Origin of the sequence: Ferrovum sp. PN-J185 (assembly GCF_001581925.1) — a bacterium.
Classification (GTDB): domain Bacteria; phylum Pseudomonadota; class Gammaproteobacteria; order Burkholderiales; family Ferrovaceae; genus PN-J185.
This window is the reverse complement of the sequence record NZ_LQZA01000001.1, coordinates 1-57671: the sequence shown is the minus strand read 5'-3', so window position 1 is coordinate 57671 and position 57671 is coordinate 1. Positions and strand designations below refer to the sequence as shown.

The 57671-nt window shown below is 43.1% G+C and carries 66 protein-coding genes, 4 tRNA genes and 1 pseudogene (1 of these 71 running past the window's edge); 15 read left to right on the top strand and 56 right to left on the bottom strand.

Annotated features, from left to right (window positions below; all coding sequences use genetic code 11):
* Both trpD and FV185_RS00350 read right to left on the bottom strand, forming a co-directional pair.
* Window positions 1-39: the start of an anthranilate phosphoribosyltransferase gene (gene trpD, locus FV185_RS00355; protein ID WP_067492491.1), read on the bottom strand. The gene continues 981 nt to the left of window position 1, outside the view; only the first 39 of its 1020 coding nucleotides appear in the window; the start codon lies at window positions 37-39; its stop codon lies beyond the left edge, outside the window.
* Window positions 39-458, bottom strand: coding sequence for an OsmC family protein (locus tag FV185_RS00350; RefSeq protein WP_067492489.1), 420 nt, complete (start codon window positions 456-458; stop codon window positions 39-41). The genes trpD and FV185_RS00350 overlap by 1 nt, the downstream gene beginning before the upstream one ends.
* A 113-nt stretch (window positions 459-571) precedes the next feature.
* Here FV185_RS00350 and rplM point away from each other — a divergent pair, with 113 nt between their 5' ends.
* The 5 genes from rplM (at window position 572) to erpA (ending at window position 6330) form a co-directional block, all read left to right on the top strand.
* Window positions 572-1000, top strand: coding sequence for a 50S ribosomal protein L13 (gene rplM / locus FV185_RS00345; RefSeq protein WP_067492487.1), 429 nt, complete (start codon window positions 572-574; stop codon window positions 998-1000).
* An 11-nt stretch (window positions 1001-1011) separates the two neighbouring features.
* The gene (rpsI, locus tag FV185_RS00340; protein ID WP_067492485.1) at window positions 1012-1404 is read left to right on the top strand and encodes a 30S ribosomal protein S9; all 393 of its coding nucleotides are present in this window, start codon (window positions 1012-1014) and stop codon (window positions 1402-1404) included.
* A gap of 105 nt (window positions 1405-1509) precedes the next feature.
* Window positions 1510-2541, top strand: coding sequence for an N-acetyl-gamma-glutamyl-phosphate reductase (argC, locus tag FV185_RS00335; RefSeq protein ID WP_067492483.1), 1032 nt, complete (start codon window positions 1510-1512; stop codon window positions 2539-2541).
* Between the two features lie 110 nt (window positions 2542-2651).
* A complete protein-coding gene (locus tag FV185_RS00330; protein ID WP_067492481.1) occupies window positions 2652-5891 on the top strand; it encodes an efflux RND transporter permease subunit in 3240 nt (1079 codons plus the stop codon).
* An 85-nt stretch (window positions 5892-5976) separates the two neighbouring features.
* On the top strand, window positions 5977-6330 hold the full coding sequence (gene erpA / locus FV185_RS00325; RefSeq protein WP_067492479.1) for an iron-sulfur cluster insertion protein ErpA: 354 nt from the start codon (window positions 5977-5979) through the stop codon (window positions 6328-6330).
* Between the two features lie 3 nt (window positions 6331-6333).
* Here the strand turns inward: erpA and nudB are convergent, their stop codons facing one another.
* Together nudB and FV185_RS00315 are read right to left on the bottom strand one after the other, a co-directional pair.
* Window positions 6334-6774: a dihydroneopterin triphosphate diphosphatase gene (gene nudB, locus FV185_RS00320; RefSeq protein ID WP_067492477.1), complete on the bottom strand. Its 441-nt coding sequence runs from the start codon at window positions 6772-6774 to the stop codon at window positions 6334-6336.
* Between the two features lie 10 nt (window positions 6775-6784).
* Window positions 6785-9523, bottom strand: a complete 2739-nt coding sequence (locus FV185_RS00315) for a M16 family metallopeptidase (RefSeq protein WP_156474136.1) — start codon at window positions 9521-9523, stop codon at window positions 6785-6787.
* Window positions 9524-9674: 151 nt separating this feature from the next.
* Here FV185_RS00315 and FV185_RS00310 point away from each other — a divergent pair, with 151 nt between their 5' ends.
* Genes FV185_RS00310 through aspS form a run of 3 tightly spaced genes read left to right on the top strand, consistent with a single transcriptional unit; the run spans window position 9675 to window position 12377 of the window.
* On the top strand, window positions 9675-9962 hold the full coding sequence (locus FV185_RS00310) for an FmdB family zinc ribbon protein (protein WP_067492475.1): 288 nt from the start codon (window positions 9675-9677) through the stop codon (window positions 9960-9962).
* On the top strand, window positions 9962-10591 hold the full coding sequence (locus FV185_RS00305; RefSeq protein WP_067492473.1) for a DUF502 domain-containing protein: 630 nt from the start codon (window positions 9962-9964) through the stop codon (window positions 10589-10591). Before FV185_RS00310 ends, FV185_RS00305 begins: the two co-directional genes overlap by 1 nt.
* A gap of 22 nt (window positions 10592-10613) precedes the next feature.
* The gene (gene aspS, locus FV185_RS00300) at window positions 10614-12377 is read left to right on the top strand and encodes an aspartate--tRNA ligase (RefSeq protein WP_067492471.1); all 1764 of its coding nucleotides are present in this window, start codon (window positions 10614-10616) and stop codon (window positions 12375-12377) included.
* A 26-nt stretch (window positions 12378-12403) separates the two neighbouring features.
* On the opposite strand, the gene pgi is transcribed toward aspS, so the two are convergent.
* Window positions 12404-13981: a glucose-6-phosphate isomerase gene (gene pgi, locus FV185_RS00295; RefSeq protein ID WP_067492469.1), complete on the bottom strand. Its 1578-nt coding sequence runs from the start codon at window positions 13979-13981 to the stop codon at window positions 12404-12406.
* Between the two features lie 132 nt (window positions 13982-14113).
* On the opposite strand from pgi, the gene FV185_RS00290 reads away from it, so the two are divergent.
* Genes FV185_RS00290 through FV185_RS00275 form a run of 4 tightly spaced genes read left to right on the top strand, consistent with a single transcriptional unit; the run spans window position 14114 to window position 16395 of the window.
* Window positions 14114-14761 carry an energy transducer TonB gene (locus tag FV185_RS00290; protein ID WP_067492467.1) on the top strand — a complete coding sequence of 216 codons (648 nt, stop codon included), beginning with the start codon at window positions 14114-14116 and terminating at the stop codon, window positions 14759-14761.
* A gap of 23 nt (window positions 14762-14784) precedes the next feature.
* Complete coding sequence (locus tag FV185_RS09775) at window positions 14785-15564, top strand: MotA/TolQ/ExbB proton channel family protein (protein ID WP_082787024.1); 780 nt, start codon at window positions 14785-14787, stop codon at window positions 15562-15564.
* Window positions 15542-15985, top strand: coding sequence for an ExbD/TolR family protein (locus FV185_RS00280; RefSeq protein WP_197457691.1), 444 nt, complete (start codon window positions 15542-15544; stop codon window positions 15983-15985). The genes FV185_RS09775 and FV185_RS00280 overlap by 23 nt, the downstream gene beginning before the upstream one ends.
* Before the next feature lie 2 nt (window positions 15986-15987).
* Entirely contained in the window at window positions 15988-16395 is a 408-nt protein-coding gene (locus FV185_RS00275; protein ID WP_067492463.1) for an ExbD/TolR family protein, read from the top strand.
* 398 nt (window positions 16396-16793) lie between these two features.
* Here FV185_RS00275 and ssb read toward each other — a convergent pair whose 3' ends face one another.
* Together ssb and FV185_RS00265 are read right to left on the bottom strand one after the other, a co-directional pair.
* Window positions 16794-17252, bottom strand: coding sequence for a single-stranded DNA-binding protein (ssb, locus tag FV185_RS00270; RefSeq protein ID WP_067492461.1), 459 nt, complete (start codon window positions 17250-17252; stop codon window positions 16794-16796).
* Between the two features lie 11 nt (window positions 17253-17263).
* Window positions 17264-18445: an MFS transporter gene (locus FV185_RS00265; protein ID WP_067492459.1), complete on the bottom strand. Its 1182-nt coding sequence runs from the start codon at window positions 18443-18445 to the stop codon at window positions 17264-17266.
* 68 nt (window positions 18446-18513) lie between these two features.
* On the opposite strand from FV185_RS00265, the gene uvrA reads away from it, so the two are divergent.
* Together uvrA and FV185_RS00255 are read left to right on the top strand one after the other, a co-directional pair.
* Entirely contained in the window at window positions 18514-21354 is a 2841-nt protein-coding gene (uvrA, locus tag FV185_RS00260; RefSeq protein WP_067492457.1) for an excinuclease ABC subunit UvrA, read from the top strand.
* A gap of 9 nt (window positions 21355-21363) precedes the next feature.
* Window positions 21364-22722 carry a chloride channel protein gene (locus tag FV185_RS00255; RefSeq protein WP_067492455.1) on the top strand — a complete coding sequence of 453 codons (1359 nt, stop codon included), beginning with the start codon at window positions 21364-21366 and terminating at the stop codon, window positions 22720-22722.
* A 19-nt stretch (window positions 22723-22741) separates the two neighbouring features.
* On the opposite strand, the gene FV185_RS00250 is transcribed toward FV185_RS00255, so the two are convergent.
* The 48 genes and pseudogenes from FV185_RS00250 to FV185_RS00015 all read right to left on the bottom strand — a co-directional run bounded on the left by FV185_RS00250 (window position 22742) and on the right by FV185_RS00015 (window position 55879).
* Complete coding sequence (locus FV185_RS00250) at window positions 22742-23341, bottom strand: SRPBCC family protein (RefSeq protein ID WP_067492454.1); 600 nt, start codon at window positions 23339-23341, stop codon at window positions 22742-22744.
* Between the two features lie 235 nt (window positions 23342-23576).
* Complete coding sequence (gene rplQ / locus FV185_RS00245; protein ID WP_067492450.1) at window positions 23577-23969, bottom strand: 50S ribosomal protein L17; 393 nt, start codon at window positions 23967-23969, stop codon at window positions 23577-23579.
* Window positions 23970-23996: 27 nt separating this feature from the next.
* Window positions 23997-24983, bottom strand: coding sequence for a DNA-directed RNA polymerase subunit alpha (locus tag FV185_RS00240; RefSeq protein WP_067492448.1), 987 nt, complete (start codon window positions 24981-24983; stop codon window positions 23997-23999).
* A 39-nt stretch (window positions 24984-25022) separates the two neighbouring features.
* Window positions 25023-25649 carry a 30S ribosomal protein S4 gene (rpsD, locus tag FV185_RS00235; RefSeq protein ID WP_067492446.1) on the bottom strand — a complete coding sequence of 209 codons (627 nt, stop codon included), beginning with the start codon at window positions 25647-25649 and terminating at the stop codon, window positions 25023-25025.
* A gap of 21 nt (window positions 25650-25670) precedes the next feature.
* A complete protein-coding gene (gene rpsK / locus FV185_RS00230) occupies window positions 25671-26066 on the bottom strand; it encodes a 30S ribosomal protein S11 (RefSeq protein ID WP_067492444.1) in 396 nt (131 codons plus the stop codon).
* Window positions 26067-26082: 16 nt separating this feature from the next.
* On the bottom strand, window positions 26083-26445 hold the full coding sequence (gene rpsM, locus FV185_RS00225; protein ID WP_067492442.1) for a 30S ribosomal protein S13: 363 nt from the start codon (window positions 26443-26445) through the stop codon (window positions 26083-26085).
* A 36-nt stretch (window positions 26446-26481) separates the two neighbouring features.
* Complete coding sequence (gene rpmJ / locus FV185_RS00220) at window positions 26482-26595, bottom strand: 50S ribosomal protein L36 (protein ID WP_067492440.1); 114 nt, start codon at window positions 26593-26595, stop codon at window positions 26482-26484.
* Between the two features lie 21 nt (window positions 26596-26616).
* A complete protein-coding gene (gene infA, locus FV185_RS00215) occupies window positions 26617-26835 on the bottom strand; it encodes a translation initiation factor IF-1 (protein WP_056929430.1) in 219 nt (72 codons plus the stop codon).
* A gap of 11 nt (window positions 26836-26846) precedes the next feature.
* Window positions 26847-28148 carry a preprotein translocase subunit SecY gene (secY, locus tag FV185_RS00210; RefSeq protein WP_197457689.1) on the bottom strand — a complete coding sequence of 434 codons (1302 nt, stop codon included), beginning with the start codon at window positions 28146-28148 and terminating at the stop codon, window positions 26847-26849.
* Window positions 28148-28597 carry a 50S ribosomal protein L15 gene (gene rplO / locus FV185_RS00205; RefSeq protein ID WP_067492439.1) on the bottom strand — a complete coding sequence of 150 codons (450 nt, stop codon included), beginning with the start codon at window positions 28595-28597 and terminating at the stop codon, window positions 28148-28150. The genes secY and rplO overlap by 1 nt, the downstream gene beginning before the upstream one ends.
* 17 nt (window positions 28598-28614) lie before the next feature.
* A complete protein-coding gene (gene rpmD / locus FV185_RS00200) occupies window positions 28615-28803 on the bottom strand; it encodes a 50S ribosomal protein L30 (RefSeq protein ID WP_067492437.1) in 189 nt (62 codons plus the stop codon).
* 4 nt (window positions 28804-28807) lie between these two features.
* Window positions 28808-29317, bottom strand: coding sequence for a 30S ribosomal protein S5 (rpsE, locus tag FV185_RS00195; protein WP_067492435.1), 510 nt, complete (start codon window positions 29315-29317; stop codon window positions 28808-28810).
* 24 nt (window positions 29318-29341) lie between these two features.
* Window positions 29342-29695, bottom strand: coding sequence for a 50S ribosomal protein L18 (gene rplR / locus FV185_RS00190; RefSeq protein WP_067492433.1), 354 nt, complete (start codon window positions 29693-29695; stop codon window positions 29342-29344).
* 12 nt (window positions 29696-29707) lie between these two features.
* Window positions 29708-30241 (bottom strand): 50S ribosomal protein L6, encoded by a 534-nt coding sequence (gene rplF / locus FV185_RS00185; protein ID WP_067492431.1) that lies wholly within the window; start codon window positions 30239-30241, stop codon window positions 29708-29710.
* Between the two features lie 10 nt (window positions 30242-30251).
* Entirely contained in the window at window positions 30252-30647 is a 396-nt protein-coding gene (gene rpsH, locus FV185_RS00180; RefSeq protein ID WP_067492429.1) for a 30S ribosomal protein S8, read from the bottom strand.
* A gap of 17 nt (window positions 30648-30664) precedes the next feature.
* Window positions 30665-30970, bottom strand: coding sequence for a 30S ribosomal protein S14 (rpsN, locus tag FV185_RS00175; RefSeq protein ID WP_067492427.1), 306 nt, complete (start codon window positions 30968-30970; stop codon window positions 30665-30667).
* Between the two features lie 8 nt (window positions 30971-30978).
* Window positions 30979-31518 (bottom strand): 50S ribosomal protein L5, encoded by a 540-nt coding sequence (rplE, locus tag FV185_RS00170; RefSeq protein WP_067492425.1) that lies wholly within the window; start codon window positions 31516-31518, stop codon window positions 30979-30981.
* Between the two features lie 9 nt (window positions 31519-31527).
* Entirely contained in the window at window positions 31528-31842 is a 315-nt protein-coding gene (gene rplX, locus FV185_RS00165) for a 50S ribosomal protein L24 (RefSeq protein WP_067492423.1), read from the bottom strand.
* Window positions 31843-31851: 9 nt separating this feature from the next.
* Window positions 31852-32220: a 50S ribosomal protein L14 gene (gene rplN, locus FV185_RS00160; RefSeq protein ID WP_067492421.1), complete on the bottom strand. Its 369-nt coding sequence runs from the start codon at window positions 32218-32220 to the stop codon at window positions 31852-31854.
* A gap of 173 nt (window positions 32221-32393) precedes the next feature.
* On the bottom strand, window positions 32394-32672 hold the full coding sequence (gene rpsQ / locus FV185_RS00155; RefSeq protein WP_067492419.1) for a 30S ribosomal protein S17: 279 nt from the start codon (window positions 32670-32672) through the stop codon (window positions 32394-32396).
* The gene (rpmC, locus tag FV185_RS00150) at window positions 32669-32863 is read right to left on the bottom strand and encodes a 50S ribosomal protein L29 (RefSeq protein WP_067492417.1); all 195 of its coding nucleotides are present in this window, start codon (window positions 32861-32863) and stop codon (window positions 32669-32671) included. The genes rpsQ and rpmC overlap by 4 nt, the downstream gene beginning before the upstream one ends.
* Before the next feature lie 5 nt (window positions 32864-32868).
* Window positions 32869-33282: a 50S ribosomal protein L16 gene (rplP, locus tag FV185_RS00145; RefSeq protein ID WP_056929416.1), complete on the bottom strand. Its 414-nt coding sequence runs from the start codon at window positions 33280-33282 to the stop codon at window positions 32869-32871.
* Window positions 33266-33991, bottom strand: a complete 726-nt coding sequence (rpsC, locus tag FV185_RS00140; protein ID WP_067492415.1) for a 30S ribosomal protein S3 — start codon at window positions 33989-33991, stop codon at window positions 33266-33268. Before rpsC ends, rplP begins: the two co-directional genes overlap by 17 nt.
* Before the next feature lie 2 nt (window positions 33992-33993).
* A complete protein-coding gene (rplV, locus tag FV185_RS00135; protein WP_067492413.1) occupies window positions 33994-34329 on the bottom strand; it encodes a 50S ribosomal protein L22 in 336 nt (111 codons plus the stop codon).
* A 13-nt stretch (window positions 34330-34342) separates the two neighbouring features.
* Window positions 34343-34627 (bottom strand): 30S ribosomal protein S19, encoded by a 285-nt coding sequence (gene rpsS, locus FV185_RS00130; protein ID WP_067492411.1) that lies wholly within the window; start codon window positions 34625-34627, stop codon window positions 34343-34345.
* An 11-nt stretch (window positions 34628-34638) separates the two neighbouring features.
* Window positions 34639-35466: a 50S ribosomal protein L2 gene (gene rplB / locus FV185_RS00125; protein WP_067492409.1), complete on the bottom strand. Its 828-nt coding sequence runs from the start codon at window positions 35464-35466 to the stop codon at window positions 34639-34641.
* Window positions 35467-35469: 3 nt separating this feature from the next.
* Complete coding sequence (gene rplW / locus FV185_RS00120; RefSeq protein WP_067492407.1) at window positions 35470-35778, bottom strand: 50S ribosomal protein L23; 309 nt, start codon at window positions 35776-35778, stop codon at window positions 35470-35472.
* A complete protein-coding gene (rplD, locus tag FV185_RS00115; RefSeq protein ID WP_067492405.1) occupies window positions 35775-36395 on the bottom strand; it encodes a 50S ribosomal protein L4 in 621 nt (206 codons plus the stop codon). Before rplD ends, rplW begins: the two co-directional genes overlap by 4 nt.
* A 2-nt stretch (window positions 36396-36397) precedes the next feature.
* On the bottom strand, window positions 36398-37042 hold the full coding sequence (gene rplC, locus FV185_RS00110) for a 50S ribosomal protein L3 (RefSeq protein WP_067492402.1): 645 nt from the start codon (window positions 37040-37042) through the stop codon (window positions 36398-36400).
* A 105-nt stretch (window positions 37043-37147) separates the two neighbouring features.
* Window positions 37148-37468, bottom strand: coding sequence for a 30S ribosomal protein S10 (rpsJ, locus tag FV185_RS00105; protein ID WP_067492400.1), 321 nt, complete (start codon window positions 37466-37468; stop codon window positions 37148-37150).
* 9 nt (window positions 37469-37477) lie between these two features.
* Window positions 37478-38670 (bottom strand): annotated as a pseudogene (gene tuf, locus FV185_RS00100) (elongation factor Tu).
* 24 nt (window positions 38671-38694) lie between these two features.
* On the bottom strand, window positions 38695-40788 hold the full coding sequence (gene fusA, locus FV185_RS00095) for an elongation factor G (RefSeq protein ID WP_067492398.1): 2094 nt from the start codon (window positions 40786-40788) through the stop codon (window positions 38695-38697).
* Window positions 40789-40939: 151 nt separating this feature from the next.
* Entirely contained in the window at window positions 40940-41410 is a 471-nt protein-coding gene (gene rpsG / locus FV185_RS00090) for a 30S ribosomal protein S7 (RefSeq protein ID WP_067492393.1), read from the bottom strand.
* A gap of 19 nt (window positions 41411-41429) precedes the next feature.
* Window positions 41430-41807, bottom strand: coding sequence for a 30S ribosomal protein S12 (rpsL, locus tag FV185_RS00085; RefSeq protein ID WP_067492390.1), 378 nt, complete (start codon window positions 41805-41807; stop codon window positions 41430-41432).
* 93 nt (window positions 41808-41900) lie between these two features.
* On the bottom strand, window positions 41901-46106 hold the full coding sequence (gene rpoC / locus FV185_RS00080) for a DNA-directed RNA polymerase subunit beta' (protein WP_067492388.1): 4206 nt from the start codon (window positions 46104-46106) through the stop codon (window positions 41901-41903).
* Between the two features lie 65 nt (window positions 46107-46171).
* On the bottom strand, window positions 46172-50242 hold the full coding sequence (gene rpoB, locus FV185_RS00075; protein WP_067492387.1) for a DNA-directed RNA polymerase subunit beta: 4071 nt from the start codon (window positions 50240-50242) through the stop codon (window positions 46172-46174).
* 126 nt (window positions 50243-50368) lie between these two features.
* Window positions 50369-50752, bottom strand: a complete 384-nt coding sequence (rplL, locus tag FV185_RS00070; RefSeq protein WP_067492385.1) for a 50S ribosomal protein L7/L12 — start codon at window positions 50750-50752, stop codon at window positions 50369-50371.
* A gap of 15 nt (window positions 50753-50767) precedes the next feature.
* Window positions 50768-51295, bottom strand: a complete 528-nt coding sequence (gene rplJ / locus FV185_RS00065) for a 50S ribosomal protein L10 (protein ID WP_067492383.1) — start codon at window positions 51293-51295, stop codon at window positions 50768-50770.
* A gap of 234 nt (window positions 51296-51529) precedes the next feature.
* Window positions 51530-52228 (bottom strand): 50S ribosomal protein L1, encoded by a 699-nt coding sequence (gene rplA, locus FV185_RS00060; protein WP_067492381.1) that lies wholly within the window; start codon window positions 52226-52228, stop codon window positions 51530-51532.
* Window positions 52228-52662 (bottom strand): 50S ribosomal protein L11, encoded by a 435-nt coding sequence (gene rplK / locus FV185_RS00055; RefSeq protein ID WP_067492378.1) that lies wholly within the window; start codon window positions 52660-52662, stop codon window positions 52228-52230. Before rplK ends, rplA begins: the two co-directional genes overlap by 1 nt.
* Before the next feature lie 68 nt (window positions 52663-52730).
* Window positions 52731-53264: a transcription termination/antitermination protein NusG gene (gene nusG, locus FV185_RS00050; RefSeq protein WP_067492376.1), complete on the bottom strand. Its 534-nt coding sequence runs from the start codon at window positions 53262-53264 to the stop codon at window positions 52731-52733.
* Complete coding sequence (secE, locus tag FV185_RS00045) at window positions 53264-53629, bottom strand: preprotein translocase subunit SecE (protein ID WP_420710395.1); 366 nt, start codon at window positions 53627-53629, stop codon at window positions 53264-53266. Before secE ends, nusG begins: the two co-directional genes overlap by 1 nt.
* An 18-nt stretch (window positions 53630-53647) precedes the next feature.
* A tRNA-Trp gene (locus tag FV185_RS00040) sits at window positions 53648-53723 on the bottom strand.
* A 68-nt stretch (window positions 53724-53791) separates the two neighbouring features.
* On the bottom strand, window positions 53792-54982 hold the full coding sequence (gene tuf, locus FV185_RS00035; RefSeq protein WP_067492371.1) for an elongation factor Tu: 1191 nt from the start codon (window positions 54980-54982) through the stop codon (window positions 53792-53794).
* Between the two features lie 69 nt (window positions 54983-55051).
* A tRNA-Thr gene (locus FV185_RS00030) sits at window positions 55052-55126 on the bottom strand.
* Window positions 55127-55148: 22 nt separating this feature from the next.
* Window positions 55149-55222: transfer RNA gene (locus tag FV185_RS00025), tRNA-Gly, on the bottom strand.
* Window positions 55223-55264: 42 nt separating this feature from the next.
* Window positions 55265-55349, bottom strand: a tRNA-Tyr gene (locus tag FV185_RS00020).
* 107 nt (window positions 55350-55456) lie between these two features.
* Window positions 55457-55879: a GtrA family protein gene (locus FV185_RS00015; protein WP_067492369.1), complete on the bottom strand. Its 423-nt coding sequence runs from the start codon at window positions 55877-55879 to the stop codon at window positions 55457-55459.
* A gap of 59 nt (window positions 55880-55938) precedes the next feature.
* Here FV185_RS00015 and FV185_RS00010 point away from each other — a divergent pair, with 59 nt between their 5' ends.
* A complete protein-coding gene (locus FV185_RS00010) occupies window positions 55939-56904 on the top strand; it encodes a glycosyltransferase family 2 protein (protein ID WP_082786960.1) in 966 nt (321 codons plus the stop codon).
* 91 nt (window positions 56905-56995) lie between these two features.
* Here FV185_RS00010 and FV185_RS09615 read toward each other — a convergent pair.
* Window positions 56996-57671: hypothetical protein (locus FV185_RS09615; protein ID WP_197457688.1), on the bottom strand; the 676-nt coding region annotated here is incomplete at its 5' end.

The window sequence follows — 57671 nt, the reverse complement described above, 5'->3', positions numbered from 1 at the left end:
CCCCGACATAAGATGTTGAAGCAACTGTTTAACTACCATTAAATTGCCTCACGAATTTCAAAATCATGGGTCACTTCAGCGGTTTTCCCCAACATAAAGGTTGCTGAGCAATACTTTTCTGCAGACAATTTAATCGCCCTCTCCACAAGCTCTGGTTTTAGTGATTTACCCGTGACAATAAAATGAAAGTGAATTTTGGTGAATACTTTAGGGTCAGTTTCAGCCCTCTCACTATCTATTTCAACTACACAATCAGTCACTTCAGCGCGCGAGCGTTTTAGAATTAACACCACATCAAAAGATGTGCAGCCTCCTGCACCCATTAACATGGCCTCCATTGGCCGTACCCCGAGGTTACGTCCGCCCGCTTCGGGCGCCCCATCCATTAAAAATGTATGGCCGCTGCCACTTTCACCCAGAAAACTCATACCCTCAACCCATTTCACTCTTGCTTTCATAATACTTTCCCGTAGATTAAGTGATTAGTCTCTCATTATAACAACGCATTGACATTAGAAAAGACTCAAGTTTATAATGGCAGGCTATCAAATTATTTAGTTGGTAAAGTGTCATGAAAACCTTTTCAGCCAAAAACCATGAAGTACAACGTGACTGGTTTATAGTAGATGCCCAAGATTTAGTTTTGGGGCGTCTCGCAAGCCAAATCGCCTTAAGACTTCGCGGCAAACATAAAGCTATTTATACACCACACGTAGATACGGGTGATTTTATTGTTGTAGTTAATGCTGACAAAATCCGCGTTACCGGTAACAAGGGCGAGGACAAGAAATACTATCGTCACTCTGGTTACCCCGGTGGTATCTATGAAACAAATTTCAACAAAATGCGCGCCCGTCATCCTGCACGCGTTTTAGAAAAAGCAGTAAAAGGCATGTTACCTAAGGGTCCTCTTGGTTATGCCATGATTAAAAAAATGAAAGTGTATGCAGGTAGTGAGCATCCACATGCAGCACAACAACCTAAACCTTTAGCTATCTAGGTATTATTATTATGATTGGACAATATTATTATGGAACCGGCAGACGCAAAAGTGCTGTTGCCCGTGTTTTTATTAAATCAGGTTCAGGTAAATTCATTGTTAACGGTAAACCCTTAGACGTTTACTTTTCTCGTGAAACAGGCCGTATGGTCGTACGCCAACCTCTTGAATTAACAAACCACTTAAACGGTTTTGATATTCGTGTAAATGTTGCTGGTGGTGGTGAATCAGGTCAAGCTGGTGCCGTTCGTCACGGTATCACACGCGCCTTAATTGATTACAATCCTGAACTCAAAACTGCTCTTAAACAAGCAGGGCTTGTTACTCGTGATGCACGCGAAGTTGAACGTAAAAAAGTGGGTTTACACAAAGCACGTCGCCGCAAACAGTTCAGCAAACGCTAATTGTTTTATTAGGTACTACAAAAAAGCCGGTTTATCCGGCTTTTTTTATTACTTTCACCACCTTTTTTTAAGCGATAATAAGAGTGGTTATTTAGGAGAACTGGCATGATTAAAGTTGGGATTGTTGGTGGTACAGGTTATACCGGAGTAGAGTTACTGCGTTTATTGTCGCAACACCCTGAAGTGAGTTTATCTGCTATTACCTCAAGACAAGATGCCGGTAAAGCGGTGTCTCAGGTATTCCCTAATTTAAGAGGACGTGTTGATATCGCGTTCTCAGACCCTAATACTGCTAATTTAAAACAGTGTGACGTAGTTTTTTTTGCCACACCAAATGGGATTGCTATGAAGGATGCGCCAGCCTTGTTAGAGTCAGGAGTTAAAGTAATCGATCTTGCTGCAGACTTCAGGATTAAAGATATTGGTTTGTGGGAACAATGGTATGCCATGACACACACAAGTCCCCAATGGGTTGAAAAGGCGGTTTATGGCCTACCTGAAGTGAACCGTGAAACTATAAAAAAAGCTCAATTAGTGGCTAATCCAGGTTGCTATCCAACCGCCGTACAGTTAGCTTTTATTCCCTTAATTAAAGCTGGCGTGGTAAATCCTGCAACGTTGATAGCTGACGCCAAATCAGGGGTGTCTGGTGCAGGTAGAAAAAGTGAAGTCCATACTTTATTTTCAGAAGCATCAGATAACTTTAAAGCCTATGGAGTAAATGGGCACCGTCACTTACCTGAAATTACTGAGCAACTTAACAACATACACAATAAACCTGTTAATTTAATTTTTACTCCTCACCTTACACCGTTAATAAGGGGGATACATGCTACCTGCTACGCAACGTTAACTGATCTTGATGTTGACTTGCAAGCCTTGTTTGAACAGCACTATCACAAGGAACCCTTTGTTGATGTGATGCCCTTTGGTAGCCATCCAGAAACACGATCAGTAAGAGCATCTAACTATTGCCGTATCGCTTTGCATCGTCCACAAAACGGTCATACAGTGGTTGTATTATCTATCATTGATAACCTGGTGAAAGGGGCCGCAGGCCAAGCGGTACAAAACATGAATCTGATGTGTGAGTTTGCAGAAACCTTGGGACTCACACAAGTACCTGTTCTGCCTTAAGGCTAAACCTTACAATCAGTTACAAGTAAATACGCTAACTTATGCCACACTAAGGCCACCTAAAATTCAAGATAAGCGTTTGATCTAAATGGGTTTGGAATTATCTAAAGATGCTTGAAATAGTTAAGTTAGCGCTACGACGCCCCAATACATTTATTGTAATGGCCTTGGTGATTTTTCTGTTTGGAATTATTTCCATCATTAAAACACCCAAAGATATTTTCCCGGAAATTAATCTACCGGTGATCAGTGCCGTCTGGACATACAGTGGTATGCCCCCTGAGGACATGGCAGGGCGTATTGTTTACTACTATGAACGCTCTTTAAGTTCGACGGTTAATGACATCGAACACATTGAATCCCAATCACTGTTTGGTTATGGGATTGTTAAGATCTTCTTTCAACCTGATGTGGATATTCGTACTGCTAACGCACAGGTTACCGCTATTTCACAAACCGTATTAAAGATGATGCCGCCAGGCATTACACCACCTTTAATCCTGAACTATAACGCTGCCACTGTTCCTATTTTGCAGTTAGCCTTATCGAGCAAAGTACTCTCAGAAGATAGAATCTTTGACTTAGGACAAAACTTTATTCGTCCGCAGTTGGCTACCGTTCGCGGTAGTGCAGTGCCTTCCCCCTATGGCGGCAAAGTGCGTCAGATACAAATTGACCTTGATCCACAGGCCATGCAATCAAAACATATTTCCCCGCAAGATGTGGCGAAAGCGTTGAGTAAACAAAATTTAGTATTGTCCCCTGGTACAGAAAAAATTGGTTCGTTTGAGTACAACGTCAAAATTAATGATAGTCCTGATGAGTTTGAATTACTTAATGAGCTACCCATTAAAAATGTGGATGGCGTCACTATTTTTATTCATGATGTGGCTCATGTGAGAGATGGTTATCCACCGCAGATTAACGTGGTTAGAGATGATGGCAGACGGTCAGTATTGATGACCATTTTAAAAAATGGGGCCACATCAACCTTGGATATTATTCAAGGAACCAAAGAGCTGATACCTAAATTACAAGAGACACTACCTAGTAGCCTGGTATTAAAAGTAGTGGGAGACCAGTCAGTCTTTGTAAAGTCGGCTATCAGCGGCGTAGTACGCGAAGGCACCATTGCCGGTATTTTAACCAGCGTGATGATCTTATTGTTTTTAGGTAGTTGGCGCTCTACTATTATCATTTCCATGTCCATTCCCTTGGCTATTTTATCTGCCATTATCTTTTTATCACTCACCGGTAACACGCTAAATGTGATGACCTTAGGGGGGCTGGCACTCGCTGTAGGAATGCTTGTGGATGATGCCACGGTGGTGATTGAAAACATTAACCATCATCTTGAAATGGGCAAACCCACGACCAAAGCGATTATTGATGCAGCGGCACAAATTATTCAGCCGGCATTGGTCTCTACTCTGTCTATTTGTATTGTATTCGTACCCATGTTTTCCTTAACTGGGGTACCAAAATATCTCTTTATCCCCATGGCTGAAGCGGTTATTTTTGGCATGCTCTCGTCTTTTGTTTTATCACAAACCTTTGTTCCAACCATTGCCAACAAATTACTCAAACACCAAGGGCAACATTTTCAGCACAAACATCATACTGATGAACACCGTGCCGAACATGATCCTAATTTTCATCCACAACATAGTGTTAAAAAGTCCATCATCCAGTTTTTTGTTAACATTCAACAAGGCTTTGAAACCCGATTTACTAAAGTACGTTTAGGGTATCGCTCTATTCTTAACTTGGCATTGATCCACCGTAAAGTTTTTGTGCCAAGCTTTTTAGGTTTTGTCGTTGTATCCTGCGTGGTGTTATTCCCCATGTTAGGTAGAAACTTCTTCCCTGAAGTAGACTCAGGTGATATGAAAATCCATGTACGTGCTCAGGTGGGTACGCGAATTGAAGAAACAGCTAAACAGTTTGACTTAATCGAAGATAAAATCAGGGCATTAATCCCTGATTCAGAATTAGATACCATTGTGGACAATATTGGTTTATCAGTTAGTGGAATTAATACCGCATACAGCAGTACCGGTACAATTGGTCCACAAGATGGTGACATTTTAATTCACCTTACTGAAAAACATCGTCCAACAAAACAGTATATTAAACAATTACGAGAAGAATTACCGCGCGCCTTTCCAGGGGTAAGCTTCGCCTTTTTACCAGCAGATATTACTAGCCAAATCCTAAATTTTGGGGTGCCTGCTCCCATTGATATTCGCGTTGATGGCCCCAATCACGATAACAACTTACGCTTTGTAAGAGCCATCTACAAAGATATCAGTAATGTTCCCGGTATCGCTGATATGCGTGTCCAACAGGCCACTAACTATCCGCAATTTAACGTCAATATCGATCGGGCACAGGCAAAGAATTACGGCTTAACTGAAGGAGATATTACTAATAGTTTAGTAGCCACCCTGGCCGGAACAAGTCAAGTTGCCCCCACTTTTTGGTTAAACAATAAAAACGGCGTGTCCTATCCTATAGTGATTCAGATGCCACAATACAAAATTGACTCCTTAGCTGATTTAGCCAACATCCCGATCACCACAAAGAAATCAGACTCGATGCAGGTGTTAGGTGGCCTTGGTACGATTGAACGCGATCAGTCAGACTCAGTAATTTCTCACTACAATATTAAACCGTCATTTGATATTTTTGCATCCCTTCAAGGAAGAGATTTAGGCAGCGTTTCAAAAGATATTGAACAAATTATTGCTAAACATCATCATGAAATACCGAGCGGCGTAAGTGTCAAACTTCAGGGACAGGTACCCATTATGCAAGACTCTTACCAAGGGTTAAGCTTGGGGCTAATTGCCTCTATTGTATTAATTTACTTCTTAGTAGTAGTGAACTTTGAATCTTGGCTTGATCCGTTTGTGATTATCACCGCTCTTCCATCGGCTTTGGCTGGTATTGTATGGATGCTCTATATCACCGGCACCACTTTATCTGTCCCTGCGCTCACCGGTGCGATTATGTGTATGGGGGTGGCCACGGCCAATAGTATTCTAGTAATTAGTTTTGCACGTGAGCGTTTGGCTATTGTAAAAGACTCCACTCAAGCCGCTCTTGAAGCGGGTTACACTCGTTTTCGTCCTGTACTCATGACAGCTTCAGCAATGTTAATTGGGATGATTCCCATGTCTTTAGGGTTAGGTGATGGTGGCGAGCAAAATGCCCCATTAGGTCGTGCGGTTATCGGTGGTTTATTATTCGCCACAATTTCAACACTCATATTTGTTCCAGTTATCTTTAGTATTGTCCATGCTAAAGATAAATTTGATGACGAACCAGTTACTGACAACACGATCTAATAGTTATTCTTCTCACAATTGGTATATCCAAGACTTGGGAGTATAATGTAGTACTAATTAAGTGCTATTTAGATGAGGATTAATTATGAATGCACCAGCAGATGAAATACTGGCTCCGGTTTTACTAACAGATAGCGCCACGGATAAAATTCGTTCTATTCTTGAAGAAGAAAACAATCTTGATTTAAAACTACGCGTGTTTGTATCAGGCGGGGGATGTTCTGGTTTTCAGTATGGTTTCACCTTCGAAGAAACAGCTGCCGCCGATGACACTATTGTAGAAAAAAATGGTGTTGAATTAGTGATTGATCCAATGAGTTTTCAGTATCTCGTGGGTGCTGAGATTGATTATAAAGAAGATTTAGAAGGGGCTCAGTTTGTTATCCGTAACCCCAATGCCACCACCACCTGCGGTTGTGGTTCATCATTCTCTCTATAAAAGTTATAAGTTCTCTTTAACCTTCAGTACAGCAGCTCGATTGGTGTCAGAAAAACATTGTCGAGCTGCCTCATCAATACCTAACCAGACATAATCAATATGTTCTCGAGGAGCCAAGACAATAGGCATACGAGTGGGCAGACATAAACCAAACACATGTTCCGTGTTATGAATGACGCCATCAGGATAACGATGACGCCAATGCGGGTAAATTTCGTACACCTGTTGCCAATGCCAGTTTTGTAACTCAAACTCTTGGCAATTAAGTCCCGTCTCTTCTCTCACCTCACGGCAAGCAGCCTCTGCCAGTGGTTCATCTAAGCGATCACAGCTTCCTGTAACCGACTGCCAGTAGCCTGGGTGATCAGCACGATTTAACAGCAACACTTCACCCTCTTTCGTGTAGATCACCACTAGCACAGAAACAGGGATTTTATTACCCATTACCTTGCCTTTATTTTGCTGGATGCTTATTAAAATCGCCAGCCATCACTTCAGCAAAACTCGCTGGGGTGACCCATTTTTTGAAAGCTTGGTTAGCCTCAGCAACACTGACCTGTTGTAAGTCATTATCCATTTTCTCAACATAGGTCATATCATGATTATCAAATAACAACTTAGTTAATAATCCAGCTAACGCATCATCCTGAGCACGACCTAGTGCCGCTGATTGCCGTAAGGATTGTTTGGCTTCTTTCACTTCCGTTTCACTAAAGCCGTCTTTTAACGCTTTATCCGTTTCTTCTTTAAAAGCTTGCTCGAGACGACTTAAGTTTTGTGGTGCGTAAATCGCATAGGCACCCAAGGTACTATTTTTGGTTTTATCGTTCAGTCTCAGGAAAGACCCTACGCCATAGCTAATGCCCTCTTTTTGACGAATACGGGTCGCTAAGCGTGAGCTCAAGAACCCGCCACCAAAAATGGTATTGGCAACCTTTAGAGCTGGGGCTGAAGGATCATCTTCCATGATGGGTAAGGAGAGCTTCATAATAAATACCGCATTGGCTTTATCAGGCGTATTGATAACCTCATGTAAAGCAGTTGGAGTTTGATACTCATTTAATACCAGTTCATAGTGTGCGGCACTACTCCACTGATCTAATCCTTTATTCAATACAGACTTAATCTGTTGAGGATCAAAATCTCCCACCACAGCGAATTCACCACGATTAGCGCCATAAAAGTCATGATAGAACTGCTTGATTTGCTCAAGAGTAATAGCCTTAACGTCAGTTTCAACCTCATCAAAAGTGGATACGTAGCGCACATCACCCTTCGGATAATGATTAAAATGGCGGGATAGGGCATTACCAGCAATAGCTTGCGGGTCGGTTCTTTCCTGCTCAATGGTAGCAATAGCAGCACGTTGTAATTGCTTAAACTCACTCTCAGGAAAACTTGAATGACGTAAGAGATCAGTAACTAAGGATAGTGTATCTGCCAAATGCTGACGATCAGTTAATACACTCACTGATACCCCAGTTGGGCCACCTGTAATACTCACCTGCGCTTTTAACTCAGTAAATCGATCAGAGATTTGTTGGCGTGTTAGTTTATCAGTTCCACGATCTAGTAACCCTGCTACCATTTTAGCGACTTCACTCTTATCTTTTAAGTTATTCGCATCACCAAAATGGAGATTCAATTGAGCGAATACCGTCGATCCACGGGTTTTTTTAGGGAGCAGCGCATAACGAACACCGGATGCCAAGGTTCCCCATTCAGTGCGTTTTTGAATATTAAGAGGAGAGACATCGAAGGCTTCTGCTTGGCTCACTATTTTATTGCCTGTATAGCCCTTCAATTGCTCTTTAGCGTCCACTCGTGTGGCATAGGGAACTCGATCAGGTTTGGCTGTAGGAATAAATTCGCCCAATGTACGGTTACTGGATTTAAACCAAGTCTCTGCTACACGCTCAACATCTTGAGTGGTAATTTTCTGAATCCGATCACGATTTAAGAAAAACAATCGCCAATCACCGTTGGCAATGGCGGTGGACAATGAAATACCAAAACTCTCAGGATCATTAAAAGTCTGGGTAATATCGTTCAGTAAATTGGCTTTAGCACGCTCTACTTCTTGGTCTGTTATAGGGTGCTCATGAATATTCTCAATGGTATCAATAAAAGCAGCTTTTGCTTTATCAAGAGACTGCTCTTTACTTAAATCTGCCTCAAAATAAATAACACCTGGTTCATCCAAATTAAAACTCTCCGCTGATACTGCGGTAGCCAGACCTTTTTCAACCAACGCTTTATGTAGACGTCCTGACGGCGTATCACCCATAATATAAGCCAGAATTTTAAAAGCTGCGTTATCAGGATGAGCAGCAGCCACAGAGTGATAAACAGCTTCAACATATTTCACATCACCCACACGGCGCAGAGTGACTTCTCTTTCACCATCTTGTACAGGATCTAACGTGTAAGTGGGTTCAATGACACGTTTGGGTTTAGGTATTGAGCCAAAATCCTTGTTAATTAAAGCCAAAGTTTTGCTAGGATCAAAACTCCCTGCCACCACTAAAGTTGCGTTGTCAGGTTGATAGTACTTGTGATAAAAAGCTTGGAGATGAGGAATACTCACATTTTCCACATCAGTTCTGGCGCCAATGGTTGATTTACCATAGTTATGCCACTGATAGGCAGTCGCCATTAGCTTATCCATTAGAATACCGCTGGCATCGTTTTCGTCTTTTTCCATTTCATTACGTACCACCGTCATCTCGCTATCGAGATCTTTACGGGCAATAAATGAATTGACCATACGGTCAGCTTCCATGGCCAGCGCCCAAGACAAGTTATCCTCAGAAGCACTAAAGGTTTCAAAGTAATTGGTACGATCAAACCAGGTGGTGCCGTTAGGGCGCATACCACGGTGACTTAAATCAGCAGCGATGGTTGGGTGCTTAGGCGTCCCTTTAAACATTAAATGCTCTAATAAGTGCGCCATACCCGTTTCACCGTAATTTTCCATACGCGAGCCCACACGGTATGTGATGTTCACAGTAGTAGTAGGTTTTGAACTGTCAGGAGCTAAAATCACTTGCAAACCGTTTTTAAGACGGTACTCTGTGACTCCCTCCACAGTGGTGACTTGTGTGACGCCAGCAGGCAGAGAAGGGGTTTTCGCCCACCCCACCAATGACACTGTCAACAATCCAAGAGCTATAACACCGCGCATCTTGACCATTAAACGACTCCTTTAGCGTAAAATACTAGGTTGAAAAACTAATTGTATGAACTTATTTATTGTTCAGGGTTCCCTAGTTACACTGTAATACTCGTGAAACCTGAGGAATAACAAGGAACTATGCTATCATTGATCTGTTGTGGAGGATAGAATGCCTTTATATGAATACCGTTGCCAATCCTGTGGCAAATCAACCGAAATTTTACAAAAAATGTCAGACCCACCCAAAACCCTCTGTCCGCATTGTGGTGAGGAGGCTCTGACCAAACTCGTTAGCGCTGCCGGCTTTCAATTGAAAGGCTCAGGCTGGTATGTTACTGACTTTCGTGGTCAGGGCAGCAAGAGCTCATCAAGCCCTGCAAAAAGCCCGTCCTCCGAGGCTACGAGTAGTGCTACTAGCACGACCAGCAACACCACCAGTAACAGTAATAACTCATAATGAAACGCTATTTTCTAACCGGGATTGTGGTACTTATTCCAGTGGTCATCACCATCTGGGTCATCCGTCTTGTTGTCACAACGCTCGATCAGAGCTTTGATATTCTGCCCATTGAGTGGCGTCCAGAAACCTTGGTGGGATCACATATCCCAGGGCTTGGGGTAGTGGCTGCATTACTGATCATCATTCTTACAGGAGCCATTGCCACCAATTTGTTAGGGCGTAAATTACTGGATATGTTGGATGAGGTGTTAGGTAAAATCCCACTGGTAAAAAGTATTTACACAGGTGTTAAACAAGTCAGTGACACACTGTTTTCAAGTTCAGGACAAGCCTTTCGTCAAGTGTTGTTAGTGCGCTATCCGCATCAAGAAGTGTGGACCATTGCCTTTCAAACAGGTGTTCCCACACTTAGCATTGCTCAGCAGTTAAATGAACCCCATGTTAATGTCTATGTTCCCACTACCCCTAACCCTACCTCAGGCTTCTTTTTAATGGTGCCTAAAAGGCATACCATTGAGCTCGATATGAGTGTTGACATGGCATTAAAATACATTATTTCTATGGGGGTGGTAGATCCGGCGACTCACGCCAAAACCTCTCCCCAATCAACTCACCAACCTAATTAATTTTTTCTGAGATAACGATATTATGCGTACTAACTATTGTGGTCTGATTGATGACCAATATCTTGATCAAACTGTAACAGTACAAGGGTGGGCTCATCGCCGCCGTGACCATGGTGGCGTCATTTTTATTGATCTACGTGATCGTGAAGGACTGCTCCAAGTGGTGGTTGACCCAGATAACATTACTGCCTTTAAACAAGCTGAGCAGATCCGCAGTGAATTTGTCTTATCCATTAGCGGTAAAGTTCGTCGCCGCCCCGAAGGAACAGTTAACTCATCACTAAAAAGCGGTGCCATAGAGTTACTAGCACACAATATTGAAGTGCTAAATGGTTCTCTCCCACCGCCATTCCAAATTGATGATGAATATATTTCTGAACCCGTACGTCTGGAGTATCGCTATTTAGATTTAAGACGGCCAATGATGCAACACAATTTTAAATTACGTTATCGAGCAGCACTCACTGTTCGTAATTATTTAGACAAGCTTGGATTTATTGATATTGAAACACCAATGCTAACTAAATCCACTCCTGAGGGAGCGCGTGATTATTTAGTACCTAGCCGCATTCATGATGGTCAGTTTTTTGCCTTACCTCAATCACCGCAATTATTTAAACAATTGTTAATGGTGTCAGGCTTTGATCGTTACTATCAAATCACCAAATGTTTTAGAGATGAAGATTTACGTGCTGATCGCCAACCTGAATTTACGCAAGTGGATATTGAAACCTCATTCTTAAATGAAGAGGAAATCATGACCCTCATGGAAGGATTAGTGCGCCATCTGTTCACAGAAACGATTCAAGTGGATTTACCCAATCCCTTCCCACGCATGAGTTGGCATGAAGCCATGTTCCGCTTCGGCTCTGATAAACCTGATTTACGTATTCCTTTAGAGTTTACTGAACTCACTGATGTGATGAGGAGAGTAGATTTTAAAGTCTTTCGTGCCGCAGCAGATTTAAAAGATGGTCGTGTTGTAGCACTCAATATCCCAGGTGGTGCTACTTTATCTCGTAAAGAGATCGATGACTATACACAATTCGTTGGTATTTATGGTGCCAAAGGATTGGCCTATATCAAAGTGAATGACAAAGCAGCTCTCAATGAAACTGGTCTGCAGTCTCCCATCATTAAGTTCTTAACCACCGATGTGTTGCAAGACATTATTACGCGCACAGGTGCTAATAATGGTGATTTAATATTCTTTGGTGCTGATCGCGCTAAGGTAGTCAATGATGCCATGGGCGCACTGCGCTTAAAAATTGGTCATGAAAGAGGTTTATCGCAAGGTGGATGGCGTCCTCTGTGGGTAGTAGATTTCCCCATGTTTGAATATGATGATGAAGAAAATCGTTGGGTAGCACTGCATCATCCTTTCACGGCACCAAAAGATGGTCATGAGGATTTCCTGACAACTGATCCAGGTCAAGCGTTAGCTAAGGCGTATGATGTGGTATTAAATGGTTGGGAGATTGGCGGTGGATCAGTACGTATTCATCGTGAAGAAATCCAATCTAAAGTGTTTAGAGCGCTAAATATTGGTCCAGAGGAAGCACAAACTAAATTTGGCTTTTTATTAAAAGCGCTTCAATATGGCGCGCCCCCCCATGGTGGCATTGCCTTTGGCTTTGATCGACTAACAGCCATGATGACAGGAGCAGAACAAATTCGCGATGTGATTGCCTTCCCTAAAACTCAACGCGCTCAATGCTTATTAACTCAAGCGCCAAGCAATGTTGATGAGAAACAACTAAGAGAGCTACATATTAAACTGCGTTAATCACTTAATTGTCGGCACGTTAATCATTAACGTGTCGACAAATCAGTCAGCAATGTTTTACCCAATTCCACTCCCCACTGATCAAAAGGATTGATTTGCCAAATAACAGATTGGGTAAATATCTTATGTTCATAAGCAGCAATCAATGCTCCTAAGGTTTTTGCATCAAGATGGTCTAACCAAATGACATTGCTGGTTGTACCCCCGGCAAAGCAACGATGAGGAGCTAACTGTGAAAGCTGCGGCTCACTGTATCCTTCTTTTATTAACCGCTCACGGGTAGCCCTCATAGATCGCCCTAAGGCCATGGCGCGTGCTTGGGCCATCATACTGTGATGAATTAGTGTTTGATGTTGTTCAAAACGAGGAAGTGTAGCTAGAGAATCTTGTTTAACTGCAATAAAATCTACTGTGGTATTTAATCGACCTTGATGAATAGCTTGATAGTAAGCATGTTGACCATTAATACCTAAGCCCCCCCATACTAAAGGGCTCGTTCCATAATCAATCCTTTCACCCCATTTATTAACATGTTTTCCGTTGGATTCCATATCCAACTGCTGAATAAACTCAGTAAAATAACTTAAACGGCCATCATAAAGCGCCATTAAATGATTGTCTTTATGTAAGAAGTTACGATTATAAATTGCCAGTAAAGCGAGCATAATCGGTAAGTTTTCATGGGGGGGAGCATGATAAAAATGCTTATCCATTTGTGCTGCACCATGCAGTAATTCGGTAAAAGTTGACCAACCATAGGTCAGTGCGATGGATAAGCCTATGGCTGACCACAATGAATATCTACCGCCAATATGGTCCCACATAGCAAACAGCCTGTTATCAGAAAAACCTAACTGCCGTGCTTTGTCTTGACTAGACGTCACCACCACAAAATGTGCTGCCAATTGCTCTTCTTGACATCCTTGAGAGCGCAACCAATCACATATAGAAAAATAATTTTCTAAAGTTTCTACTGTGCTTAATGATTTGGAAGAAAGAATAAATAAAGTTTTATGTGCATTTAATTGATTAAGTAGTTTTTTTAACGCCCAAGGGTCGGGGTTAGCAATAAAGTGCGTCTCTGCGGTCAAGCGGGGTAAATGCTCCAGGGCTGAGACCACCATCTTAGGTCCAAGGTCTGACCCACCTATTCCTAAATTCACTATTGCATTGAGTGTTGCACCAGAAAACCCCTTAAGCTCCCCTTGCCCAAATTGATAGGTCAATGCCTCTAAGCGTGCTAATTCGTGATGCACTTCCTGTTGTATGCCCTCAGGCCAAGTCGTAGCTTGAGGATGTTGATGCCTTAAGGCCATATGTAGAGCAGCGCGGTTCTCGGTAAAATTAACCTCTTCTCCGGCAAATAAACGCGCTTGTTCATGAGCAAAACCTGACTCAGTCAATAATTGAGTGAGCTGCGACAACACCGTTTGATCCACTGCTTGATAAGCATAATTTAAGCTAATACCCAGTACACTTAACTGGTAGGTATCTAAACGCGTTGGCTCATGTTCAAAAAGAAGAGGAAGCTTTATCTGTTGATTGACTGATGAGGCATTTAAAGAAAGCCATGGTTGACTCTGATTAATCAATGTATTTTTCATATGAATCAAGGAATCCGTGTTGCATAGCTACTGTAGTCTGACCGCTAAAACTGTCATAATAGCTGATCATTACCCATTCGTGTGTTTTTAATAACCCACGATAATAGAACGGATCTCAAGACCAAGACAATCATGGCCACTCTTAGCCCCACACCAATTAATAACAAAACAACAGGTTTGTTGCTGGTGGTATTGGTTCATCTTGTTATCTTGTGGGGTTTAATCAAACAAACAGGTCACATCCATTTACGGGATCATAAAATTGTTGTACAAACGCTTATTCTGTCACCTGAAACAGCGCCTCATCACATCAGTGTGTCACCACCCATAACAGCCCAAAAAAAGGTAATTAAATCAACTCCAAATAAGGTGCAACCACAGGCGCCCATAGCGCCTCACAAAACCCTATCAGCACCGATTAATCAGCCTCCCGCACCGTCACTACCAACGACTAAAGCAGAACAATCACCGCCATCTAACCACAGTGCCACAACACATAAAACAACCAACCCAACCATTGATACTCACTATCCTTGCGCAGCACCGAGTTACCCATCCAGCGCTAGAAGAAATGGGGAACAAGGAACGGTATTATTGAGTTTTTTGATTAACGAAACAGGGCAAGTTGAAAACAGTAAAGTGTTACAATCTAGTGGCTCAAGCGCACTTGATAACGCAGCACTCAATGCCCTTAGTCAATGCCACTTCAAACCTGCTACAGAAGATGGGCATGCTGTGGCAATTAGAGTGACAATTCCCTATGTATGGCGCTTAAATTAATAATGAGTGAATTAGGAAACCATATGTACCAGAAAAAAAGATATTTTTATTTATTACAATTACTCGGATTATTAATACTGAATCAATTTTTTGCTGTTACTGAAGCCCTAGCAGCTGACACGCCACCCACCAATGCCCTCACCAACCCTTATGGATTAGATGCACTGTGGGCTAATGGTGACTGGATAGCGCGTGGGACATTACTCATTTTGTTAATTATGTCGATGGCCAGTTGGTATATGTTAGTGGTCAAGTTACTCGAACAAAATCGTTTGTTTCGCTGTAGTCTAGATGCCAAAAAAGCCTTTTGGCAACAGACACTCAACACTCAATCTTTGGCACAACTACCCGTTGACTCTGCTTATTATTTTCTGGCGCAATCAGGAATTCATGCCAAAGAGGACTATCAAGGTCAATTAATGGCACATATCCCCTTGAATACCTGGCTCGAAAACAATCTCAACCAAGCTTTTGATCAAGTGCAAGCGCGTTTACAAATTGGTTTAGCACTACTCGGTACAGTGGGCTCCACGGCACCTTTCATTGGTTTATTTGGTACGGTGTGGGGTATTTATCATGCTCTAACTGCCATCGGTATAGCAGGACAAGCCTCCATTGATAAGGTAGCAGGCCCTGTGGGAGAGGCACTAATCATGACTGCCATTGGTCTGGCGGTAGCAGTCCCTGCCGTATTAATTTATAACTGGCTTCTTAGACGCAACAAAAATGCCATGGCTGACTTACACGCCTTTGCCAATGATCTAGAAAAAACACTATTAGGTGGCAAAGCGCCACAACGCTAGAGTAATCATTATGGCCATTGATTTTAATGATCAAGAGGATGATGACATCATCGCTAGTATTAATACCACCCCCTTGGTAGATGTGATGTTAGTGTTGTTGATTATTTTCTTAATCACCATTCCCGTTGTAGTGCATACCCACCGCGTGGTATTGCCTAAAGAAAGCACTACTAAAGAAGTGTTTGCGCCGCAAGATATTAATCTTGCCATTACTAATCAAGGTCAGGTGTACTGGCAAGATCAACCCATCAGTGAAAGCCTATTAACAACCAAATTAAAAACCATTGATCCTAAATTGATTCATATACTAATTCGCGCCGATGAGCATACTCCCTATCATTTTATTAGGTCAGTACTACATCAATGTCGTAGCGCTGGTATTGAAAAAATTGAATTTATTACAGAACCGGCCCATCACTAATTATGGCTATTCGCTTAAAAGATAACGACGCTTCTCCCATGATCAGTATCAACACCACACCCTTGATTGATGTGATGTTGGTGTTACTCATCATGTTGATCATTACCATCCCGGTTGAATTACATTCTATTAACATGGATACGCCAGACAACGCGACTGTTAGTCCCTCTTCTACTGAACAAATAGTGACAATTGTTATTAACGCCACTAATCAATTTGAAATTGATCACGTAGTGCTCTCTCAGGATGAGTTGGATAGACGTTTATTAGCCTTATCTAAATCACCCACACAACCTGAAATTCACATTACCCCCAATAGCAATGCGCAATTTAATAGTCTTGCTCATCTACTGGCCACAGCACAAAATCTTAAACTAACTAAAATCGGTATTGACGATGGCAGCGAGTAATAATATCAATGCTATATTTACTTCACTAAGATAACTAACGCTTCACTTAAGAAAATAGCAGTCAGGATACCTGAGTATGTCTCTTACTCATTTTTACCTTGAGCGTGTAAAGGACAATATCAAAACGCATTGAATGAACAGGGTAAGCATCCACTAAGAGCTAGAAAAGTTAAGGCCTAAAAAATTCCTGATCGGGAAAAACGGAGCTGCTCGTCAACTCCTCTCAGGTTCAACACCTAGGCCAAGATAATGGCGCATGAATTGACATCCTCCCCGCCCTCAAGAACGGAGATTCCTACAGCGCCATGATGATTAGGTGGTTTACTTCGGCGGGTCCTGTTGCTGACGGCATTACAGCAGCGTTCACTTCGCAGGCTAACCGGGCATATGCCCTGCCCTTAAAATGGAATGTCATCAGCAAAATCATCGAATTTTGTCGCCGCTTTGACACCACCACTTTGAGATGCGCCATTATCCATGCCCATATCCATAGGTGGTTCACTTGAGGGACCACCAGACATATTAGAGCGTCCACCCAACATTTGCATACGATCTGCAATCACTTCAGTGGTGTAGCGCTCTTGCCCTTCTTTATCCTGCCACTTACGAGTCTGTAGACGCCCCTCAAGATACACTTGCGAGCCTTTTTTAAGGTACTCACCAGCGATTTCTGCTAGACGACCAAAAAAAGCCACACGATGCCATTCAGTTTTTTCTTGTTTGTCACCGTTCTTATCTTTCCAAACATCGGTTGTTGCCACACTAATGTTAGCAATGGCTGCGCCGTCTGTGGAATAACGCACCTCAGGATCACGCCCTAAGTTACCAACTAAAATTACTTTATTTACTGATGCCATACTTTTCTCCCTTATTCATGACCGGCTTTGATTTTCATGGGTAGTGCTACTACCAACCAGGTCACCATTAACATTACACAAAACAATGGCACGCTTGTAGGGCCATAGAACCTAGCTAATACGCCAGCCACAGAGGCCCCCACAAATGTTCCCATAAACTGAATTGAGCTATATACCCCCGATGCCGCACCTTTAATATCTGGTGGCGCAATGGTAGTAATAAACGAAGGCAGGCTTGCTTCCAGCATATTAAATCCTGTAAAAAAAACAAATAATGCTGTCACAATACCGAAGAAACTATTGATCCCCACCCACAAAATCACCTCAGAAAGCAATAATACCGCAATGGCTGCTAAAAAAACGCTTTTACGATGTTTACCATGAGACAGGGCCACACCCGGAATCATCAAAATAAACGAACCAATCATCACAGGTAGATATAACTTCCAGTGATCCATGGCTTTAAAACCAGTTTGTACTAAGGCTTGTGGGACCACTACGAACATGGCCATGAGAGAACCGTGCAAAACAAAAATACCCCAATCTAAGCGCAATAACTCAGCATGACCTAATACTGTTTTAATAGCATCCCATGTACCACGAGCAGGCGTATGGTGCTGCGGATTAGGCGTCACCCAATACACCATACCTATGGCTAACAGCGCCAATATACCCGTCATAGCGAAAATGCCTGAAACACCAATGCGTGGCTCAAGAAAAGGCGCAATAATCATTGACGCACTAAAGGTCATGCCAATTGTTACACCAATCATAGCCATGGCTTTGGTGCGTTGTTCAATACGTGTCAAATCAGCAGTCATAGCAATAATCGCTGAGGAAATAGCCCCTGCTCCTTGTACCATACGACCGACAATAATCCACTCAATATTATGCGCTGTGGCTGCCACAAAACTACCCAGCGCAAATACCACTAACCCGCCCATAATGACTGGTTTTCTGCCCACCCGATCAGACAGCCAACCCAGTGGAATTTGTAATAGGGCTTGCGTCAATCCATAGCCTCCCATGGCCAACCCCACCAATGTTTTATTGTCTCCACCAGGAAGATGCGCCGCATAGAGAGCAAATACAGGTAGAATGATAAACATACCGAGCATGCGTAGTGCAAATACACTAGCTAAACTTAATGTCGCTCGGCGTTCTGTAGATGTCATAGTAACTTTTGTTTTCATCTTTACCACCAACAAAAAAAGTAAAATATTGATCGTATATTAACAGGTTAACCCTTGTACTTGATACCATGAAAAAGAAACAATTTGTTGAAAGCCCAGTCATCCGCGTGCGTGGCGCTAGAACTCATAATCTCAAAAACATTGATATAGACATCCCACGTCATCAATTAGTTGTCATTACAGGTTTATCAGGATCAGGGAAGTCATCCCTAGCCTTCGATACCTTATACGCAGAAGGGCAGCGACGTTACGTGGAGTCTCTGTCAGCGTACGCCCGTCAGTTTTTACAGCTTATGGAAAAACCGGATGTGGATTTAATTGAAGGCTTATCGCCGGCTATTTCTATTGAACAAAAAGCCACCAGTCATAACCCCCGATCAACGGTTGGTACTGTCACTGAAATCCATGATTATTTACGCTTGTTGTTTGCCCGTGTTGGCGACCCTTACTGTCCCACCCACCAACAAAAGCTTGAAGCACAAAGTGTGTCACAGATGGTGGATCATGTATTAACTCTACCTGAGAACACGCGCATCATGATTCTCTCACCGCTTGTGGTTGGACGCAAAGGACAACAAGTAGATCTCATTAATGAGTTACGTGCCCAAGGCTTTGTGCGCTTGAGAATTGATGGCCAGGTAGTCGATATTGATACGGTTCCCTCTCTAGATAAAAACAAAAAACATTCCATTGATATTGTGGTCGATCGCTTGAAAGTACGCGCGGATATGAAACAGCGCCTGGCGGAATCCTTTGAGACAGCATTGCGTCACAGTGATGGGCGAGCCATTGCGGTGGATATGGATCAAAATAATGAGCATCTTTTTTCTTCCACCTTTGCCTGCCCCATTTGTAGTTTTTCTTTACAAGAGTTAGAGCCTAGACTGTTCTCATTTAACAATCCCATGGGCGCCTGCCCTAAATGTGATGGTTTGGGTATGATCAGCTTTTTTGATCCTAAACGGGTGGTAGCCTTCCCGCAATTGAGCCTTTCTGCTGGCGCCATTAAAGGCTGGGATAAACGTAATCAATTTTATTTTCAGTGGCTCACCGATCTAGCTAACCATTATCAGTTTAATCTCGATACCCCCTTTGAAGAACTGGATGACTCCATTCAACAAATACTCTTATATGGTTCCGCAAAAGAGAAAATCGTTTTTCATTATCCAGGAGACAGAGGACGCTTACGTAGTCAAGAACATACTTTTGAAGGCATTATCCCCATTCTTGATCGCCGCTATAAAGAAACTGACTCCATGGCTGTTCGAGAAGAACTGGCTAAATTACTTAATGATCAATCCTGCCCAGATTGCTTGGGGTCACGCCTGCGCGTAGAAGCACGAGAAGTACGCGTTAATCAATATACGCTCCACGAAATTAGTGCGCTACCATTACGCGATACCTTAACCTTATTTCAACAACTCACCCTCAAGGGTAAAAAACAGGCCATAGCCGAGAAGATCCTCAAAGAAATTATTGCCCGTCTACAATTTCTCAATAATGTCGGCCTTGATTACTTGCAACTAGAGCGCTCAGCAGACACTCTCTCAGGTGGCGAAGCGCAACGTATTCGTCTTGCCTCACAAATTGGCTCGGGGCTAACTGGGGTGATGTATGTTCTTGATGAGCCCTCCATCGGACTTCATCAACGTGATAATCACCGCCTCTTAGAAACACTCACTCGCTTAAGAGATTTAGGTAACTCTGTGATTGTGGTGGAGCATGATGAAGATGCAATTCGGGCGGCTGATTATGTGGTGGATATGGGTCCTGGTGCAGGAGAACATGGCGGCAGAGTAGTCGCTGAGGGCACTCCCCAACAAATTGAAGCAAGTACCGGCTCACTCACTGGCCAATATTTAAAGGGTACAAAAACCATTGCCATCCCTAAAAAGCGCCAACAGCCTGATGAGCGGCGTCTGATTTTAAGAGGGGCTAAAGGCAACAATCTTAAAAACGTAACTCTCGAGTTACCAGTGGGCTTATTTGTGGCAGTTACAGGCGTGTCAGGGTCAGGTAAATCCACCCTCATCAACGACACCCTGTTTCATGTGGTCTCACGTCATCTCTATCACAGTAACACCGAACCGGCTCCTTTTGATGACATTGAGGGGTTAGAGCATTTTGATAAGATCATCAACGTCGACCAGAGCCCTATTGGTCGCACACCACGCTCTAATCCTGCTACATATACGGGACTCTTTACCCCTATTCGTGAGCTCTTTGCTGGCATCCCCCAATCTCGTGAGCGTGGTTATGATCCAGGACGTTTCTCTTTTAATGTTAAGGGGGGACGCTGTGAAGCGTGTCAGGGAGAGGGTATGGTACGGGTTGAAATGCATTTTCTACCTGATATCTATGTACCCTGCGATGTGTGCCATGGTAAACGCTACAACCGTGAAACCTTAGAAATTCAATATAAAGGCAAAAGTATTGATGAAGTGCTCAATCTGACAGTAGAAAACGCATTAGAATTCTTCAGTGCTGTTCCTAGTATCGCACGTAAATGTCAAACTTTGATGGATGTGGGTTTGGGTTATATTTCCTTAGGTCAGTCAGCGACCACTTTGTCAGGTGGGGAAGCGCAACGGGTGAAACTCTCTTTAGAGCTCTCGAAACGAGATACAGGACGTACCCTCTTCATTCTTGATGAACCCACTACGGGACTACATTTCCATGATATTGATTTACTGTTAAAGGTATTACATCGCCTACGTGATCATGGCAACACGGTGGTAGTCATTGAACATAATCTTGATGTCATCAAAACAGCGGACTGGATCGTTGATCTAGGGCCGGAGGGTGGAGCACAAGGTGGACAAATTCTTGTTGCAGGTAGCCCGCAAGACATTATTAAGAACAAGCAAAGCTATACAGGACGCTTTTTATCACCCTACTTTAAAAAATAAGGTCATGTTGTGATTAATTTACGCTCACCCTGGCGTCGCCATCGCTGGGGTATACGTTTGGTACTATGGGGTTTTGGGGGACTAGCAGGGCTCACTGTGGTGGGCTTTTCCCAATTAGCGAGCCTCTCTTTAGATGTGTTTTTTTCCATCTATCAACATTATTGGTGGTCACCCTTCTTGTTGGCCCCCTTAGTGGGTATGGTGACCGTGTTTCTGACACAACGTTATTTCCCCGGAAGTCAAGGTAGTGGCATTCCGCAAGTGATTGCAGCTACCCAACTGGCACGACAAAACCAACCTGTTACCCGTCTTGTTTCCTTGCGTATTCTCATAGGTAAAATTTTTCTTGGCTGTTTTGCCTTAATCGGTGGCTTTTCAGCTGGGCGTGAGGGCCCATCAGTACAGGTGGCATCGTCCATTATGGCCATCGCCCATCGCTTTCTTCCGCATGCTAGAGCTCTCAGAAAAACTGACCTTATCCTAGCAGGAGGAGCGGCAGGGATTGCTGCGGCCTTTAATACTCCCTTAGCAGGAGTGGTCTTTGCAGTGGAAGAGTTGGGGCGGCGCTTAGAAACTCGTACCAGCGGTGTGTTAATTAGCACCATTATTCTCTCTGGATTGGTCTCCATTGCCCTATTAGGGGACTATCAGTATTTTGGCCGCCTTAGCATGCATGAACAAGAGTCCTTTTCCATTATTCCCTCACTCGTAGTCTGCGCGGTGATATGTGGTTTACTGGGTGCTTTATTTAACTTTTTACTACTCTGGCCACAAAAGTCCCCTCATCTATCCATCTGGAGCTGGCGTAAAGCGCATCCTGTTTTGTTTGCAGGCATCTGTGGCTTGGTTATCGCCACACTTGGAGTGCTCGTCCATGGCGCCTCCTTTGGCAGCGGTTACGGCATTACCAAATCCATTATTGAAGGTCATCAAAGTGTTAATTGGGCAGTACCCATTACGCGCTTTTTAGCTACGGTGTTCACCTATTTTTCTGGTATGCCAGGAGGGATCTTTGCTCCTGCTTTGTCTGTGGGGGCAGCATTAGGCTACAACCTGAGTCATTTTTTAGGCGGCTTCAGTAGCGCTGTTCCCATTATGACGCTGTGTATGGCAGGCTTCTTAGCCGCCGTTACACAGGCACCTATCACTTCAGCGATTATTGTCATGGAGATGGTAGACGGTCACGGTTTATTGATTAGCCTGATGGCCGTCTCTCTCATGGCTAAAGCGGTAAGTTCGCGTTTTGGTGGTGAACTATATCAACAGTTAGGCCATTACTTTTATCAGAATACATTGGCTTCTTTGCCACAGAGTCAGCCTGTCAGTGACACTCCCGTCAAAGAAGAGGCTACCCCATCCAGCAAATAATACTGATTGTTAAGAAATACTAAGGTTGAGTGGGGGCGCCATGATAACGTTTAATCATTTCTCGTGCCATGGACTGAAATTGTTCTTTCACTTCACTATCAATAAAGTCACTACCAAAGATATCAGCAAGCCATGAATCAGGCTCAATGCTCGCTTGATAATCAAGTATTACATTATCGGTATTGCTATTGGTGAGTCTCATTTCAGTATGCATACTTTTTACCGTACCTGAAATAGTATTACTAGTAATCCGGTATTGCGGTTCAAGAGTAATATCCCTGATATTTTGGTATTCCATTGAAATAATCCCCCACTCAGCCTCACCCACTTCATGTATGCGATAACGATTGCCCTGCTGACTCACCACATTGACATGTTTTACGTTATGTAAGAATGTAGAAAAATGGGTAAAGTCGGTAAGCACAAGCCACGCTATACTCTGTGGGACTGGCACCTCCATATGGGCTGTTACATGAAACACTGTATCTTGATGGTCAACTTGTACATGTACATCTTGTGTGGGCGTATCGGCATAGGACAGAGGGCTTATCAGACTAATTAGTATAGCCCCAATAATGTACTTTCCACTGATTAGATAATTTAACAAACGAGCACTCATTGATTAGTACATTCTTCTTTCAATATTATATTAACGATGACAATACCCTCATTCTATATGACTTTATTTAACTCACTCTGTTATCAAGATTAGTCATTTATTTTTACCAAAATATTAATGGTAATAGCTTGCTCTGAGCCTATCTCTATTTTTGTTATACCCCTACTACATTAAGTCCCAAAAAAAAACCCTAACTTAGTAGTTAGGGTTCTAATCGATCAACATAAAGTATCAGTTAAGCTTCCTGTACCTCAGCAGCTTCAACCTCATCTGGGCGGTCCATGAGCTCAACCAATGCCATAGGAGCGTTATCACCTTGACGGAAGCCAAACTTGAGAATACGTAAGTAACCACCATTACGAGCCTTGTAGCGAGGACCTAATTCATTAAATAACTTAGTCACCATATCACGATCACGTAAACGGTTGAAGGCAGTACGACGATTATTTAACGTAGGCTCTTTACCCAAGGTAATTAACGGCTCAGCGACACGACGTAATTCCTTAGCTTTAGGCAAAGTGGTTTTGATCACTTCATGACGTAATAATGAGTTAGTCATATTACGAAGCATCGCTAAGCGATGACTTGAAGTACGATTTAATTTACGGTTACTTAAGCGGTGACGCATAATTTCATTCCTTTCAACAATTCAGTCTTAGCGACGTTCTGCTAAGTTTGCAGGCGGCCAGTTCTCAAGTTTCATACCCAAGGTCAGACTCTTGGATGCCAATACTTCTTTAATTTCATTGAGAGACTTACGACCAAGGTTTGGTGTCTTCAACAACTCAGTTTCAGTACGTTGAATTAAATCACCAATGTAATAAATATTTTCAGCTTTTAAGCAGTTAGCTGAACGAACAGTTAACTCTAAGTCATCGACAGGCTGTAACAGTATTGGATCAACTTGAGGAACTTTAGCTGTTTCAGTAGTTAATGGTGTACCTTGAAGATCAGCAAAGATACTTAACTGATCCATAAGAATACGTGCAGCAAAACGTACTGCCTCTTCAGGATCAATGGCACCATTGGTTTCAATATCCATAACTAATTTATCTAAGTCCGTACGTTGTTCAACACGGGCACTTTCAACTGAATAACTAACACGGTGAATTGGACTAAATGACGCATCCAATTGAATACCGCCCACAGTACGAGACTCTTGATCGATACCACGTACGGTTGCAGGCTGATAGCCGCGACCTTGCTCAACTTTAATCTGCATATCAAGCTTACCGCCTGCAGTTAAATGAGCAATGACATGATCAGGATTAATAATTTCTACATCATGTTGCGCTTCAATATCACCTGCTGTAACAATACCTGGACCTTCTTTAACTAATTTAAGAATAGTCTCAGTGTGGTTATGTAATTTTAATACGACTCCTTTGAGGTTCAACAGAAGATCAACAACATCCTCTTGAACACCTTCAACGGTTGAGTACTCATGCAATACGCCAGCAATTTTTACTTCAGTGGGAGCAAAACCAGCCATTGAAGATAATAAAATGCGACGCAAAGCGTTACCTAAAGTGTGCCCATAACCACGTTCAAAGGGCTCCATAACTACCTTGGCATAGGTAGGTGAAATGTTTTGAACCTCAATGCTACGAGGTTTTAAAAAAGAGGCATTTTGGTTTTGCATCATTTGTCCTTGTCAACTTCTAACAGGAAATCATCCCAATTATTTAGAATACAATTCCACTACCAGTGATTCATTCATAGTAGAAGACAATTCGCTACGCTGTGGACGTGCTTTATACACGCCTTTCATCGCTTTCGCATCAACTTCTAACCACTCAGGGAAACCACGATTTTCAGCAGCTTCTACCGCACCTTTAATACGTAACTGGTTTTTTGATTTATCAGCGATTTCCACTGCATCACCAGGACGAACTTGGTATGACGGAATATTCACGCGACGACCATTTACAAGTACGCCATTGTGACGAACTACCTGACGCGCTTCAGCACGTGATGCACCAAAGCCCATACGGTAAGCCACATTGTCTAAACGTGACTCTAAGTTCTGTAGTAAGACTTCACCAGTAATACCACGTGAACGTTCAGCATCGTGATAAACACTGCGGAACTGTCTTTCTAATACGCCATAAATACGACGGATTTTTTGTTTTGCACGTAACTGACCACCGTAGTCAGATAAACGGCCTTGTTTCTGACCATGTTGGCCAGGTGCATAAGCACGTCTTTCAATTGCACACTTATCAGTGAAACACTTCTCACCTTTTAAGAAAAGTTTCTCACCTTCACGGCGACACTGACGACATTTTGCATCCAGGTTTCTTGCCACAATCGTTCTCCTGATCCTGGGTTAAATACGACGCTTTTTAGGGGGACGGCAACCGTTATGGGGTACCGGCGTCACATCTGAAATACTGGTGATTTTAAAGCCAGCAGCATTCAAAGCACGGACAGCTGATTCACGACCAGGTCCAGGTCCTTTAATTCTGACTTCAAGATTTTTTACACCACACTCTTGTGCAGCTTTACCTGCATTTTCTGCAGCAATCTGTGCTGCAAAAGGAGTACTTTTACGTGACCCTTTGAAACCATTACTGCCAGAGGTTGCCCATGAAAGCGCATTACCTTGACGATCAGTGATGGTAACAATGGTATTGTTAAAAGACGCATGAATATGAGCGATGCCCTCAGCCACGTTCTTCTTAACTTTTTTGCGAACACGGTTTGCTGTATTTGCCTTAACCATTCAAATATCCTTTCAATTACTTCGTTGTACGTACTGCTTTACGTGGTCCCTTACGTGTACGCGCATTAGTGCGGGTGCGCTGTCCACGGCAAGGTAGGCCACGACGATGACGGCTACCACGGTAGCTACCAAGATCCATTAAACGTTTAATATTTAATGAAACCTCGCGTCGTAAATCACCTTCTACTGCATATTTGGTGACTTCAACACGTAACTTTTCCATGTCGGCGTCAGATATATCTTTAATTTTAGTGCTGGTATTTACTCCCGCTGCGGCACAAATGTTACGCGCAGTAGAACGTCCAATACCGTAAATTGCCGTCAAAGCAATTTCTGCATGTTGATGATTCGGGATATTAACCCCAGCAATACGTGCCATAAAACGACCTCGATCTTGTTACGTTAAATCACCAGATTAACCCTGGCGCTGTTTGTGGCGAGGATCATCACAAATCACTCGCAATACACCTTTACGTCGTACTAACTTGCACTTACGACACACTTTTTTTACTGATGCTTGTACCTTCATACTATTTCTCCTACATTCTCATTACTTGGCGCGGAAGGTAATCCGGCACCGAGTTAAATCATAAGGTGTCAATTCCACCGTTACTTTATCTCCAGGAAGAATACGAATATAGTGCATACGCATTTTCCCAGATATATGTCCTAACACCACATGATCGTTTTCGAGCTTAACGCGAAATGTTGCGTTGGGAAGGGTCTCTAAAATTTCACCCTGCATCTCGATCGTATCTTCTTTAGCCATTGACTCTCGTCTTATCCCTTCAAATTAGCTTTCTTTAATAAACTTTCATACTGTTGCGCCATGGCATAAGATTGAACCTGTGCCATAAAATCCATAGTGACCACAACAATAATTAATAATGAAGTACCACCAAAATAAAATGGCACATTAAACTTCACTATTAAAAACTCAGGTAACAAACACACTAAAGCAATATAAATTGCACCTGTTAATGTTAAGCGAGTCATTATCTTGTCAATGTATCGCGCCGTTTGTTCACCTGGTCGAATCCCGGGAACAAAAGCACCGCTTTTCTTTAAATTGTCAGCCGTCTCTTTACTGTTAAATACCAATGCGGTGTAAAAGAAACAAAAGAATACAATTGCAGCGGTGTAAAGTAACACATATACAGGTTGGCCTGGACTTAATACAGCACTGATATCCTTTAACCAACTAAACTTTTCATGACTACCAAACCAACCAGCAAGCGTTGCCGGAAACAAAATAATACTACTAGCAAAAATAGGAGGTATAACACCAGCCATATTTAATTTAAGTGGTAAATGTGAGCTTTGACCACCATAAATCTTATTGCCTACTTGCCGTTTAGCATAATTAACAATAATCTTACGTTGACCGCGTTCAACAAATACAACGAGTGCCGTAATTAAGGCCACAGCAACAAATAGAGCAATTGCCATAAACCAAGAAAAAGCACCCGTTCTTACTAGCTCCAAGGTGCTACCAATGGCACGCGGCAAACCTGCCACAATACCAGCAAAGATAATCATTGAGATACCATTACCAATACCACGTTCAGTAATCTGTTCTCCAAGCCACATCAAAAACATGGTGCCAGTAACCAGCGTTACTGCTGTTGTCATACGAAAAGCCAAACCTGGATCAATTACAAGTCCTGGTTGCGCTTCAAGAGCAACGGCGATACCAACTGCCTGAAAGAAAGCTAAAACTACCGTACCATAACGAGTGTACTGAGTAATTTTACGGCGTCCTGCCTCACCTTCTTTTTTTAATGCTTCAATACTAGGTATTACCGTACCTAACAGCTGCATAATAATCGATGCAGAAATATAAGGCATGATACCCAATGCAAAAACAGTAAAGCGCGATAATGCTCCACCCGAGAACATGTTGAACATGCCCAGAATACCACCTTGTTGGCTATTGAATAGACGCGCTAATTCAACAGGATTAATACCTGGCACAGGAATATGCGCGCCAATACGATAGACCACCAATGCACCTAAAACAAACCATAGACGACGTTTTAAATCGCTAAATTTATCTTGATTCATGGCAGCGGATGTAACCATTAGCTAGCCTCAACATCCACTTTAACACTACCACCTGCCTTCTCAATGGCAGCCTTCGCACCTTGAGTAACAAAAATACCTTCTAATTTTAAGGCACGTGTAACTTCACCCTTCAAAAATACTTTTGCACCACCAGCACTGGTAGATACTAAACCAGCTTGTTTCAAAGCCAACAAGTCAATCACTTCACTTTCCACTTTCATCAAGTCAGACAAACGAACTTGTTCAGTTTCATGACGGTTAACAGGTTGAAAACCGCGTTTTGGCAAACGACGTTGCAATGGCATCTGACCGCCTTCAAAACCGACTTTATGGAAACCACCTGAACGGCTTTTTTGTCCCTTGTGACCGCGACCTGCAGTCTTACCAAGACCACTACCAATACCGCGGCCTACACGTCGACGGGCTTTTTTAGCACCTTCAGCAGGTTTGATTGTATTCAGTTCCATAGTACTTTCCTTAATGACTACACCACACGAACCAAATGGCTGACTTTATTAATCATGCCACGGTTCTCTGGTGTATCTATTACTTCAACCACATGATGCATACGTTTCAATCCCAAGCCACGAACACAAGCTCTATGAGATTGAATAGCACCAATAGGGCTCTTATATAAAGTCACACGTAATGTTTTATTATGAGTAGCTGACATAGAATTACTCCGTAATTTCTTCTACTGTCTTACCACGTTTCGCTGCAATCTCAGATGGGCGACGAGTAGCCAACAAACCATTTAAAGTTGCACGAATTACGTTGTAAGGATTGGTTGAGCCAATACATTTAGCCAACACATCAGTCACACCCACTACTTCAAACACAGCCCTCATTGGACCACCAGCAATAATACCAGTACCCTCTGAAGCAGGCTGCATGAATACTTTTGCAGAACCATGTTCGCCAATCACTTGGTGATATAAAGTACCATTTTTAAGGTTTACTTTAACCATCTTACGTCGAGCCTGTTCCATAGCCTTTTGGACAGCAACGGGCACTTCACGGGACTTACCTTTACCCATGCCAATACCACCGTCACCATCACCAACCACGGTTAAAGCCGCAAAACCTAAGATACGACCACCTTTAACGACCTTGGTAACACGGTTAACTGCTACCATTTTTTCGCGTAAACCGTCTGTACGCTCTTCTGTATTTTCAATTTTTGCCATGTGCTATCCCGATGGGTTCGCTAATTAAAACTTCAATCCGCCTTCACGTGCAGCATCAGCCAAAGCTTTAATGCGACCGTGATAACGGAAACCTGAACGATCAAAAGCAACAGTTTCTACACCTGCTTTAATCGCTTTTTCAGCAATACGCTTACCCACTGCGGTTGCTGCTTTGATATTGCCGCCATTGGCAATGTCTTTTCTTACTTCAGGCTCAAGCGTAGAGGCACTAGCCAATACCTTAGATCCTGTTGCATCAATAATCTGCGCGTAAACATGCTGATTGGTACGATGTACAGTTAAACGTACTGCGCACAACTGAGCGATTTTTGCACGGGTTTTACGTGCGCGCCGAACTCTTCCGTTGTCATGCATCATGATCTAGTCGCCTTATTTCTTCTTAGTTTCTTTCAAAATAATCTGCTCATCGGCATAACGCACACCTTTTCCTTTATAAGGCTCAGGTTTACGATACGCGCGCACTTCCGCAGCCACTTGCCCCACCACCTGACGATCAATACCTTTAATAAGGATCTCAGTTTGGGTAGGTGTCTCAACTTTAATCCCAGCAGGCATCTGATGCACAACAGGATGTGAAAAACCAAGACTTAAATTCAACTTATCACCTTGCGCTTGAGCACGATACCCCACACCCACCAAGGTTAGTTTCTTTTCCCAACCCTTAGTCACACCAGTAACCATATTAAATACTAAGGCACGTGCGGTTCCTGACATAGCATTGGCAAACTGACTGTTATTTGCTGCTTTAAAAGTCAAAGTATTATCAGTTTTTTCAACTAAAACCTGGTCACCCAAGTGCTGCTTTAACGCACCCAAGGGTCCTTTAACTGAAATCTCACCAGAACCAATAGTAATCTCAACTTTTTCTGGAAGAATAACTGGGTTATTTGCTATACGTGACATAACCTTCTCCTTAAGCCACGATACACAGTACTTCACCACCAACATTATGGTGACGAGCTGCGCGATCAGTTATTACACCAGCAGGAGTAGACACAATGGCTACACCTAACCCATTCATTACCTTAGGAATTTCTTGGCAGCTCTTGTAAATACGTAAACCAGGACGACTTACACGCTCAATCATCTCAATAACGGGACGACCGGCATAATATTTAAGAGCCAACTCTAAGGTTGGTTTGTTGTCATTTTGATGGACTGAATAGCCATCAATATAACCTTCATCTTTAAGAACTTTGGCAATTGCCACTTTCAATTTAGAAGAAGGCATCGATACACTGTTTTTTTCCGCACGCTGGGCGTTACGGATACGAGTTAGCATATCGGCGATTGGATCTGTCATGCTCATTGAATGCGCTCCTGGTCCTACCAACTGGCTTTGATCATGCCTGGAATTTCTCCACGCATTGCGATCTCACGGAGCTTGTTACGCCCCAAACCAAATTTTCTATACACACCACGCGGTCTACCCGTTAATGCACAACGGTTGCGCAGTCTCGTTGGGCTAGAGTTGCGTGGCAAATTCTGCAATGCAACTCGAGCTTGATAGCGGGCGTCATCAGTCGCCTTGCTATCGTTAATCACACTTAACAATTGTGCACGTTTTTCAGCAAATTTCTTTACCAAATCGCGACGCTTTTGTTCTCTATTAATTAGTGAAAGTTTAGCCACTATGAACCTCAGACTTTCAAAGGAAATTTAAAGGCAAGCAAAAGCGCTTTTGCTTCTGCATCTGTTTTTGCTGTGGTAGTGATCGTGATATTCATACCACGTACCGCATCAATCTTGTCATATTCAATCTCAGGGAATATGGTTTGCTCTTTAACACCCATGCTGTAATTGCCACGGCCATCAAAGGAACGACCCGAAATGCCACGAAAATCTCGAATACGAGGAATTGCAATAGAAATCAAACGGTCTAAGAATTCGTACATACGTTCACGACGTAAAGTAACCATACAACCAATTGGATAACCTTGACGAATTTTAAAACCAGCAATGGATTTACGTGATTTAGTCACCACAGGCTTTTGTCCTGCGATTTTCTGCATATCACCCACTGCGTGTTCGATCACTTTTTTATCAGCTACCGCTTCACCCACACCCATGTTAAGAGTGATTTTAGTGATTTTCGGCACTTCCATAACAGAGTTATAACCAAACTCTTTCATTAAGCTTGGCACTACTGTTTCTTTGTAAAAACTATTGAGACGACTCATATCTTATCCTTACGCGTCTACGACTTCACCATTGGACTTGAAGAAACGTACACGACGCCCATCTTCAAGCTCACGAATACCTACACGATCAGCTTTCTGAGTAGCAGGATTAAACAACGCTACATTAGAAATATGAATAGGCATTTCTTTTTCAATAATGCCACCCTGATCACCCTTTACAGGGTTGGGTTTTTGGTGTTTTTTAACACGATTAATCCCTTCAACCACTAGGCTAAATTCAGCAACGCTACGTACCACACCGCGCTTGCCTTTATCTTTACCTGTAATAGCGATTACTTCGTCACCTTTGCGGATTTTACGCATGAGACACTCCTATAACACTTCAGGCGCCAAAGAAACGATTTTCATGAATCGTTCTGTACGCAACTCACGGGTGACCGGCCCAAAAATACGAGTACCAATGGGCTCAAGTTTTGTGTTTAACAACACTGCCGCATTGCCATCAAACTTAATTAAGGAGCCGTCTGGACGACGTACACCCTTAGCTGTTCTGACAACTACAGCGTTGTACACTTCACCTTTCTTAACACGACCACGGGGAGCAGCAGTTTTAATGCTGACCTTGATCACATCGCCAATATTGGCGTAACGGCGTTTTGAACCGCCCAACACTTTGATGCACATAACAGACTTGGCGCCGGTGTTGTCAGCGACGTCTAGCATCGATTGCATTTGAATCATGGCTTATGCCTCACTCCAACTTGTTCCGCCGACATTTGTCTTTGTGCCGACGGGGATGTTTTGACCCCACGGCGCGACGGCTAGTTTTGGATCCCGTTAGGGACTGAAAAAACGTTGCTTCCGAAGAATCGACAATTCTAACCTAAGAACTTACTAAATGCAAGCCCCTTTCCTTAAACCGTTTCTGCACGAGAAACCAATTTGGATACTTTCCATGATTTGGTTTTCGAAATAGGACGGCACTCTTCAATCACCACGATGTCGCCATTGTGGAAATCATTGGCTTCTACATGCGCATGATATTTTTTTGAACGACGAATAACTTTACCTATTACTGGGTGTGTTACTGTTCTTTCAACTAAAACAGTTACAGTTTTATCCATCTTATCGCTCACAACGGTACCGGTAAGAGTACGGACGTTGAGAGATTTGTCATTTTTAATTTCTGTCATGATTGGATAGCCTTCTCACGAATCAAAGTTTTCACTCGGGCAATATCTCTTCTTAACTTTAAGAGATCGCTCGTTTTGTTACTCTGTTGAGTAGCGATTTGAATTTTTAATCCAAAACGCGCTTTCATCAATGACACTAGTTCTTGATTTAACTCTTCAACAGATTTGGTACGCAGTTCTTTTGCTTTCATGTGCCTTACCCTAACTGTCTAGTTACAAAGGTGGTTGCAATTGGCAACTTTGCTGCAGCTAAAGTAAATGCTTCACGCGCCAATTTTTCATCCACACCATCCATCTCGTAGAGAACTTTACCTGGTACGATTTCAGCTACGAAGTACTCAGGACTTCCTTTACCGTTACCCATACGAACTTCAGCAGGTTTGCGGGAAATGGGTTTATCTGGAAAGATACGAATCCAAATACGTCCACCACGTTTAATGTGACGAGTCATTGCACGACGAGCTGCTTCTATTTGACGTGCAGTTAAACGACCACGCTCTGTGGCTTTTAATCCAAAATCACCAAAGGATACTTTGGCACCACGGGTTGCAACACCGGTATTTCTACCTTTTTGCTGTTTACGATATTTTGTTCTAGCTGGCTGCAGCATTTCGCGCTCCTGACTTACGTGGTTTCTTCTCGGGCTCAACCTGAGGTGCAGGAGCAGCTGCAACTGCCGGTTGTTCACCACGACCCATAATCTCACCTTTAAATACGAGTACTTTTACACCAATAATGCCGTAGGTGGTTTTTGCTTCTGAAAAACCGAAATCAATATCAGCACGTAGTGTGTGCAAAGGTACACGTCCTTCGCGATACCACTCAGTACGAGCAATTTCAATACCATTTAAACGACCGCTACTGGTAATTTTGATACCCTGTGCGCCTAGTCTCATAGCATTTTGCATTGCGCGTTTCATGGCACGACGGAACATTACGCGTTTTTCAAGCTGGCTTGTAATGCCATCAGCAATAATTTGTGCATCAAGTTCTGGTTTACGAATTTCTTCAATATTCACATGAACAGGTACACCCATTAATTTCTGGAGGCTACTACGTAAACCTTCAATGTCTTCACCTTTTTTCCCAATTACCACACCAGGGCGAGCGCTATAAATGGTGATTTTGGCATTCTTAGCAGGACGCTCAATAAGAATTCTACCTACTGAAGCATGGGCTAATTTCTTCTTTAAAAATTCACGAACCTTAATGTCATCTTGCAACATTTTTGGAAACGCTTTTGAATTAGCAAACCACTTAGAAGACCAGTTTTTTAATACACTTAAACGGAATCCCGTTGGATGAATTTTCTGTCCCATATCTATTCCTTATCAGCCACGGTAACGTAGATGTGGCAGGTTGGTTTAATGATACGATTACCACGACCCTTAGCGCGGGCTGTAAAACGCTTCATTACCGGTCCTTTCTCTACATAAATAGTGGATACCTTCAATTCATCCACATCCAAACCAAGATTATGTTCAGCATTAGCAATCGCTGACTCTAATACTTTTTTAATAATCTTAGCGCCTTTTTTAGGACTAAAAGTCAATAGGTTCAACGCTTGATCAACTTTCATTCCGCGAACCTGATCAGCGACCAAACGACCTTTTTGCGCTGACAGTCTCACACCTTTTAACATTGCTTGAGCATTCATGAATTACGGCCTCCTACTTCTTACCAGGCGCCGCTTTCTTGTCAGCCGCATGGCCTTTAAAAGTGCGCGTCATTGAAAACTCACCTAATTTGTGACCCACCATATTTTCAGTAACATATACAGGAATATGTGTTTTTCCGTTATGTACAGCGATGGTTAAGCCGACAAAGTCAGGCAATACGGTTGATCGACGTGACCAGGTCTTAATGGGACGTTTATCTTTAGAAGCGATAGCGGTCTCCACTTTTTTAATTAAATGCCCGTCTACGAAGGGTCCTTTTTTTACTGAACGTGCCATAGTCGAAATCCTTAAGCAGAATGACGGCGGCGAACAATCATATTGTTCGTGCGTTTATTCTTACGAGTACGATAACCTTTGGTTTGTACTCCCCATGGGCTGACAGGATGACGTCCTGCGGCCGTTTTTCCCTCACCACCACCATGAGGGTGATCAATTGGGTTCATTGCCACACCACGAACCGTTGGACGAATACCACGCCAACGCTGTGCTCCAGCCTTACCAATTGATCTTAAATTGTGCTCTTCATTGCCCACTTCACCTACGGTGGCACGACAATCTACGTGTACGCGACGAATTTCACCAGAACGCAAACGCAACTGAGCATACGCTCCTTCGCGAGCAAGCAACTGCACTGACGTACCAGCTGAACGAGCAAGCTGCGCACCTTTACCAGGTTGCATTTCAATACAATGAATTGTGCTACCCACAGGAATGTTTCTCAATGGTAAACAATTGCCTGCTTTGATAGGTGCCTGTGAACCGCTCATTAGTTGTGCACCTTGAACCACACCTTTAGGTGCAATAATGTAGCGTCTTTCACCATCTGCGTAACACAATAAAGCTAAATTAGCCGTACGATTAGGATCGTATTCAAGACGCTCAACAATAGCTGGAATACCATCTTTATTACGTTTAAAATCCACAATACGGTAATGCTGACGATGACCACCACCTTGGTGACGGGTTGTAATATGACCGTTATTGTTACGACCTGCTTTTTTAGATTGCTTCTCTAATAAACCACGAACTGGTTCGCCTTTATGAAGATCTGGATTGACAACCCTAATAACTCCACGGCGACCGGGAGAGGTAGGTTTCATTTTTACAATTGCCATCTCTTATTCTCCCGCTACCAAATTAATTTCTTGACCTGGCTTGAGACATACATAAGCCTTTTTCCAATCTTTTCGTTTACCAATAAAACGACCGGAACGTTTAACTTTACCTTTAATATTAACCACTTGAACGCTTTCAACTTGCACTTTAAATAGCAATTCAACAGCAGCTTTAATCTCAGGTTTAGTAGCATCTGGCACTACTTTAAAAATTACCTGCTCGTTCTTATCAGCAACAAATGTACTCTTTTCAGAAATCAAAGGAGCTTCGATGACGTTAAGCAGCCTTTCTTCTTTAAACTGTGCGCTCATGCCAATACCTCCTCAAACTTCTTCACCGCCCCAAGGGTTAAAATTACTTTAGGAAAGCGAATTAAACTAACAGGATCTGCTTCTTGAACCTCTAACACCAATGCATTAGGTAGGTTGCGGGAAGATAGATACAAGTTCTCATCCAAGTTGTCAGTAATAATCAGCACACGGTCAAAACCCATACCTTTGATTTTTCCTGCTAGCTGCTTGGTTTTTGGTGAGTCAAGTTCAATCTGCTCAACAACAGACAAACGATCTTCACGAACCAATTGAGACAAGATAGAACAGATACCTGCACGATACATTTTACGATTGATTTTATGCGTAAAATTCTCATCAGGGCTAGATGGAAAAATCTTACCACCACCACGCCACAAGGGACTTGATGCCATACCAGCACGTGCACGGCCTGTGCCTTTCTGGCGCCAGGGTTTACGAGTTGATTTAGCGATTTCAGAACGACCCTTCTGTGCGCGTGTGCCTTGACGGGCGTTAGCCTGGAAAGCCACCACTAGTTGGTGTACCAAAGCTTCGTTGTATTCGCGACCAAATAACTCGTCGGATGCAGCAACAGTAGAGGTAGCTTGTCCGTTTTCATTGATCAATTTAAGATCCATTATTACGCACCCCCTTTAACAGCAGGCTTAACAATCACATGCCCACCTTTTGAACCAGGGATTGCACCCTTAATCAATAGTAATTGACGTTCATTGTCGATACGTACGATTTCTAAATTCTGTGCAGTACTTTTCACATCACCCAAATGACCGGCCATACGCTTACCTGGGAATACTCGACCAGGATCTTGCGCCATACCAATAGATCCAGGGCTGTTGTGAGACACTGAGTTACCGTGACTTGCGCGGTTTGAGCTAAAGTTGTGACGCTTAATAGCACCAGCAAAACCCTTGCCCATTGAAGTGCCTGTTACATCAACCTTTTGCCCCACTTGAAATACATCAGTGGTTAAAGTTGCACCAGGAGCAAAGCCTTGAGCCACATCTTCGGTAACACGAAATTCATTAATAATAGAGCCTGCAGTTACACCTGCTTTTGATAAGTGTCCAGCAATGGCTTTATTGACACGAGTCGCACGGCGTGTACCAAAGGTTACTTGAACTGCGCTGTAACCATCTGTGCCAGGCGTCTTGATCTGAGTGACGCGATTGTTGCCCACCTCAACAACTGTGACTGGAATTGCATCACCGTCGTCGCTGAAGACACGCGTCATGCCGATTTTACGGCCGACGAGTCCTAGAGTCATTCTATTGTCCTTATGTTTGTTAACCCTTACGGGTACCGATTACAATTGATCGGTAACTATTTATTACTACTAAGGGGCTGAATTATACCCCATAAAACCATTTAATTACAACTTAATTTCAACATCCACACCAGCGGGTAAATCTAATTTCATCAAAGCATCCACTGTTTTATCAGTAGGATCTAAGATATCCATTAAACGCAAATGAGTACGGATTTCAAATTGATCTCGAGAGGTTTTGTTAACGTGCGGTGAACGCAACACGTCAAAGCGCTCAATGCGTGTAGGCAAGGGTACTGGACCCTTGACTACCGCACCGGTTCTTTTGGCAGTTTCCACAATCTCTAAAGCAGATTGATCAATTAAACGATAATCAAACGCTTTTAAACGAATGCGAATTTTTTGGTGAGCTAATGCGGTTACCATAATTTATCCTTACTCAATAACTTTAGCGACCACACCGGCACCTACCGTACGGCCACCTTCACGAATTGCAAAACGCAATCCTTCTTCCATCGCAATCGGTGCAATCAATGTTACCGTTACCGATACGTTGTCTCCAGGCATCACCATCTCGGTGCCTTCTGGCAATTCAATCGCACCCGTTACGTCTGTAGTACGGAAGTAAAACTGTGGACGATATCCTTGGAAGAATGGTGTATGACGTCCACCTTCATTCTTTCGACAATACGTAAATCTCAGCAGTAAACTTTAGTGTGCGGAGTAATTGAACCTGGTTTCGCCAACACTTGACCACGCTCAACGTCTTCACGCTTGGTACCACGTAATAACACACCAACGTTATCACCTGCTTGACCTTGATCCAATAACTTACGGAACATCTCAACACCAGTACATACCGTCTTCTGGGTTGCCTTCAATCCCACAATCTCAATCTCTTCACCAACCTTGATCACACCGCGCTCAACACGACCAGTCACCACAGTACCGCGACCAGAAATAGAGAACACATCTTCAACAGGCATCAAGAATGCACCGTCAATAGCACGCTCAGGATCAGGGATATAGGTATCCAATGCTTCAGCTAAACGCCAGATAGCAGGTTCACCAATCTCAGATTGATCACCTTCCAAGGCTTTCAACGCACTACCAATAACGATCGGTGTGTCATCACCTGGGAAGTTATATTTAGATAACAACTCACGAACTTCCATCTCAACCAGTTCCAACAACTCTTTGTCGTCAACCATGTCGGCTTTGTTCATGAATACAACAATGTATGGCACGCCTACCTGACGGGCTAACAAAATATGCTCACGGGTTTGTGGCATAGGACCATCAGCTGCAGATACCACCAAAATAGCACCGTCCATCTGGGCAGCACCAGTAATCATGTTCTTCACATAGTCAGCGTGGCCTGGACAGTCAACGTGAGCATAGTGACGGTGATCCGTCTCATACTCAACGTGCGCCGTATTAATCGTAATACCACGTGCCTTCTCTTCTGGCGCCGAATCAATCTGATCGTAACTCTTCGCCTCACCACCATACTTCTTCGACAACACAATCGTTAACGCCGCTGTCAAAGTCGTCTTACCATGATCCACGTGACCAATCGTCCCCACGTTTACGTGCGGCTTCGTACGTTCAAACTTACCTTTTGCCATGAATAGTTTCCTTAAAAAATGACATTATTTCTTGTTAATAATCGCTTCAGCCACATTACGTGGAGCCTCAGCATAATGCTTAAATTCCATCGTGTAGGTAGCACGTCCTTGGGTTGCTGAACGCAGTGTTGTGGAATAACCAAACATTTCCGCTAACGGCACTTCAGCTTTAATGACTTTCACTCCAGCTACATCTTCCATACCCTGGACCATACCGCGACGAGATGACAAATCACCTACCACGTTACCCATGAACTCTGGCGGTGTTTCCACTTCCACAGCCATCATTGGCTCCAATAGAACAGGGCTCGCCTTTCTCATACCATCTTTAAACGCCATAGAAGCCGCCATCTTAAAGGCATTTTCGTTAGAGTCCACATCGTGGTATGAACCAAAGTGCAAGGTTACTTTTACATCAACAACTGGGAAGCCTGCTAGCACACCATTTGGCAAGGTATCAATCAACCCTTTTTCAACTGCAGGAATAAATTCACGAGGTACCACACCACCTTTAATGGCATCGACGAACTCAAAACCTTTACCTACTTCATTAGGCTCAACTTTTAATACCACGTGACCATACTGACCACGACCACCAGACTGCTTAACGAACTTACCTTCAGCGTTGTCCACTTTGCTGCGAATGGTTTCGCGGTAGGCTACTTGTGGTTTACCAACAGCGGCCTCAACACCAAACTCACGACGCATACGGTCAACAATAATTTCCAAGTGCAACTCGCCCATTCCAGAAATAATGGTTTGACCAGATTCTTCATCTGTATGTACGCGGAACGAAGGATCCTCTTGAGCCAAGCGATTCAACGCAATACCCATTTTTTCTTGGTCGGCTTTGGTCTTGGGCTCTACAGCTTGAGAAATAACAGGCTCTGGGAACTCCATTTTCTCAAGAGTAATAACATGCTGCGGATCACACAATGTGTCACCAGTGGTAGCCTCTTTCAACCCCACAGCAGCGGCGATATCACCAGCGCGCACTTCTTTAATCTCTTCACGTTGGTTCGCGTGCATCTGCAAGATTCGACCCACACGCTCTTTCTTACCCTTAATTGGGTTGTAAATGGTATCGCCAGAATTCACCACACCTGAATAAACGCGGAAGAAGATTAATTGACCGACAAAAGGATCGGTCATGATCTTAAACGCTAAACCTGAGAAAGGCTCGTCATCTGAGGCTTTACGTGAACCTGTTTGACCATTCTCCAACTCACCCTCAACTGGAGGAATATCAATTGGCGATGGTAGATACTCTACAACCGCATCCAGCATTGCCTGCACACCTTTGTTTTTAAAGGCACTACCGCAAAGCATGGGTACGATTTCGCCAGAAATAGTCCGTGTGCGAATACCCAAACGAATTTCTTCTTCAGTTAACTCGCCACTTTCAAGGTATTTGTTCATTAATTCTTCAGAAGCTTCAGCGGCGGCTTCAACCATCTTCTCGCGCCATTCTTCTGCAGTATCTTTAAGATCGGCAGGAATATCCTGAAACTCAAACTTCATCCCCTGTGACGCTTCATCCCACAAAATCGCTTTCATGCGCACCAAGTCAATCACGCCAGCAAATTTATCTTCGGCACCAATAGGTACCTGCATTGGCACTGGGTTACCACGTAAACGTTCACGAATTTGGTTATAAACTTTAAAAAAGTCTGCACCAATACGGTCCATTTTATTAACAAAAGCCAAACGCGGTACACCGTATTTGTTTGCTTGTCTCCAAACAGTTTCAGACTGAGGCTGCACACCACCCACTGAGTCGTAGACCATACATGCACCATCTAGCACACGCATTGAACGTTCTACCTCAATAGTAAAGTCAACGTGCCCCGGGGTATCAATAATGTTAATACGATGCTCTGGGAATTTCCCTTCCATACCACGCCAAAAACAGGTGGTCGCAGCAGAAGTAATGGTAATGCCACGCTCCTGCTCTTGCTCCATCCAGTCCATGGTAGCAGCACCATCATGAACCTCACCAATTTTATGAGATACACCGGTGTAGAAAAGAATACGTTCAGTAGTAGTCGTCTTACCCGCGTCGATGTGGGCAGAGATACCAATGTTGCGATAACGCTCAATAGGGGTTTTACGAGCCAATTTATTTACCTTCCGATTGTTTCAATTAATACACCTTGGGCCCAGTGTTAAATACTGAGCCCAAGGCGCCATCACTACCAGCTAGGATTACAACTTATGTTGTTGATATCTGCTTGACGCCTGCGAATAGGGCAGCAGATCAACTCCTAGCTTAAAAACGATAATGTGCAAAAGCTTTATTGGCTTCTGCCATACGGTGCACTTCTTCACGCTTTTTAATCGCACCACCGCGACCTTCAGCAGCGTCAATTAATTCACCCGCTAAACGCAAACCCATGGATTTTTCACTGCGCTTCCTAGCCGCCTCACGTAACCAGCGCATTGCCAGCGCTGTACGACGACTTGCACGAACTTCCACAGGCACTTGGTAGTTAGCACCACCTACGCGACGGCTTTTCACCTCAACGATAGGTTTGGCATTATTTAATGCCGTAACAAATACTTCTAATGGATCTTTGCCTGATTTAGCAGAAATCGCATCCATAGCACGGTAAACAATCTGTTCTGCAACAGATTTTTTACCTGAATCCATAATGACATTTACAAACTTTGAAATGTCGGTGTTGCCATACTTTGGATCTGGCAACACTTCACGTTTGGGAACTTCACGACGACGTGGCATAAGTCTTCTCTCTAATTAATTAAGCTTCTTTAGGGCGTTTAGCACCGTACTTAGAACGGCCTTGTTTACGATCTTTCACACCAGCCGTATCCAAGCTACCGCGCACTGTGTGGTAACGTACACCAGGTAAGTCTTTAACACGACCACCACGAATAAGTACCACCGAGTGCTCTTGAAGATTGTGACCTTCACCGCCGATGTAACTACTGACTTCAAAACCATTGGTCAAACGAACACGAGCCACTTTACGCAATGCGGAGTTAGGCTTTTTCGGTGTCGTTGTATAAACACGAGTACATACACCACGTTTTTGTGGGGAGCCAGCTAGAGCTGGAACCTTACTTTTGGCTTTTTTCAAAGCGCGTGGTTTACGAATTAACTGATTAATTGTTGGCATTATTGATCCACTATATCCAGTAATAGTCATTTTGGGGTAAAACGCTTTTACCCCAAAAAAGACTGTTGATTTTATGGCCTATTGGCCCCCTTGTCAAGCCACCTGCTCATCATCAGTGGCTTCGCCCATTGGAATATCGGCCACATCCATTGCCAGCTCTGCACCGTTTCCATTTTTAGGCTGCTTTTTGCGTACATTGTGGTAGGCCAATCCTGTTCCAGCAGGGATTAAACGACCAACAATAACGTTTTCTTTCAAGCCGCGTAAATCATCACGTTTACCCATGATGGCAGCTTCTGTGAGTACACGCGTTGTCTCTTGGAAAGACGCTGCTGAAATAAAGGAGTCAGTGGAGAGAGACGCCTTAGTGATACCTAAGAGTATGTTCTCGTAAGTAGCGGGACGTTTGTCTTCAGCTAACACTTTATCATTTTCATCTAACAACTCAGCGCGTTCCACTTGTTCGCCAGGGATAAATCGTGTATCACCCGGATCCAACACCTGAACACGTCTTAGCATTTGACGTACAATCACTTCAATATGTTTATCGTTAATCTTCACACCTTGAAGACGGTATACGTCCTGAACTTCGTCAGTGATATAACGAGTTAATGCTTCTACGCCGAGTAGACGTAAAATATCATGCGGATCGGCAGGCCCATCAACAATCATCTCGCCTTTATTAACGATCTGACCATCATGCACCGTAACATGCTTATCTTTAGGAATTAGATAATCATGTGCAATGCCGTCCATATCTGTGATCACGAGACGTTGCTTACCCTTGGTTTCTTTACCAGTTGATACAGTACCCGTCATTTCTGCTAGCAAACCAGCATCTTTCGGTGAGCGTGCTTCAAAGAGTTCAGCCACACGTGGTAGACCACCAGTAATATCACGGGTCTTAGATGACTCTTGTGGGATACGAGCCAAGACATCACCCACACCCACTTGTTGACCGTTCTTAACGGTAATAATCGCACCAATTTGGAAGGTAATATTAACCGCTTGATCAGATTGAGCCAATTTCACTTCTTTACCTTTGCTATCCAACAATTTTACTTGTGGACGCAACCCTTTTGACTGGGTACCTGCACGACGTTTTGGATCGATCACAACAAGCGTAGATAACCCTGTTACCTCATCAATTTGTTTGGCAACAGTAACGCCTTCTTCGACGTTCTCAAAACGTACCTCACCAGCATACTCAGTGATAATTGGACGAGTATGCGGATCCCAGTTGGCAAGCACCTGACCTGCTTTAACCTTATGTCCATCTTGAATCAATAAGGTTGCACCGTAAGGTACTTTATGGCGTTCGCGTTCGCGACCTGACTCTTCGGTAATAATCACTTCACCGCCACGGGAGATCACAATCTGCTCTTGTCGGGCATTGGTTACGTAACGCATACCTGAGGAGAAGCGAATGACACCGTTTGACTTACTTTCTACTTGCGAGACAACAGCAGCACGCGAGGCGGCACCGCCAATGTGGAAGGTACGCATGGTAAGCTGAGTACCGGGTTCACCAATAGATTGCGCTGAAATCACCCCTACTGCTTCACCCACATTCACTAAACCACCACGACCCAAATCGCGACCATAACATTGCGCACATAAGCCGTAACGAGTTTCGCAGGTTAACGGTGTACGAACTTTCACTTCATCAATGCCTGCAACCTCAATGGCATCTACCGCATCTTCATCAAGCAGAGTACCTGCAGGGATTAACACTTCCTGTGTATCAGGGCTAATTACATCTGCTGCCGCAACACGACCTAAGATTCTGTCTTTTAAAGGTTCTACTACTTCACCGCCCTCAACCAAGGCTTTAAATACCATACCCTCTTCAGTACCACAATCTTGCTCAACTACCACCAAGTCTTGTGTTACATCAACAAGGCGTCGTGTTAAATAACCTGAGTTAGCGGTTTTAAGTGCCGTATCAGCCAAGCCTTTACGTGCACCGTGTGTTGAAATAAAGTACTGCAACACATTCAAGCCTTCACGGAAGTTAGCAGTAATAGGTGTCTCGATAATTGAGCCATCAGGTTTAGCCATCAAACCACGCATCCCAGCTAACTGACGAATCTGCGCTGCAGAACCACGAGCACCGGAGTCAGCCATCATATAAATTGCATTAAAGGATTCTTGGGTGGTAGTCTTACCGGCACGGTCAACAACAGGTTCACGACCTAATTGGTCCATCATGGCCTTAGCCACTTGATCCCCTGCACGACCCCAAATATCAACTACCTTGTTGTAGCGCTCGCCTTGAGTAACAAGACCTGAGGTATATTGCGCTTCAATTTCTTTCACTTCACCTTCAGCTGAGGCAATAATTTCTTCTTTCTCTTTTGGTACCAACATGTCATCAATACATATTGAAATACCAGCACGCGTTGCCATGCTGAAGCCGGTATACATCAACTTATCAGCAAAAATCACTGCTTCACGAATACCGCAACGTCTGAAAGCAGCATTAATTAAACGTGAGATTTCTTTTTTCTTGAGTGTCTTATTAATGAACTCAAAAGGTAAGCCCTCTGGCAGTATTTCTGACAGAATTGCACGTCCTACTGTGGTTTCATAACGCGTGGTTTTTTCTTGACGCTCACCTGCATCATTGCGGAAGGCCTCTTTAATACGCACCATAATTTTTGCAGTGACATCAACAGTACGTGTTTCAAAGGCACGAACCACTTCCGATACGTTAGCAAAAACCATTCCTTCACCACGTGCATTAACACGCTCACGGGTAATGTAGTACAAACCAAGCACGATATCTTGTGATGGAACAATAATGGGCTCACCGTTAGCAGGGGACAAGACGTTGTTGGAAGACAACATCAATGTTCTTGCTTCCATTTGTGCTTCGATGGATAAGGGCACGTGAACAGCCATCTGGTCACCGTCAAAGTCAGCATTAAACGCAGCACACACTAACGGATGTAACTGAATGGCTTTTCCTTCAATCAAGACAGGCTCAAAGGCTTGTATACCTAAACGGTGTAAGGTTGGAGCGCGGTTAAGTAACACTGGATGCTCACGAATAACATCTTCAAGAATATCCCATACTTCAGGGATCTCTTGCTCTACCATGCGTTTGGCAGCTTTAATAGTGGTCGCCAAGCCCATCACTTCTAAGCGATGGAAAATAAATGGCTTGAATAACTCAAGAGCCATTTTCTTAGGCAAACCACACTGATGTAATTTCAATTGTGGACCAACCACAATTACAGAACGACCCGAATAATCAACACGTTTACCCAACAAGTTCTGACGGAAACGACCGCTCTTACCTTTAATCATGTCAGCCAATGATTTTAATGCGCGTTTATTGGCGCCAGTCATTGCCTTACCACGACGACCGTTATCAAGTAACGAATCAACCGCTTCTTGTAGCATACGTTTTTCATTACGCACAATAATCTCAGGAGCTTTCAGTTCCAAGAGACGTTTTAAGCGGTTGTTACGATTGATAACACGACGGTACAAATCATTTAAATCACTGGTAGCAAAACGCCCACCATCTAAAGGTACTAGAGGGCGAAGTTCTGGAGGCAACACAGGTAATACTTCCATGACCATCCAATCAGGTTTAATACCTGATTTTTGGAATGCCTCAAGAATCTTAACGCGTTTAGCGTATTTTTTAATTTTGGTGTCGGACGCAGTACCTGATAACTCTTGACGCAAACGCTCAATCTCACTATCAAGGTCAATTTGACGTAATAACTCACGCACCCCCTCAGCACCCATACTAGCCTGGAATTCATCGCCATACTCTTCAACTTTGGCGAGGTAATCTTCCTCAGTAAGTAATTGACAACGCTGTAGAGGCGTCATACCAGGATCAGTCACCACGAACGCTTCAAAGTATAAGACACGTTCAATGTCACGCAAGGTCATATCCAACACCATACCCAAACGGGAAGGCAAGGATTTTAAAAACCAAATATGCGCAACAGGGCTAGCTAACTCAATATGACCCATGCGTTCACGACGCACTTTAGAGAGCGTCACTTCAACGTTACACTTCTCACAAATCACACCACGGTGCTTGAGTCGTTTATATTTACCACATAAACACTCGTAATCTTTGACTGGTCCAAAAATCTTGGCACAGAACAAACCATCACGCTCAGGTTTGAATGTACGATAGTTAATGGTCTCAGGTTTCTTTACCTCACCATACGACCATGAACGTATCTTCTCAGGAGAAGCCAGTCCAATACGGATTGCATCAAACTCTTCTTCTTGTGTTACTTGTTTAAATAAATCTAAAAGTGCTTTCACTTTCTACCTCCATCGGTTATGCCACGAGGCCTACCATGATGTCATCGTCAAATAATGCAAACCTATTAATTTCTTTCTAAATCGATATCAATACCTAGTGATCGAATTTCTTTCACTAACACATTGAACGACTCAGGCATTCCTGCAGAAATCTTATGCTCACCTTTAACGATGTTTTCATAAACCTTAGTACGTCCTGCCACATCGTCAGACTTAACGGTTAACATTTCTTGTAATGTATAGGATGCGCCGTAAGCCTCAAGTGCCCACACCTCCATTTCACCAAAGCGCTGACCACCAAACTGCGCTTTACCGCCAAGAGGTTGCTGTGTCACCAAACTGTAGGGTCCGGTAGAACGAGCGTGCATCTTGTCATCAACCAGATGATGCAATTTCAAGATATGCATATAACCCAAGGTCACAGGACGATCAAAGCCTTCACCGGTGCGACCATCAAACAGACGCATTTGACCGTTTCTTGGTAACCCTGCTAGTTCCAACATATCCTTGATTTCATCTTCTGTGGCGCCATCAAAAACAGGAGTTGCAAAAGGCACACCTTTTCTTAAGTTAGTGGCCAATTCCATTACTTGATCAGCATCAAGATCAGCCAACTCTTCTTGTTTACCCGTGCTGTTATACACGCGCTCCAAGAATTGACGCATTTTAACGGCATCAGTTTGTTGATCAATTAACTGACCAATTACATGACCCAAGCCTTTTGCAGCCCAACCCAAATGGGTTTCTAGGATCTGGCCCACGTTCATACGTGATGGTACGCCCAATGGATTTAATACGATATCAACAGGAGTACCATTCGCTGTAAAAGGCATATCTTCAACGGGAACTATCTTTGAGATCACCCCTTTGTTACCGTGACGACCAGCCATTTTGTCCCCAGGTTGGAGACGGCGTTTAACAGCCAAATACACTTTAACCATTTTTTGGACGCCAGGTGGCAATTCATCACCCTGGGTGAGTTTTCTACGTTTTTCATCAAAGAACGCATCAAATTCTTTTCTCTTCTGATCTAAGCTGTCTTTCAACTGTTCTAGCTGTAACTGTGCGTCATCTTCGGCAAGACGAATATCAAACCAGTCATAACGACCAATCTCACCCAAATAAGCTTTAGTAATCTTAGTGCCTTTGGCTAGTTTTTTAGGTCCGCCTTTAACTGTTTTACCGATTAACAAACGCTCGATACGACCAAATGTATCATTTTCAACAATACGTAACTGATCACCTAAATCTTTCTTGTATTGAGATAATTCGTCATCAATAATTTGTTGTGCTCTGGCATCGCGATCTATTCCTTCACGAGTAAACACTTGAACACCAATCACTGTACCAGACATACCGGATGGAACGCGTAAGCTAGTGTCTTTTACATCAGAGCTCTTTTCACCGAAGATAGCACGTAATAGTTTTTCTTCAGGAGTGAGTTGCGTTTCACCTTTTGGTGTGACTTTACCCACCAATACGTCGCCTGCTTCTACTTCCGCACCGATGTAAATAATGCCTGAGTCATCTAAACGACCTAGCATTCTCTCTGATAGATTAGAAATATCACGGGTGATTTCTTCAGGACCTAGTTTTGTATCGCGGGCTACCACAGACAATTCTTCAATATGAATTGAAGTAAAGCGATCTTCAGCCACAATACGCTCAGAAATTAATATTGAATCCTCAAAGTTAAAACCATTCCATGGCATGAATGCCACTAATAAGTTTTGACCTAAAGCCAATTCACCCATATCTGTTGACGCCCCGTCTGCAATGACGTCATCGCGAGCAATGACATCACCCACTTTAACGATTGGACGTTGGTTAATATTGGTGTTTTGGTTAGAGCGGCGATATTTAATTAAATTATAGATATCAACACCCACTTCGCCTGCTTGGGTTTCATTATCATTAACACGTACCACGATACGGGAAGCATCAACATAATCAACCACACCGCCACGACGAGCCTGTACAGTAGTACCTGAGTCAACCGCAACAGTTCTTTCAATACCCGTTCCAACTAAAGGTTTCTCTGCGCGTAAACAGGGCACTGCTTGACGCTGCATGTTTGAACCCATCAACGCACGGTTTGCATCATCGTGCTCCAAGAACGGAATCAATGAAGCTGCCACAGACACAATCTGCGCTGGCGCAATATCAATATGAGTGACGCGATCAGGTGTTGCTAAAGTAAATTCGTTATGGTGACGACAGGATACCAAGTCGTCAACAAAACGGTTCTTATCATCTACCGCTGCGTTCGCTTGGGCAATGACATAGCGACCTTCTTCAATGGCAGATAACATCTCAATCTCATCAGTTACTCGGCCATTTTCCACTTTACGATAAGGTGTTTCCAAGAAACCAAACTCATTGGTTCGCGCATACAATGCCAAGGAGTTAATCAAACCAATGTTAGGACCTTCAGGTGTTTCAATTGGACACACACGACCATAATGAGTAGGGTGTACGTCACGCACCTCAAAACCTGCACGTTCACGAGTTAAACCACCAGGCCCCAAGGCCGACACACGTCTTTTATGTGTGATCTCAGACAGTGGGTTAGTTTGATCCATAAACTGTGATAACTGACTTGAACCAAAAAACTCTTTAATCGCAGCAGAAATCGGTTTGGCATTGATTAAGTCGTGAGGCATAAGATTCTCAGACTCAGCCTGAGACAATCTTTCTTTTACGGCACGTTCAACACGCACTAAACCTGATCTAAATTGATTTTCTGCTAATTCACCTACAGAGCGAACACGACGATTACCAAGGTGATCGATATCATCAATTTCACCGCGGCCGTTTCTTAGTTCAACAAGAATTTTAATAACCGCAACAATATCATCATTAGAAAGTACGGCTGAACCGGTTAGTTCATTGCGACCAACACGACGGTTGAACTTCATACGACCGACAGTTGATAAGTCGTAACGCTCTTCACTAAAGAATAAGCCTTGGAATAGCGCTTTCACTGCTTCTTCGGTAGGCGGTTCACCTGGGCGCATCATACGGTAAATTGCTACTCGCGCTGCCATTTGATCAGCTGTATCGTCAACACGTAATGTTTGAGAGATATAAGGACCCTGATCCAAATCATTGGTGTAAATGGTCTTAAACTCTTTTACTCCGGCTGCATTCAACTTTGTGAGAGTAGCTTCAGTAATCTCATCGTTAGCCTGGGCGATTAACTCACCTGTTTCAGTATCAATAATATTGTGAGCAATAGCGCGACCTAAGAGAAAATCTTCAGGCACTTCAATACGTTTCAATCCCGCTTGTTCCATTTCACGAATATGCTTAACTGTAATTCGTTTATCACGAGGAACAATAACTTTACCTTTAGCACTAATATCAAAACGTGCTACATCACCACGTAAACGCTCAGGAACTAGTTCCATGGAAATGGTGTTCTTATCCATCTGGAAGCTATCAAACGCAAAGAATGACTCAAGAATCTGTTCAGGCGTATAACCTAACGCTTTTAGCAGAATAGTCACTGGCATCTTTCTGCGTCTATCGACGCGGAAATACAAATAATCTTTTGGATCAAACTCAAAATCCAACCATGAGCCACGATAAGGAATAATTCTGGCAGAAAATAATAACTTGCCTGATGAGTGCGTCTTACCACGATCATGTTCAAAGAATACACCAGGGCTACGATGTAACTGAGAAACGATGACACGCTCAGTACCATTAATGACAAAAGACCCATTCTTTGTCATCAAGGGAATTTCACCCATATATACTTCTTGCTCTTTCACCTCTTTCACAGTAGGTTTAGAGGCTTCACGGTCCATGATTTTTAATCGGACACGTGCACGTAGCGGTGAAGCGTAAGTCATACCACGCTGCTGACATTCAATCACATCAAAAGCAGGGTCGCCTAACTGATAGCTTACATACTCCAAACTGGCATTACCAGAATGGCTAATAATTGGGAAAATAGAACGAAAAGCGGCCTCTAAGCCTTGGCTTTTTCTATTGTTCGGGACAACTTCCGCTTGCAAAAATTCTGAATATGAATCAAGCTGAGTAGCAAGCAAAAACGGAACTTCGAGAATGCTTTGACGTTTGGCAAAACTTTTGCGAATACGTTTTTTCTCGGTGAATGAGTAACTCATGTTATCTCCACGTCATTGTGACAAATGCGTACGGCGACCCCTCAAAAGAGACCGCCGCTAACCAGGCTGCTTTAACTTCAAGCTAAATGGATGGCGCCCCATCCATCTTGCCCACATATTTCCAAATTACTTAATTTCGAAAGTGGCGCCAGCTTCAGCCAATTGTTTACCAATTGCATCAGCGTCAGCTTTTGAAACACCTTCTTTAACTGGTTTTGGTGCACCATCAACCAAATCTTTAGCTTCTTTCAAGCCAAGACCTGTGATTGCACGAACCACTTTAATTACGTTAACTTTGTTGTCGCCAGCGCTTGCGAGAATAACGTTAAACTCGGTTTTCTCTTCAGCAGCGGCAGCACCTGCGCCAGCAGCAGCAGGGGCAGCGGCAACTGCAACAGCAGCAGCAGCTGAAACACCAAACTTCTCTTCCATGTCTTTAATTAATTCAGACAATTCGAGAACTGTCATGCCAGCAATTGCATCTAAAATATCTGCTTTACTTAATGCCATTTTAAAACTCCTTAATTAAACAGTAGCTTGTTTTTGATCACGTACAGCGGCTACGCCACGTACAAACTTGGCCGGAACTTCGTTGAGCGTCTGCACAAATTTCGCCACCGGTGCCTGCATGGTACCCATTAACTTAGCAATGAGCTCCTCACGACTTGGCATCGAAGCAAGATTAGCAACATCTTTGGGTGTCATGACATAATTTGCCATCGCACCACCCTTGATAATCAACTTATCGTTTTGCTTGGAAAAATCATGCAATACTTTCGCGGCCGCAACAGGGTCATCTGAAATACCGTATACCAATGGTCCGATCATTTGTTCGGACAACATGGCAAACGGGGTATCAGTAACCGCACGACGCACTAAGGTATTTTTCAGAACACGAAAATACACTCCCGAAGCCCTGGCCTTGGCTCTTAAAACAGTCATGTCGCTGACTTCCATTCCGCGATACTCTGCCAGAATGATAGATTTCGCGTTGGCAACTTGGCCTGCCACTTCAGCAACTACCGCTTTTTTCTCTTCAAGATTAAGACTCAAGGTCCGTCCTCCTTACCAGAATTACAGAATCACACCATTGTGATTCCAACCACGGCGACCTTTATTTCAGGGCTCTAGTGCTCAACAAGCCACCAATACTACTAGACCTTCAATCAGGGACCGCCATCTGCGTAGGCTGTTTTACAACGATTAAACTCTTTCGAGTCCCTACGGTCTTTGATGTCCAGCTGAATTAATGTCTTAATTCAGCCGCCCAAAGTTCTTTCTACTGTATTAACTCGCTGCTACAGATGAGTTGTCCACACGGACACCTACACCCATAGTGCTTGATACAGAAATCTTTCTTAAATACACACCTTTTGCTGTGCTAGGACGCGCACGTGTTAACGCACCTAACAGAGCTTGAAAATTCTCTTCTAGCGCTTCTACGCTGAAAGAGGCGCGACCGATTGAGCAATGTACTAAACCTGCTTTATCTGTACGGTATTGAACTTGACCTGCTTTAGCGTTAGCCACAGCACCTGCTACATCAGCAGATACTGTACCCACTTTAGGATTTGGCATTAATCCACGTGGACCTAATACTTGACCCAATGGACCGACAATTCTCATGGCATCAGGGGTGGCAATAACCACATCAAAATCCATAAAACCGTTTTTAATTTTTTCAGCTAAATCATCAAATCCTACATGCTCAGCACCAGCTGCTTTTGCTTTCTCAGCATTTTCACCTTGCGCAAATACAGCTACTCGCATAGTTTTACCTGTACCTCTAGGTAATACTACTGAACCACGAACTTGTTGATCAGATTTCTTTGCATCAATACCCAAGTTAATTGCTACGTCCACTGATTCGTCAAATTTAGCAGTAGCTGTTTTTTTAACTAATTCTAGGGCGTTATTGATGGGATAGACTTTTGTACGGTCCACTTCAGCCAATAAGGCTTTTACTCGTTTTGATTGACGTGCCATTATTTAACCCCCTCAACTTCGATACCCATACTGCGAGCGCTACCTGCAATGGTTCTAACAGCAGCATCCATATCAGCAGCTGTTAAATCTGGCATTTTAGTTGTAGCAATCGCTTCGGCTTGAGCACGAGTTAATTTACCCACCTTATCGGTATGAGGCTTAGCACTTCCTTTAGTTACACCAGCGGCTTTCTTAATCAAGATTGTGGCCGGGGGCGTTTTCATTACAAAAGTAAAGCTTTTATCTGCATAAGCAGTAATCACTACCGGAACAGGAAGACCTGGCTCCATGCCTTGTGTCTGCGCATTAAATGCCTTACAAAATTCCATAATGTTGAGACCGCGCTGACCTAGCGCTGGACCTACGGGTGGACTTGGATTGGCTTTCCCCGCAGGAATTTGTAGCTTGATGTAGCCTACAATTTTCTTTGCCATAATAGCTCCTTAAGATGGGTTCGAACGGATCTTTTAATGACCCTCCCCGTTAATTAACCCTAATTTAATTAGGACTTTTCTACCTGACCAAATTCCAATTCAACAGGCGTTGCACGCCCAAAAATAAGAACTGATACACGTAATTTGTTTTTATCGTAATTCACTTCTTCCACATTGCCGTGGAAATCTGTGAAAGGACCGTCTTTAACACGCACTGACTCACCCACTTCAAAAAGAATTTTAGGACGTGGCTTCTCCACACCCTCTTGGACCTGATGCATGATCACATCCACTTCTTTATCAGTAATAGGTGATGGCTTATTAGCTCTTCCACCGACAAAACCAGTCACTTTTGGCGTACTTTTAACCAAATGCCAAGTTTCATCTGTCATATCCATTTGCACTAAAATATAACCAGGGAAAAACTTACGCTCACTAATGCTTTTTTGGCCACCCTTCATCTCAACCACTTCTTCGACGGGGACTAAAATTTGCCCAAACTGGTCTTGCATACCGGATCGAGCAATGCGCTCAAGAAGAGCCTTTTGTACGCTCTTCTCAAATCCTGAATAGGCATGCACTACATACCATCTCATTGTCATCACTCAGTCCGCCCTAATAATCGTTGAACCAATGCCAGCAAACCCCAATCAACTAGCCATAGGAATAACCCCATCGCTACAACCAGAGCGAATACAACCAGCGTAGTTTGATAAGTTTCTTTTTTGCTCGGCCAAACTACACGTTTTGTTTCTGCAATTGCATCTTGTGAGAAACGAAAAAATTCTTGACCTGATACGGTGAACCAAGCTACCACAGCACCTAAACCTAACCCCACCAACACAGACAGCACGCGAAATAACAGCGCGTGTTCTGACAACTGATAGTATCCAATTAGTCCTGCTGCTACCAATATCAAAGCAAAAGAAAACTTAAGCTTATCTGCCATTAATTTTAATAATCCTATCTTATGCTCACGCACATTTGGCAGGCCAGGAGGGCCTCGAACCCCCAACCTACGGTTTTGGAGACCGTCACTCTGCCAATTGAGCTACTGGCCTGTAACCACTACAACTTAAGGTGAGTGTTTAAAACGACAAACACCCACAGCTTCTTCACTTAAGTACTTTTACTCAATAACTTTAGCGACCACACCGGCACCTACCGTACGGCCACCTTCACGAATTGCAAAACGCAATCCTTCTTCCATCGCAATCGGTGCAATCAATGTTACCGTTACCGATACGTTGTCTCCAGGCATCACCATCTCGGTGCCTTCTGGCAATTCAATCGCACCCGTTACGTCTGTAGTACGGAAGTAAAACTGTGGACGATATCCTTGGAAGAATGGTGTATGACGTCCACCTTCTTCTTTCGACAATACGTAAATCTCAGCAGTAAATTTAGTGTGCGGAGTAATTGAACCTGGTTTCGCCAACACTTGACCACGCTCAACGTCTTCACGCTTGGTACCACGTAATAACACACCAACGTTATCACCTGCTTGACCTTGATCCAATAACTTACGGAACATCTCAACACCAGTACATACCGTCTTCTGGGTTGCCTTCAATCCCACAATCTCAATCTCTTCACCAACCTTGATCACACCGCGCTCAACACGACCAGTCACCACAGTACCGCGACCAGAAATAGAGAACACATCTTCAACAGGCATCAAGAATGCACCGTCAATAGCACGCTCAGGATCAGGGATATAGGTATCCAATGCTTCAGCTAAACGCCAGATAGCAGGTTCACCAATCTCAGATTGATCACCTTCCAAGGCTTTCAACGCACTACCAATAACGATCGGTGTGTCATCACCTGGGAAGTTATATTTAGATAACAACTCACGAACTTCCATCTCAACCAGTTCCAACAACTCTTTGTCGTCAACCATGTCGGCTTTGTTCATGAATACAACAATGTATGGCACGCCTACCTGACGGGCTAACAAAATATGCTCACGGGTTTGTGGCATAGGACCATCAGCTGCAGATACCACCAAAATAGCACCGTCCATCTGGGCAGCACCAGTAATCATGTTCTTCACATAGTCAGCGTGGCCTGGACAGTCAACGTGAGCATAGTGACGGTGATCCGTCTCATACTCAACGTGCGCCGTATTAATCGTAATACCACGTGCCTTCTCTTCTGGCGCCGAATCAATCTGATCGTAACTCTTCGCCTCACCACCATACTTCTTCGACAACACAATCGTTAACGCCGCTGTCAAAGTCGTCTTACCATGATCCACGTGACCAATCGTCCCCACGTTTACGTGCGGCTTCGTACGTTCAAACTTACCCTTCGCCATATCAGTTTCCTTAACAATACTCAGCTTATTTGGCTGATCAAAAGTTAATAAAAAGAGTTATCAATGCCTTGGAGCCCATGACCAGGATTGAACTGGTGACCTCTCCCTTACCAAGGGAGTGCTCTACCACTGAGCTACATGGGCTCTGTTTACCCAAAACACTACCTGGAGCGGGTGAAGGGAATCGAACCCTCGTCGTAAGCTTGGAAGGCTTCTGCTCTACCATTGAGCTACACCCGCATAAATCCTGCAAAAACACTTAAATCAATCATGCTAAAAGCATGGTGGAGGGGGAAGGATTCGAACCTTCGAAGGCAGAGCCGTCAGATTTACAGTCTGATCCCTTTGACCGCTCGGGAACCCCTCCAAATGAACCAATTATTGTGTACTAATTAGGGATGTCTTGTCAATGAAAGTTATGAAAATTTCTAAAATAATCATTAAGTTCGCTTAGAAATATTTCATTTTTTTGAATTATTGCTTAAAAACCCACCATCTTGAGGCGATATAATTAAAAAACATTCCGCCTAAGGAGCCAATTGCTACAGCAAGTGCCGGATATATTTTGGCTGTAGTAACACTCATTATCATTATGATGTATAAGCTATTGTTTATAATAGCGCCAACTGAGTTAGCTAAAAAATAATGCACCCATTCATTAACTAAACTTTTATTGTATTGATACTTAAATGTATAGCGCCTATTTATTATCCAAGTAACAGTTACTGCTAATAAGAAGCTAAATACCTTGGCTAATACTAATCCCATTCCCCAGAATTTACTCAATATCGTCACCACACCTGCGTCCACAATAAAACCACAGGTACCTGCCACAATAAAAGAAAAATAATGCTGTTTATTTAGTTTGTGGGGCTTATTGATTAGCGTTTTATCCATAATTACCTATATTTATTAATAGGTATAATACCTAAACAATAACCACAAAAGTGAATGGAATGATCCCTACATTATCTTTAATAGTCCCAATGCATAATGAAGCAGGGAATATTGACACGCTTTACCAACGATTAGCGAATGTTCTATCGCCGTTATCTGTTTCATGGGAAATGATTTGCATTAATGACGGCAGCACCGATGACACGCTTAATGAGTTATTGAAAGCACAACGTATTTACAAAGAGATTTGTATTATTGATTTGACTAGAAATTTTGGTAAAGAAGCAGCTTTATCTGCAGGTCTTGATTTCGCAAAAGGAGAGGCAGCCATTCCCATTGATGCCGACCTTCAAGACCCACCAGAAATTATTCCACAAATGATTGAATTATGGCGCAAAGGGTTTGAAGTAGTATTAGCCAAAAGAAAAACTCGTACTGGTGATTCTTTTGTTAAACGCAACACTGCCCATTTATTTTATCGAATCATTAATAAACTAAGTGAAGTAGATATTCCACAAGACACGGGTGACTATCGACTGATTTCACGACCGGTAATCAATGCCTTGAAACAACTACCAGAGCGCAGACGATTCATGAAAGGTTTATTTGCTTGGGTGGGCTATAAAACGGCGGAAATAGAATATGAAAGACCAGAACGCTTTTCTGGTACATCAAAGTTCAATTATTGGAAATTATGGAACTTTGCATTAGAAGGAATTACTTCTTTTAGCGATGCACCATTAAAGATCGCATCATATCTAGGTATTATCATATCCTTACTTTCCTTTGTTTATGCTATAAAAATAGTAATAGATACATTATTGTTTGGTAATCCCGTCAAAGGCTATCCATCATTAATAGTCGCCATTTTATTTTTCTCAGGAGTGCAACTGATAGCATTAGGAATTATTGGGGAATACTTAGGAAGAATTTATGCAGAAACCAAACAACGCCCTATCTATTTAATACGTGACATCTGGCCGTCTGAAGACATCACAGTATTTCAAAAAAATAAAGAGAATTAATTTAAGAAACGTTAAGTTAACAAATAAAAAAGTAAATTAGGAACAAGTAAAAAAAGTCCATTTATTCCAAATAACTTGAAAAAGCTACTTGTTAATTATTAAACTTAATGTAAATCGTTTTAAGCGAATCACCGTTAACAGATAATTTATTGACTGAATAAGCAATACTCTCACCTACAACGACATCACGATGATTATCGACAAAATCAGCAGCTGATTTCGTATCAGGAGTAATCATCAAACCACCCTTGTGTAACGATACATGATAAGAATCATTAATACCGTCATGAGCAAAACTAAAGACAGTAGATTTTAGTTCTTTTCCAGGTTCATGGAATACTTTATCAACGTTTTGTATAACCTGTAACTTCAATTCAGAACTATCCACTTGAATGTTATAGCCATGATCAACAAAGGGTTTAATACGTGGCTTCATGATAATTAATTGAGCTTTAGGAATCTTACGAACCAAACGATATTTAGCACCAAAATCACCTGATTTAAATACTAACGTATCAGAAGAAACAGGGGCAGTGCCAACCACAGAGTTGTCAGTGTTGACCGGTAATTGAATATTATTTGAATCATTCAAAGCCAACTCTTTGGCACTAACATCACCGCCATTGTCATTCTGGTTATTGGCTTGCTGTTGGCCACCGTTGCCGTTGTCACCTTTGTTGCCACCGGCGTTGTTATTGCCGCCACCATTCTGGTTATTGGCTTGCTGTTGGCCACCGTTGCCGTTGTCACCTTTGTTGCCACCGGCG

Excerpts from the sequence above, each read along its gene's own strand:
- FV185_RS00350 (WP_067492489.1), bottom strand. The coding sequence starts at position 458 with ATGAAAGCAAGAGTGAAATGGGTTGAGGGTATGAGTTTTCTGGGTGAA.
- rplM (WP_067492487.1), top strand. The coding sequence starts at position 572 with ATGAAAACCTTTTCAGCCAAAAACCATGAAGTACAACGTGACTGGTTT.
- rpsI (WP_067492485.1), top strand. The coding sequence starts at position 1,012 with ATGATTGGACAATATTATTATGGAACCGGCAGACGCAAAAGTGCTGTT.
- argC (WP_067492483.1), top strand. The coding sequence starts at position 1,510 with ATGATTAAAGTTGGGATTGTTGGTGGTACAGGTTATACCGGAGTAGAG.
- FV185_RS00330 (WP_067492481.1), top strand. The coding sequence starts at position 2,652 with ATGCTTGAAATAGTTAAGTTAGCGCTACGACGCCCCAATACATTTATT.
- erpA (WP_067492479.1), top strand. The coding sequence starts at position 5,977 with ATGAATGCACCAGCAGATGAAATACTGGCTCCGGTTTTACTAACAGAT.
- nudB (WP_067492477.1), bottom strand. The coding sequence starts at position 6,774 with ATGGGTAATAAAATCCCTGTTTCTGTGCTAGTGGTGATCTACACGAAA.
- FV185_RS00315 (WP_156474136.1), bottom strand. The coding sequence starts at position 9,523 with ATGGTCAAGATGCGCGGTGTTATAGCTCTTGGATTGTTGACAGTGTCA.
- FV185_RS00310 (WP_067492475.1), top strand. The coding sequence starts at position 9,675 with ATGCCTTTATATGAATACCGTTGCCAATCCTGTGGCAAATCAACCGAA.
- FV185_RS00305 (WP_067492473.1), top strand. The coding sequence starts at position 9,962 with ATGAAACGCTATTTTCTAACCGGGATTGTGGTACTTATTCCAGTGGTC.
- aspS (WP_067492471.1), top strand. The coding sequence starts at position 10,614 with ATGCGTACTAACTATTGTGGTCTGATTGATGACCAATATCTTGATCAA.
- pgi (WP_067492469.1), bottom strand. The coding sequence starts at position 13,981 with ATGAAAAATACATTGATTAATCAGAGTCAACCATGGCTTTCTTTAAAT.
- FV185_RS00290 (WP_067492467.1), top strand. The coding sequence starts at position 14,114 with ATGGCCACTCTTAGCCCCACACCAATTAATAACAAAACAACAGGTTTG.
- FV185_RS09775 (WP_082787024.1), top strand. The coding sequence starts at position 14,785 with ATGTACCAGAAAAAAAGATATTTTTATTTATTACAATTACTCGGATTA.
- FV185_RS00275 (WP_067492463.1), top strand. The coding sequence starts at position 15,988 with ATGGCTATTCGCTTAAAAGATAACGACGCTTCTCCCATGATCAGTATC.
- ssb (WP_067492461.1), bottom strand. The coding sequence starts at position 17,252 with ATGGCATCAGTAAATAAAGTAATTTTAGTTGGTAACTTAGGGCGTGAT.
- FV185_RS00265 (WP_067492459.1), bottom strand. The coding sequence starts at position 18,445 with ATGAAAACAAAAGTTACTATGACATCTACAGAACGCCGAGCGACATTA.
- uvrA (WP_067492457.1), top strand. The coding sequence starts at position 18,514 with ATGAAAAAGAAACAATTTGTTGAAAGCCCAGTCATCCGCGTGCGTGGC.
- FV185_RS00250 (WP_067492454.1), bottom strand. The coding sequence starts at position 23,341 with ATGAGTGCTCGTTTGTTAAATTATCTAATCAGTGGAAAGTACATTATT.
- rplQ (WP_067492450.1), bottom strand. The coding sequence starts at position 23,969 with ATGCGTCACCGCTTAAGTAACCGTAAATTAAATCGTACTTCAAGTCAT.
- FV185_RS00240 (WP_067492448.1), bottom strand. The coding sequence starts at position 24,983 with ATGCAAAACCAAAATGCCTCTTTTTTAAAACCTCGTAGCATTGAGGTT.
- rpsK (WP_067492444.1), bottom strand. The coding sequence starts at position 26,066 with ATGGTTAAGGCAAATACAGCAAACCGTGTTCGCAAAAAAGTTAAGAAG.
- rpsM (WP_067492442.1), bottom strand. The coding sequence starts at position 26,445 with ATGGCACGTATTGCTGGGGTTAATATCCCGAATCATCAACATGCAGAA.
- rpmJ (WP_067492440.1), bottom strand. The coding sequence starts at position 26,595 with ATGAAGGTACAAGCATCAGTAAAAAAAGTGTGTCGTAAGTGCAAGTTA.
- infA (WP_056929430.1), bottom strand. The coding sequence starts at position 26,835 with ATGGCTAAAGAAGATACGATCGAGATGCAGGGTGAAATTTTAGAGACC.
- secY (WP_197457689.1), bottom strand. The coding sequence starts at position 28,148 with ATGGTTACATCCGCTGCCATGAATCAAGATAAATTTAGCGATTTAAAA.
- rplO (WP_067492439.1), bottom strand. The coding sequence starts at position 28,597 with ATGGAACTGAATACAATCAAACCTGCTGAAGGTGCTAAAAAAGCCCGT.
- rpmD (WP_067492437.1), bottom strand. The coding sequence starts at position 28,803 with ATGTCAGCTACTCATAATAAAACATTACGTGTGACTTTATATAAGAGC.
- rpsE (WP_067492435.1), bottom strand. The coding sequence starts at position 29,317 with ATGGCAAAAATTGAAAATACAGAAGAGCGTACAGACGGTTTACGCGAA.
- rplR (WP_067492433.1), bottom strand. The coding sequence starts at position 29,695 with ATGATGCATGACAACGGAAGAGTTCGGCGCGCACGTAAAACCCGTGCA.
- rplF (WP_067492431.1), bottom strand. The coding sequence starts at position 30,241 with ATGTCACGTATAGCAAATAACCCAGTTATTCTTCCAGAAAAAGTTGAG.
- rpsH (WP_067492429.1), bottom strand. The coding sequence starts at position 30,647 with ATGAGCATGACAGATCCAATCGCCGATATGCTAACTCGTATCCGTAAC.
- rplE (WP_067492425.1), bottom strand. The coding sequence starts at position 31,518 with ATGAGTCGTCTCAATAGTTTTTACAAAGAAACAGTAGTGCCAAGCTTA.
- rplX (WP_067492423.1), bottom strand. The coding sequence starts at position 31,842 with ATGCGTAAAATCCGCAAAGGTGACGAAGTAATCGCTATTACAGGTAAA.
- rplN (WP_067492421.1), bottom strand. The coding sequence starts at position 32,220 with ATGATTCAAATGCAATCGATGCTAGACGTCGCTGACAACACCGGCGCC.
- rpsQ (WP_067492419.1), bottom strand. The coding sequence starts at position 32,672 with ATGACAGAAATTAAAAATGACAAATCTCTCAACGTCCGTACTCTTACC.
- rpmC (WP_067492417.1), bottom strand. The coding sequence starts at position 32,863 with ATGAAAGCAAAAGAACTGCGTACCAAATCTGTTGAAGAGTTAAATCAA.
- rplP (WP_056929416.1), bottom strand. The coding sequence starts at position 33,282 with ATGCTGCAGCCAGCTAGAACAAAATATCGTAAACAGCAAAAAGGTAGA.
- rpsC (WP_067492415.1), bottom strand. The coding sequence starts at position 33,991 with ATGGGACAGAAAATTCATCCAACGGGATTCCGTTTAAGTGTATTAAAA.
- rplV (WP_067492413.1), bottom strand. The coding sequence starts at position 34,329 with ATGAATGCTCAAGCAATGTTAAAAGGTGTGAGACTGTCAGCGCAAAAA.
- rpsS (WP_067492411.1), bottom strand. The coding sequence starts at position 34,627 with ATGGCACGTTCAGTAAAAAAAGGACCCTTCGTAGACGGGCATTTAATT.
- rplB (WP_067492409.1), bottom strand. The coding sequence starts at position 35,466 with ATGGCAATTGTAAAAATGAAACCTACCTCTCCCGGTCGCCGTGGAGTT.
- rplW (WP_067492407.1), bottom strand. The coding sequence starts at position 35,778 with ATGAGCGCACAGTTTAAAGAAGAAAGGCTGCTTAACGTCATCGAAGCT.
- rplD (WP_067492405.1), bottom strand. The coding sequence starts at position 36,395 with ATGGATCTTAAATTGATCAATGAAAACGGACAAGCTACCTCTACTGTT.
- rplC (WP_067492402.1), bottom strand. The coding sequence starts at position 37,042 with ATGACTCTAGGACTCGTCGGCCGTAAAATCGGCATGACGCGTGTCTTC.
- rpsJ (WP_067492400.1), bottom strand. The coding sequence starts at position 37,468 with ATGGTAACCGCATTAGCTCACCAAAAAATTCGCATTCGTTTAAAAGCG.
- rpsG (WP_067492393.1), bottom strand. The coding sequence starts at position 41,410 with ATGCCACGTCGTCGTGAAGTTCCCAAACGTGAAGTGTTGCCAGATCCA.
- rpsL (WP_067492390.1), bottom strand. The coding sequence starts at position 41,807 with ATGCCAACAATTAATCAGTTAATTCGTAAACCACGCGCTTTGAAAAAA.
- rpoB (WP_067492387.1), bottom strand. The coding sequence starts at position 50,242 with ATGAGTTACTCATTCACCGAGAAAAAACGTATTCGCAAAAGTTTTGCC.
- rplL (WP_067492385.1), bottom strand. The coding sequence starts at position 50,752 with ATGGCATTAAGTAAAGCAGATATTTTAGATGCAATTGCTGGCATGACA.
- rplA (WP_067492381.1), bottom strand. The coding sequence starts at position 52,228 with ATGGCACGTCAATCAAAACGAGTAAAAGCCTTATTGGCTGAAGTGGAC.
- rplK (WP_067492378.1), bottom strand. The coding sequence starts at position 52,662 with ATGGCAAAGAAAATTGTAGGCTACATCAAGCTACAAATTCCTGCGGGG.
- nusG (WP_067492376.1), bottom strand. The coding sequence starts at position 53,264 with ATGACAATGAGATGGTATGTAGTGCATGCCTATTCAGGATTTGAGAAG.
- tuf (WP_067492371.1), bottom strand. The coding sequence starts at position 54,982 with ATGGCGAAGGGTAAGTTTGAACGTACGAAGCCGCACGTAAACGTGGGG.
- FV185_RS00015 (WP_067492369.1), bottom strand. The coding sequence starts at position 55,879 with ATGGATAAAACGCTAATCAATAAGCCCCACAAACTAAATAAACAGCAT.
- FV185_RS00010 (WP_082786960.1), top strand. The coding sequence starts at position 55,939 with ATGATCCCTACATTATCTTTAATAGTCCCAATGCATAATGAAGCAGGG.